Origin of the sequence: Pseudofrankia sp. EUN1h, from assembly GCF_001854645.1 — a bacterium.
Taxonomy (GTDB): domain Bacteria; phylum Actinomycetota; class Actinomycetes; order Frankiales; family Frankiaceae; genus Pseudofrankia; species Pseudofrankia saprophytica.
The window spans coordinates 115,343-157,844 of record NZ_MBLN01000001.1; the positions used below are offsets into that span (position 1 = coordinate 115,343).

At 71.9% G+C, this 42,502-nt stretch carries 31 protein-coding genes; 22 read left to right on the top strand and 9 right to left on the bottom strand.

Annotated features, from left to right (window positions below):
• Window positions 1-48 precede the first annotated feature (48 nt).
• Together BCD49_RS00430 and BCD49_RS00435 are read right to left on the bottom strand one after the other, a co-directional pair.
• On the bottom strand, window positions 49-669 hold the full coding sequence (locus BCD49_RS00430; protein ID WP_007508705.1) for a GNAT family N-acetyltransferase: 621 nt from the start codon (window positions 667-669) through the stop codon (window positions 49-51).
• A gap of 168 nt (window positions 670-837) precedes the next feature.
• Window positions 838-1,689, bottom strand: coding sequence for a class I SAM-dependent methyltransferase (locus BCD49_RS00435; RefSeq protein WP_071040976.1), 852 nt, complete (start codon window positions 1,687-1,689; stop codon window positions 838-840).
• Between the two features lie 237 nt (window positions 1,690-1,926).
• Here BCD49_RS00435 and BCD49_RS00440 point away from each other — a divergent pair, with 237 nt between their 5' ends.
• Window positions 1,927-2,712 (top strand): winged helix-turn-helix transcriptional regulator, encoded by a 786-nt coding sequence (locus tag BCD49_RS00440; protein WP_007508707.1) that lies wholly within the window; start codon window positions 1,927-1,929, stop codon window positions 2,710-2,712.
• A gap of 507 nt (window positions 2,713-3,219) precedes the next feature.
• The gene (locus BCD49_RS00445; protein WP_007508711.1) at window positions 3,220-4,338 is read left to right on the top strand and encodes an SRPBCC family protein; all 1,119 of its coding nucleotides are present in this window, start codon (window positions 3,220-3,222) and stop codon (window positions 4,336-4,338) included.
• Between the two features lie 114 nt (window positions 4,339-4,452).
• Here the strand turns inward: BCD49_RS00445 and BCD49_RS00450 are convergent, their stop codons facing one another.
• Window positions 4,453-5,019, bottom strand: a complete 567-nt coding sequence (locus BCD49_RS00450) for a VOC family protein (RefSeq protein WP_007508713.1) — start codon at window positions 5,017-5,019, stop codon at window positions 4,453-4,455.
• A gap of 75 nt (window positions 5,020-5,094) precedes the next feature.
• Here BCD49_RS00450 and BCD49_RS44645 point away from each other — a divergent pair, with 75 nt between their 5' ends.
• From BCD49_RS44645 to BCD49_RS00500, 10 genes are all read left to right on the top strand, one after another.
• On the top strand, window positions 5,095-6,249 hold the full coding sequence (locus tag BCD49_RS44645) for a helix-turn-helix domain-containing protein (protein WP_007508714.1): 1,155 nt from the start codon (window positions 5,095-5,097) through the stop codon (window positions 6,247-6,249).
• 310 nt (window positions 6,250-6,559) lie between these two features.
• Window positions 6,560-8,065, top strand: a complete 1,506-nt coding sequence (locus tag BCD49_RS00460) for a ferredoxin reductase family protein (protein WP_007508716.1) — start codon at window positions 6,560-6,562, stop codon at window positions 8,063-8,065.
• Between the two features lie 99 nt (window positions 8,066-8,164).
• Window positions 8,165-8,803, top strand: a complete 639-nt coding sequence (locus BCD49_RS00465) for an FMN-binding protein (RefSeq protein WP_007508718.1) — start codon at window positions 8,165-8,167, stop codon at window positions 8,801-8,803.
• Window positions 8,803-9,753: an FAD:protein FMN transferase gene (locus tag BCD49_RS00470; protein WP_071040977.1), complete on the top strand. Its 951-nt coding sequence runs from the start codon at window positions 8,803-8,805 to the stop codon at window positions 9,751-9,753. Before BCD49_RS00465 ends, BCD49_RS00470 begins: the two co-directional genes overlap by 1 nt.
• Window positions 9,753-10,508, top strand: coding sequence for a response regulator transcription factor (locus tag BCD49_RS00475; protein WP_083401161.1), 756 nt, complete (start codon window positions 9,753-9,755; stop codon window positions 10,506-10,508). The genes BCD49_RS00470 and BCD49_RS00475 overlap by 1 nt, the downstream gene beginning before the upstream one ends.
• Before the next feature lie 17 nt (window positions 10,509-10,525).
• Complete coding sequence (locus BCD49_RS00480) at window positions 10,526-12,160, top strand: sensor histidine kinase (protein ID WP_071040979.1); 1,635 nt, start codon at window positions 10,526-10,528, stop codon at window positions 12,158-12,160.
• A 260-nt stretch (window positions 12,161-12,420) separates the two neighbouring features.
• Window positions 12,421-14,475, top strand: a complete 2,055-nt coding sequence (locus BCD49_RS00485) for a ferredoxin reductase family protein (RefSeq protein ID WP_007508725.1) — start codon at window positions 12,421-12,423, stop codon at window positions 14,473-14,475.
• A 1-nt stretch (window position 14,476) separates the two neighbouring features.
• On the top strand, window positions 14,477-15,064 hold the full coding sequence (locus BCD49_RS00490; RefSeq protein ID WP_071040980.1) for an FMN-binding protein: 588 nt from the start codon (window positions 14,477-14,479) through the stop codon (window positions 15,062-15,064).
• A gap of 2 nt (window positions 15,065-15,066) precedes the next feature.
• Entirely contained in the window at window positions 15,067-15,867 is an 801-nt protein-coding gene (locus BCD49_RS00495) for an FAD:protein FMN transferase (protein ID WP_007508728.1), read from the top strand.
• Window positions 15,868-16,026: 159 nt separating this feature from the next.
• Window positions 16,027-18,390 carry a HelD family protein gene (locus BCD49_RS00500; RefSeq protein WP_007508731.1) on the top strand — a complete coding sequence of 788 codons (2,364 nt, stop codon included), beginning with the start codon at window positions 16,027-16,029 and terminating at the stop codon, window positions 18,388-18,390.
• Between the two features lie 33 nt (window positions 18,391-18,423).
• Here BCD49_RS00500 and BCD49_RS44650 read toward each other — a convergent pair whose 3' ends face one another.
• Window positions 18,424-19,110: a hypothetical protein gene (locus BCD49_RS44650; RefSeq protein ID WP_232793905.1), complete on the bottom strand. Its 687-nt coding sequence runs from the start codon at window positions 19,108-19,110 to the stop codon at window positions 18,424-18,426.
• 649 nt (window positions 19,111-19,759) lie between these two features.
• Here BCD49_RS44650 and sigK point away from each other — a divergent pair.
• The 6 genes from sigK (at window position 19,760) to BCD49_RS00535 (ending at window position 28,404) form a co-directional block, all read left to right on the top strand.
• Entirely contained in the window at window positions 19,760-20,401 is a 642-nt protein-coding gene (sigK, locus tag BCD49_RS00510; RefSeq protein WP_071040982.1) for an ECF RNA polymerase sigma factor SigK, read from the top strand.
• Window positions 20,398-21,144 carry an anti-sigma factor gene (locus BCD49_RS00515; RefSeq protein ID WP_071040983.1) on the top strand — a complete coding sequence of 249 codons (747 nt, stop codon included), beginning with the start codon at window positions 20,398-20,400 and terminating at the stop codon, window positions 21,142-21,144. The genes sigK and BCD49_RS00515 overlap by 4 nt, the downstream gene beginning before the upstream one ends.
• A 257-nt stretch (window positions 21,145-21,401) precedes the next feature.
• On the top strand, window positions 21,402-22,217 hold the full coding sequence (locus tag BCD49_RS00520; RefSeq protein WP_425343332.1) for a response regulator transcription factor: 816 nt from the start codon (window positions 21,402-21,404) through the stop codon (window positions 22,215-22,217).
• 125 nt (window positions 22,218-22,342) lie between these two features.
• On the top strand, window positions 22,343-24,259 hold the full coding sequence (locus BCD49_RS45750; protein WP_274535035.1) for a sensor histidine kinase: 1,917 nt from the start codon (window positions 22,343-22,345) through the stop codon (window positions 24,257-24,259).
• Window positions 24,260-24,562: 303 nt separating this feature from the next.
• Window positions 24,563-25,945, top strand: a complete 1,383-nt coding sequence (locus BCD49_RS00530) for a bifunctional glycosyltransferase family 2/GtrA family protein (protein WP_035924289.1) — start codon at window positions 24,563-24,565, stop codon at window positions 25,943-25,945.
• Complete coding sequence (locus BCD49_RS00535) at window positions 25,942-28,404, top strand: glycosyltransferase family 39 protein (protein ID WP_007508744.1); 2,463 nt, start codon at window positions 25,942-25,944, stop codon at window positions 28,402-28,404. The genes BCD49_RS00530 and BCD49_RS00535 overlap by 4 nt, the downstream gene beginning before the upstream one ends.
• 118 nt (window positions 28,405-28,522) lie before the next feature.
• Here the strand turns inward: BCD49_RS00535 and BCD49_RS00540 are convergent, their stop codons facing one another.
• The gene (locus BCD49_RS00540) at window positions 28,523-29,608 is read right to left on the bottom strand and encodes a LysR family transcriptional regulator (RefSeq protein ID WP_241832220.1); all 1,086 of its coding nucleotides are present in this window, start codon (window positions 29,606-29,608) and stop codon (window positions 28,523-28,525) included.
• Window positions 29,609-29,691: 83 nt separating this feature from the next.
• On the opposite strand from BCD49_RS00540, the gene BCD49_RS00545 reads away from it, so the two are divergent.
• From BCD49_RS00545 to BCD49_RS00555, 3 genes are all read left to right on the top strand, one after another.
• Window positions 29,692-30,726, top strand: coding sequence for a threonine ammonia-lyase (locus BCD49_RS00545; protein WP_007508748.1), 1,035 nt, complete (start codon window positions 29,692-29,694; stop codon window positions 30,724-30,726).
• A gap of 246 nt (window positions 30,727-30,972) precedes the next feature.
• Complete coding sequence (locus BCD49_RS00550) at window positions 30,973-31,434, top strand: MaoC family dehydratase (RefSeq protein WP_007508749.1); 462 nt, start codon at window positions 30,973-30,975, stop codon at window positions 31,432-31,434.
• A gap of 10 nt (window positions 31,435-31,444) precedes the next feature.
• On the top strand, window positions 31,445-32,611 hold the full coding sequence (locus tag BCD49_RS00555; protein WP_071040984.1) for an acyl-CoA dehydrogenase family protein: 1,167 nt from the start codon (window positions 31,445-31,447) through the stop codon (window positions 32,609-32,611).
• A gap of 54 nt (window positions 32,612-32,665) precedes the next feature.
• Here BCD49_RS00555 and BCD49_RS00560 read toward each other — a convergent pair whose 3' ends face one another.
• The 3 genes from BCD49_RS00560 to BCD49_RS00570 form a co-directional block, all read right to left on the bottom strand.
• Window positions 32,666-33,574: an HpcH/HpaI aldolase/citrate lyase family protein gene (locus BCD49_RS00560; RefSeq protein ID WP_051466120.1), complete on the bottom strand. Its 909-nt coding sequence runs from the start codon at window positions 33,572-33,574 to the stop codon at window positions 32,666-32,668.
• A 132-nt stretch (window positions 33,575-33,706) separates the two neighbouring features.
• Entirely contained in the window at window positions 33,707-34,855 is a 1,149-nt protein-coding gene (locus BCD49_RS00565) for an alkaline phosphatase family protein (protein ID WP_007508754.1), read from the bottom strand.
• Window positions 34,856-34,998: 143 nt separating this feature from the next.
• On the bottom strand, window positions 34,999-38,547 hold the full coding sequence (locus BCD49_RS00570; protein WP_007508755.1) for a BTAD domain-containing putative transcriptional regulator: 3,549 nt from the start codon (window positions 38,545-38,547) through the stop codon (window positions 34,999-35,001).
• Between the two features lie 132 nt (window positions 38,548-38,679).
• Here BCD49_RS00570 and BCD49_RS40080 point away from each other — a divergent pair, with 132 nt between their 5' ends.
• Window positions 38,680-40,542, top strand: a complete 1,863-nt coding sequence (locus tag BCD49_RS40080; protein WP_083401169.1) for a hemerythrin domain-containing protein — start codon at window positions 38,680-38,682, stop codon at window positions 40,540-40,542.
• Between the two features lie 224 nt (window positions 40,543-40,766).
• Here BCD49_RS40080 and BCD49_RS00580 read toward each other — a convergent pair whose 3' ends face one another.
• A complete protein-coding gene (locus BCD49_RS00580) occupies window positions 40,767-41,981 on the bottom strand; it encodes an amidohydrolase family protein (protein ID WP_071040985.1) in 1,215 nt (404 codons plus the stop codon).
• Window positions 41,982-42,502 lie beyond the last annotated feature (521 nt).

Sequence of the window (42,502 nt, forward strand, 5' to 3'; positions counted from 1 at the left end):
CGAGCCCCGTTGATCTTCCGATTCGCTGGCGCTTCCCGGGCTTCCGGCTCAGCCCGTCGCGGCCTCGGACGACGCCGCGACGGGGTCGGACGGGTCCCACTCGAGCGGCTCCGCCGGGGTGGCGGGCGGGCCACCGTCGGGGGTGAGGACGTACCAGCCGACGTCGTGCCAACGGTCGAACTTGTAGCCGGTGTTCGGGTGAACACCGGCTAGTTGGAAGCCGACCGCGGTGTGCAGGCCGACGCTGGCCGGGTTGGGATGGGTGACCCCGGCGAACAACGTCACGTAGCCGAGCGCGCGCACCTCGGGGATGAGGTGGTCGTACAGCCGGCGGCCCAGCCCGCGGCCCCGCTGCCCCTTCGTCAGGTAGACGGAGACGTCGGCCGACCAGCGGTAGGCCGCGCGGGCCGCGTGCCGGCTGGCGTAGGCGTACCCGGCGGGCTCGCCGTCGACCTCGGCGATCAGCCATGGCATCCGCGGCCGCGCGTTCATCCGCTCCAGCATCTCGTCCACGCTGGGAACGGCTTCCTCGAACGAGATCGCCGTCTCCAGAATCCAGGGCGCGTAGATCTCCCGAATGATGGCGGCGTCGCCCCGACCCGCCGCCGGCCTGATCACGATCTGGGATTCCGCGGTCGGTGGCGCGTCGGCCCGCTGTGCGAGTTCCATGCCACCATTTTCTCGATGGCCAACCGTGTCGGGAGCCCATGGGGGGYAACGTCATGTTGACGTAACGTGGCCAAGGTCTGACGCCAAGCGTCGGGCGCCAAGTGGCTGGCGCCTGACGTCGGGCGCCTGACGTCAGGCGTCGAGCGCCGGGCGGCTAGCGGCTGGCGGCTAGCGCAAGGAGATGATCGTCTCGAGGTAGGTGGACGGGAGCGCGACGCTGCCGCCGTCCTGGTGGCGGTCCCAGCGGCGCGCCAGGTCGGCCAGGTCGGCGGCGAGGTCGTCGCGGCCGTCCTCGTCCAGCGCCTCGAAGGCCTTGAACGTCGGCCCGTACCAGCGTCGGAAGAAGCCGACGAACTCCTCCGGCGAGGCGAACCGGAACACGCAGGTCTGCTGCGTCGACCGGATCTCGACCGCCGCGCCGCCGAACAGCTCGGCCAGGTGGTCCTCGGTCCCCCACAGCATCGGTGACTGGACGCCCTTCGGCCCGGGGACGTGCTTCGTGATCGTCCGGAACATCTCGCCGATGAACCCGGACGGCGTCCAGGACACCAGGCCGATCACGCCGCCGGGCCGGGTCGCGCGGATCAGCTCGGCGGCGGCCCGGTGGTGGTCGGGCGCGAACATCGAGCCGAAGACCGACAGCACCGCGTCGAACGAGCCGTCGGGGACGGGCAGGTCCTCGGCGTCGCCGACGCGGAACTCGACGTCGAGTCCTTCGGCCGCGGCGCGCTTACGGGCGGTGTCCAGCAGGCTGGGAACGTAGTCGACGCCGACGGYCGAAGTGCCCGACCGGGCGGCGGCGAGCGCCGCGTTCCCGGACCCGCAGGCCACGTCCAGCACCCGCCAGCCGGCGCGTAGATCGGCCGCCTCCGCCAGCAGCTCGCTCTGCAGCACGATGCGCGCGCCCACGACGGCGAAGTCGCCGCTGGACCACGTCTTCTGCTGCTTCGCCTTGACCGCGGCCAGGTCCGGCCCGGTCGCCGTCGCGGTGGGGGTAGGGGTCGTGGGGGTGAGCGTCATTGCTCTTCTCCTTCGAGGTTGCCCGGGTCGGTCGTGCCCAGGGCGGGGACGTCGCGGGCGCCGCCGCGACCCTCGGTGGGCCGGTCGCCGCCTGCTCGTTGTGCCTGGAAGAAGGTTCGGTCGGGGGCCGGGCCGGGGACCAGTCGCGTTCCTGTACTGGCGGGTGTCCGCTGGTTGTCAGCTTCGGTACAGGATCTGGACTACCCAGTGGGCGGGTGGCCATGTTCTCATGATCGAATGGCAATCCATTCGGACTACTGTCCGATCTCGCTGTGTGTCGAGGTCCTCGGCGACCGCTGGACGCCGCTGATCATCCGCGAGCTCATGATCGGAGCGAGCGGCTTCAACGAGATTCACCGTGGTGTACCCAAGATGAGCCGGACGTTGCTCGCGCAACGGCTCCGGCAGCTGGAGCGCCAGGGCCTCGTCGTCCGGGAGTCGGCTGAGCGGGGACGCCCCGGCCGCTACGACCTGACGGCGGCGGGTTGGTCGATCACGCCCATCATCTGGGCGATGGGTCAGTGGGCTGCCGAATGGATCTTCAATGACCCGGATGACGACGACTGTGACGGCCTGTCGCTGATCTGGCGGATGCACCAGCACGCGGTCATCGACCGGCTGCCTCGACGACGGACGTTCGCGCACGTCATCCTCACCGGCCCTGGTGCCGCCGAGGGCTGGCTGGAGATGGAGCGTCCCGTGATCACCGTCTGCAGGGACGACCCGGGACAGGACGCCGAGCTCTCGATCAGCGCCAGCACCCGTGAGATGCACCGATGGCTTCTCGGCAGGGTCTCGTTCCGTTCGCTGCTGGACGCCGGCCACGTCGAGGTGCGCGGTCCGGCGGCGCTGGCCCGGGACTTCCCGACCTGGTTCGACAACGGGTTCTTCGCCGCGGGCCTGCGGCGCGCGGAACTGCGCGGCGCCGGTATGCCCGTCCCGACCTACACCGACGTCTTCGCGGCCCACGCCGCGGCCCTCGCCGCCATCCCGGGCGCCCGCGACGAGGCGATGGCCGGGTAGCTCGCTTCCGGTGGATCTTCGTTGCCCGGTCGTCAACGCCCAATCGCATACTCAGCTGGTGATCTTCGGCCTGTCTGGGGGGCGGATCACATCTTGATCGCAGACCGGGTATGGATAAATCGGGCAAAAAAGGGTGTGGAGTGCCGCCTCCCATACCCATTCGGCGATCATGTGTCGAGCCTCGCCCGTCGAGGAGGGGTGATCGCTCACTGCGTATCGGAACAGGCGTCCGGCGGATCGGCGGGAGCCGTTCCCGACAAGATCTACGGGAAGGCCCCCAGCCCGGCCGTGGATGGATGCGTCGACAGGATCACCACTGAGGAGCGAGACCTCCTCGACTAGGCCATTCCCACTGCATCGTCCCCTTCTCGKATGCCCCGTTCCCGGCCAACGAAGCGCTTACGAGCCGCTACCTGGGAGCGTCGCGTCCGGGGCCCTCCGCCCGTCTTCGACGTCGTCTGATAAACGATGTCTGGGGCGGATGGGGATGATCTGGATGGGAGACGAGTGGCGCAGCAGTGGCTGTCTCTGGTCGCGATCGTGGCCTCCGTGCCCGTGGTGGTGCTGGTCAGCAATGTGATCCACGAGCTTGGGCACGCCCTGGCGGCGCTCTCCGTCGGTTACCGGGTCCGCGGCTTCGTCGTCGGCGGGACCAGCGCCGACTTCACCAGGTCCGGCAGGTTCCTGCAGTTCGGCCGCAAGTTCGGCAAGGCCGCGGCGCTCATTTCTCCCCGGCACGGCTGGATATCGGGGTGGCGCGGGGTCGTCGCCTACAGCGGCGGCATCGCGATGAACTTCGTGGCCCTCGCGCTGGCGCTGCCCGACGGGCTGGGATTCGCCCGCTGCGGTCTCTCCTCGCAGTCGTGCGCGGCCGAGATCGGGAACGGGCCGCTGCCGGCGACCGGAGTCTTCGCCGAGCAGGATCTGGTCGCCTACGTCGGCGCCATCCTCGTCCTGTTCTGCGGCGTCAACATCTTCCAGGCGGCGGCGAACCTGTGGCCGCGGGTGCTCGCCTCGGGTGCGGTCACCGACGGGAAACACGTGCTGAGCCTGGTCCAGGCGCGGCACCTGGTGGAATGGATCCAGGTCGCTGAGTCGACCGTCATCGTCGAGCGGCCGCGGGCGTACGTGTGGGAGTTCCTCGACAACCCCGAGAACCTGCCCCGCTATGACCCCGCCGTCGCGCGGGCCTACCGGAAGCCGGGCACACCGGCCGGCGTCGGGCGGATCACCGTCACCGAGCGCCACCCGACTGTTCCCGGCACCGAGGGTCTCGCCCAGGAGACGGAGATCATCGCGTTCGAGCCGCCGCGCCGGACGATCGTGCGCAGCGCCGGCAACCACTCCCTGCGGGCCGAGACGCTGCTGCGGGCCTTCGGCCCCGGCGCCACCCGGCTCACCCGCACCGTCTGGCTCGGCGCCAAGCCGACGCTCATGCCGGAGCAGCGCCGGCGCATGCTGGACGCGCTCAGCGGAACCGGCGACGAGCTGAACCGGGAGAACGAGGCGATCAGAAGTGTGCTCGAACCCGAGCGCCGTGACGACCGCCTGGGTGAGCAGACGCGAATGACGCAGATGATCCGTGTCAGGCGTAACACGCGCGCCCTCGCCCGCAGACAACGCTGAGGCGCCGGCTCCGAGACGTCGGCCCGGAAACGCGGGTCGCGTTTCCGGGCCAGACGGCTTCTTCTCGGTTTCTTCAGGGCCCAAGCTCTTGGCGGCCCCGGTTTCTTCGTGGTCTCAGTTCTCCGGGCCGGTCTCGTCCGCGTCGGCGGATTCGGCGAGCCAGGCGTCGACGCGGCGCTGAGCCTCCGCGGGGTCGACGTCCTCGACCCGGGTCATGACGGCCCAGCGGTGGCCCCACGGGTCCAGGAACGCGGCGAAGCGGTCGCCGGTGACGAAGGTCGACGGCTCGCCGTACCCCTTCGCGCCGAGCTGAACGGCCCGGGCATAGGCGGCGTCGACGTCCGGCAGGTAGGCGACGGTGGAACGGCTCACGTCGTCGCCGCCAGACGCCGCGACCAGGTTGTGGTCGGGGGCCGGGTCGGACAGCTGCATCCGGCCGTTGGCGACCTGGAGCTCGCAGTGGGCGACCCTGCCGTCGGGGGTGTCATTGCGGCCGACGACCCGGGCGCCGAGCACCGCCTCATAGAACGCGATCGCCTGCTCGGCACCGTCGACGACGAAGAACGGCGTCAGGGTGCTGTATCCGGCGGGTACCGGGCTCACGGCCGGCGCCGGTCCGGTGGCGGTCGGGGCAGTGGTAGTGGCAGTGGTGTCGCCGAGCTGGCTGGTGTCTGTGGTCATGTCAGTGATCGTGCCTACGCTGGCGGGGTGCGGCCTTGGACGAACGCGACACCACCAGTGGCCTCGGAACCACCAGTGGCCTCGGAAGAACCGGGAGCGCCCCCACCCGGGGTGCCGTCGTCACGGCCGGGCGCCGCCGCGCCGCCCCGGTCACTGCCACCCGAGCTGCCGCGGCCGGCGACGGCGTCGCTCGCCGGCGTGCTGCGTCCCGACGAGGGGCTGCGGCACTTCACCCTGGGCCGTCCGGCGGCGCATCCGGATCTCGGGCTCTGGATCGAGCGGTACTGGACGATCCGCTGGGACCTGCCGCCCGGCACGTCGTATCTCTCATCGGTGCTGAGTCATCCGGCGGTGCACCTGTCGGTGGAGTCCGGCGCCGGCCCGCGGCACGGGTACGCGATGCCGGGGACCCTCGTGCACGGCGTGGTGACCAGGCGCTTCGACATTCTTCTCCACGGCGAGGGCCGGGTCTTTGGGGTGAAGTTCCGCCCGGGCGGCTTCGCCGCGTTCACGGGTGCCGACGTCGCCGCCTACACCGACCGCGCCGTCCCGCTCGCGGACGCCCTCACCGGCTGGATCGGAGCCGACGGCGGCCAGGCCTCCGACGATGCCGACATCGACGATGCCGACGGCGCTGACCGCGGCGACGCCGACGGCGCCGACGGCGGCGGGGTCGACAGGCGCGGGGTCGACGGCGGCGAGGCCGGCGGCGGGCCCGGGCCTCTGGGTGGGAATGCCAGCGATGTCGCCCGGCGGCCCGCGTCGCTGGCGAAGGACGCCCATGACCTGCAGGCTGCGATCCTCGCGGTGGCGCAGGACGAGGAACGAGTCGCCCTGATGGACGAGTTCCTCCTGGCCAGGCGGCCCGCCCCCGACCCGCGATACGAGCAGGTGCTCGCGATCGTCGCCGACATGCTGGCCGACCGCGCGCTCACAGCCGTCCAGGCCGTCGCCGAGCGGCACGACATCGAGCCCCGCACGCTGCAGCGTCTCTTTCGCCGCTATGTTGGCGTCGGCCCGAAGTGGGTGCTGCGCCGCTTCCGCCTGCACGACGCCCAGGCCGCGCTCGACGCCGCGGCGGCGGCCGGAGACCCGGCCGGGATCAACCTCGCGGAGCTGGCCGCCAGCCTCGGCTGGTTCGACCAGGCCCACTTCAACCGCGACTTCCGAGAGATCGTCGGTGTCCCACCCGGCGCCTACGCCGCGTCCGCCGTCACCACGGGCCGCTGAACCGCCCTGATGCATTCGATCGCAGCACGGCAGAGTTACGGTCGCGACGTTCCATGGCTCGTGCCCGGACCGGGAGACCTGCGGCCAACCGTCCACTCGGGACCTGTACGGCTGACAGGAACTTAATAGCTGAAGATTGCCTGAAAGGCCTCGGCGCCGGCTCTGGTTCCCGGGGCGCTCCCAGGAATCTCCCAGGGAATTCCCAGGTTGGGTGGACACGCTTGGCGCCATGAACTCCACGCGGGCCCCAGACGACGGGACTACGGCGACCGAATTGGGTCCCCCTGACTCGACCGGCGCGAGGCCGACGATGTCCGGTCAGCGGCCCGAGTCCGTGCTGACGCTGGAGACATCGCCCGGCCGGGAGTACCGGTTCGGCACCGGCGGCACCGGCGGCGCCGCGGGCCGTCACCGGACGGCGGCCGAGGCCGTAGGCCAGGGTCGTGACCGGGCAGTCGTCCGGTCGTCGCGCCGGGGTACGCGGTGGTCGGCGGGGTGGCGGGGGCGGCTCGCGGTGCGGGCTGGGTTGGTGGCCTGGGGCGTCCTGGTCGTGGCGCTGTGGTGGTTGGACACCTCGGGGAGCAGTGTGCACGGGGGCGCGGCCGTGATGACGGCGTTCGGCCGGGTCTGTGGGCTGCTCGCGGCCTACCTGATGTTGGTCGAGCTGCTGTTGATGGCGCGGGTTCCGGCATTGGAACGGGCTGTCGGCCTGGACCGGCTGGCGGCCTGGCATCGAGGGCTCGGTACCAACGTCGTGTTGCTGATGGTTCTGCATGTCCTGCTGACCGTCTGGGGCTACGCGCTTGCTGACCATAACCAGCCGGTGTCCGAGCTGTTCACGGTGATCACGACGTATCCAGAGATGTGGAAGGCGACGATCGGTGTATTGCTGTTCGTCGCGGTCGGGATGGCCAGCGCCCGTGCGCTGCGCCCGCGGATCTCCTACGAGGCCTGGTACCTCCTGCACCTGACGAGCTACGCAGCCGTACTTCTGGTCTTCGGGCACCAGACGGCGACCGGTGCCGAGTTCGTTGGCCATCCGGTCAACCAGCGCATCTGGCAGGCGATGTACGTGGCCGTTGCCGCCTGCCTCGTCCTATGGCGGCTGGTCCTGCCGCTCGCCGCGATTGTCCGGCATCGGCTGCGGGTGGAGCACGTCGTCGAAGAAGCACCCGGGGTCGTGTCGGTGTGGCTCCGCGGCCGGCAGTTGGATCGGCTCGGTGCGCGATCCGGGCAGTTTTTGCTGTGGCGGTTCCTCGCGCCTGGGCACTGGATCAGCGCTCATCCCTACTCGCTATCCGCCCCGCCCCAATCGAACCGGCTACGTATCACGATCAAGGCAGCCGGCGACCACTCGAGCACGATCGCCCGCCTCCGACCCGGCACGTTCGTCGTCGCCGAGGGCCCGTTCGGGCGGTTCACCGCTCAGCAGGCCACCCGCGGCAAGTCGTTGCTCGTCGCGGGCGGCAGTGGGATCGGGCCGATCCGGGCGCTCGCGGAGGATCTCGCCAGCCGCGGCGACGACGTCATCGTCGTCCATCGGGTGCGCAGAACGCAGGATCTCGCGCTGGGGCGGGAGCTGCGGCGTATCTCGAGCAACCGGCGGCTGCTGGTGCACGGCGTCGTCGGGTCGCGGCGTGAGCTTGGGTATGACCCGATGTCGGCTGACCTGCTTGCCGAGTCGGTGCCGGACGTGATCGAGCGCGACGTCTTCATCTGCGGGCCCGCCGGGCTTACCCACGGGCTCGTCCGATCCCTGCGCGCCCTCGGCCTCGGCGACGACCAGATCCACACCGAGGACTTCTCGCTGCGTTGACCGCTCCGCTGACGCGCGGGACGGAGACCGAAGACCGAAGAATGGAGGTGGCGGTGCCCTCACCGGCCCCTGGGCCGGAAGCAGGCGCCGCGACATGAGATGAACCTCAACGCCGGGAAGGCCTATCGGGCGCGGCTTGGCTTTGCGGGGTTGCTGGGAACCGTCGTTCTCGTCGTCGGCGGCAAGGCCATGGCCACCCAGGGAGACCAACCCGCCGCGCTTGCCCTGCCGAGCACGTCCGAGACCGGCCAGCCCTCCACCGGGTCCGCGAGCAGCGGCGAAGACGAGACGTCGTCCGGCGACGAGGCCTCAGGGAACGACGACGGCGCGGTGACCGCCGCCCCGACCCCATCCGCCGCCACCGGCTCGACCGGTACCAGCGGCGCTGGATCCACCGGTGGTTCCGGCTCGACCGCCTCGGGCGCGTCAGGCTCGGCCGCCTCCAGCGGTACCTCGGGCACGAGGACCGTCACTGGCGACGCGGTGGACACGAGGTATGGGGCAGTACAAGTACAACTCGTCATCAGCGGTAACAAGATCACCGATGTCGTCACTCTCCAGGTGCCGGACCGGGAGCGACGTGATATCGAGATCAACAGTCAGGCCGTGCCGATCCTGCGGCAGGAGGTCCTCACGGTTCAGAGCGCCAAGATCGATGCCGTTTCCGGCGCCTCATACACCAGTAGTGGGTATGCATGGTCCGTGCAGTCCGCGATCGACAAGGCAGGGCTGGGGTGATGGCGGACGAACAGCCGGCCCATGTGCATGTGGAGCCGGTGATGGGGACGGTCGTGAGCATCACCGTCCGGCCGCCGTCGCGAACGGCCGGTCTGAACGCCCCACCAGTGGACGGGGCAGGTCCCGCGGCGCTGGGTTCGGACGCGGCGCTGGGTCTGGACGCGGCGATCGGGGTGGCGGTGGCGGCGCTGCGGCAGACGGATGAGGATTTCAGCACCTTCAAGGCGGGGTCGTGGGTCTCCCTACTGCGGCGCGGCGAGATCGGTCTGGAGGACTGCCCTGGGCATGTTCGGGAGGTCTACCGGCTTGYCGAGGCCTGCCGGGACCGCAGCGGTGGCTGGTTCGATCCAGCGTGGCGTGGCGATGGCACCTTGGATCCGACTGGTCTGGTGAAGGGCTGGGCGGCGGACGTCGCTTCGGCGGCGCTGTCTCTGGCTGGAGTTGCCGATCATTGTGTGAACGCGGCCGGGGATCTGCGGCTGCGCGGTGCGCCGGCGCCGGGGCGGTCGTGGCGGGTGGGGATCTCGGACCCGTTTCACCGGGATCGGGTCGTCGCCGTCGTCGAGGGCACGGATCTGGCTGTGGCCACGTCTGGCATCGCCGAACAGGGTGGCCATGTCGTCGATCCGTGGACGAGAGCGCCCGCGTCGGGTCTTGCCTCCGTCACGGTTGTTGGGCCGGATCTGGCGTTGGCCGATGCCTACGCGACCGCAGGTCTTGCCGCAGGCCGGAACGCGCCGGAACTTTTGAACGACCTCGCCCGGGACGGCTGGGAGTGGCTCACGGTCGACTCGACCGGTGGGGTGGCCTACTCGGCTGGTTTCCGCGGCCAGGCTGGCCGGCCCGGCCAACCGGTCGTGGCGTGCTTCGGCTACGTGGGGCAGGTCGCCGCCGCCACACTTCCATCGGTCCTCGGGCCGGACCTGCCAAGGGTGAGACTGAGTTCGTGATGGCACAGGTAAGTCCATCGGCGGGCGACTCGGCCCGTGCCTCGACAGGTGGCGCGGGCGGCCCGCGGGTCAGGGTCCTCGTCGTCGACGACGAGGAGGCGATCACCGATCTTGTCGCCATGGCGTTGCGGTACGAGGGCTTCGAGATAGCCGCCGTGCACTCGGGCCAGGCCGCGCTGACCCGGGTCGCGCTGGACCCGCCGGATCTGCTCGTGCTCGACGTCATGCTGCCGGACATCGACGGCTTCGCCGTCTGTGAGCGGTTGCGCCACGCCGGGCATGGCATTCCCACGCTGTTCCTCACCGCCCGCGACACCACCGAGGACAAGGTGCACGGGCTGACCCTCGGCGGCGATGACTACGTCACCAAGYCGTTCGCGGTCTCCGAACTGGTGGCCCGGGTCCGCGCGGTCCTGCGGCGCGCCGGTACCGCCGCGCCCGGCGATGACGGGCCCGCGCCGCTGCGCTTCGCCGACCTGGAACTCGACCCACGGACCAGGGAGGTCCGCCGCGCCGGGCGTCTCGTCGAGCTGACCGCCACGGAGTACCGCCTTTTGCACTACCTGCTCACCAATGCCCGCGCCGTCCTGACCCGGGCCCAGATCCTCGACCACGTCTGGGGCCACGACTTCAGTGGGGAAGCCAGCATCCTGGAGACCTACATCAGCTACCTGCGGCGAAAGATCGACGATGTTCAGCCGCCGCTGATTCACACGGTGCGCGGGGTCGGCTACGTGCTGCGCCTACCACGCTGATCCAGGCGGGAGCTGGTATGTCGTTGCGCGCCAGGTTGTTGCTCGCCTTGGTGGGACTGCTCGCGGTCGGCCTGACGCTCGGCGCGGTCGGAACCCACGTCGCCCTGCAGTCCTACCTGATGAGGCGCCTGGACCAGCAGGTGCGTGACGCCCACCCGGTGATGGAGCAGACACTGCTGCGCGCCACTGGCCACGGCGACAACGACGGCGATAACAGCGGTCAAGGTGGCTGGGGTAGCGCCGACGGTGACGATCGGGACCCGCGATTTGGCAGCGCGTTCCTGGTCGGAACCTACGGAGCGCTGTACGACAGCGGCGGCCATCGGCTGCTGGAGTCCAGCCCCGGCCCGAGCGGCGACCGGACGCCGACGGAGCGACCGGTCATCGAGGGCTGGCTGCTCGCCGCCGCCGAGGTTCGCCCAAACCTGGYGACCGCCCCGCTGTGGACCGTGCCGGCCGAGGGACACGACGACCGGTTCCGGATGCTCGCGGAGCGTTTCGACAACGGGGACGTGCTCGTCGTTGCCGTCCCCTACGCGGAGATGGACGCGACCCTCGAGCGCGTGGCCAAGATCGAGATTGTCGCGAGTTCGGTGGTGATGGCCGCGCTGGTAACGCTGGCCTACCTCCTCATCCGGATCGGGCTGCGCCCGCTTACCCGGATCGAGCAGACGGCCGACGAGATCGCCGGGGGTGACCTGGCGAAGCGGGTCGGGGACACAAGTCGGCGTACGGAGGTCGGACGGCTTGGTCTGGCGTTCAACGCCATGCTCACCCAGATAGAGGCGGCCTTCCGCGCCCGAGAGGCCTCCGAACAGCGGTTGCGTCGCTTCGTCGCGGACGCCAGCCACGAACTGCGAACCCCGCTCACCTCGATTCGCGGCTACGCCGAGATGTTCCACCGGGGCGCCGCCGAACGGCCCGAGGACCTGACCATGGTCATGCGCCGTATCGAAGAGGAGTCGACCAGGATGGCCGGCCTGGTGGATGATCTGTTGCTGCTTGCCCGGCTGGACCAGGGGCCGGCGACCGAGCACGAGCCGGTCGATGTCGCTGCCATGGTCCGCGACATCGTGACCGATGCCCGCGTCGTCGCCCCGAACAGGATCATCGAGACTGAGACCCCGCCGTTCCTGGAGATCACCGGCGATGAGAGCCGGCTACGGCAGGCGATCGGGAATCTCGTCCGCAATGCGCTTGTCCATACCCCGCCGGACACTCCGATCGCCGTGACCGTCACCAGCGCCGCGCCGACCGCCGTCACCGCCGCCGCTACGAACCTGCCCAAAGCCGTCAAAGCGGCCGAGATCGGCCCGGACCTGAAGCCAGAGCTGATTGCCAGGCCTGGCCCCTCGATGAGCGCGAATTCTTCGGGCAAGCGAGCCGCGGGGCCAGGGACGTATCTGGCTTCGGACGCGGCCGACGTAGTGATTTCGGTTATCGATCATGGTGCGGGCGTCCCCGAAGACAGCGTCGCCCACATCTTCGAACGCTTCTACCGCGCCGACCCGGGCCGCTCCCGCGACGTCGGCGGCACCGGGCTGGGCCTGTCCATCGTCGCGGCCGTCGCCGCCGCCCATGGTGGTCAGGTCGACTACCAGCCCACCCTCGGTGGCGGTGCGACCTTCCGTCTCACCCTGCCCTGCCGCTGACCTCGGTCATCGGCCGATGGCCCGACGACGGTTACCGCAGGTAGCCATCGTCACCACGAACGCATTGCCTCTCCACCCGTTCGGGTACTCCGCACCGTGACCTGGTGGCTGCGTCCAGTCTCCGCTCGGTGGCGCATGGTGCCGACCGAAGGCCGATCTGCCGGAACGGGGCGTGTGTCCAGGCATCGGTTCCAGAATCACGAGTCATTCGCAGGACTTTCCTAGGGAATTCTCCCGCCGACCAGGCACGCTCTACCCTTATGGACTCCACTCGGGTCCCGGAAGACGGGACCTCGGCGACCGAGCCCGGTCCCGTCGACGAGGGCGGGGTACCGGCGACCATGCCCGGTTACCGCCTCGACCTCGCGTCGGCGGGGGACGGGATGCCGGCGGCCGGGCCCGGGTCTCTCGGCTCGATCGAGGTGCCGGCGACCATGCCCGGCTACCGCCTCGACCTCGCGCCAGTCGAAGACGGGACTCCGGTGACCGAGCCAGGTCCCGTCGGCGGGACCGAGATGCCGGTGACCATGCCCGGCTACCGCCTTGAGCCCGCCGCGGCCGTAGCCGCCGCGGAGCCCGTGGCGGCTACGGCTACGGCTACAGCTATGGCCGCGCCAGCGGCGGCCACGGCGCCCGCCCGTCCGACCACCGGGCAGGCGGTCGGCCGGGCAAGCGGCCGGCCGTCGGGTTCGACGAATTCGACCAGTTCGACGGCATCGCGGTCCGCGCAGCGGCGGGGGCAGCTCGCGGTGCGGGCGGGGCTGGTGGCCTGGGGCGTTCTGGTCGTGGGGCTCTGGTGGTTCGCCACCCCGGGGTCCAGCCTTCACGGCGGCGCGGCGGTGATGACCGCGTTCGGCCGGGTCAGCGGGCTGCTCGCGGCCTACCTGATGCTGGTCGAACTGCTGCTCATGGCCCGGATTCCGGTGCTCGAGCGGGCCGTCGGGCTGGAACGGCTGGCGGCCTGGCACCGGGGGCTGGGCACCAACATCGTGCTGCTGATGGTCTCGCACGTGCTGCTGACGGTCTGGGGCTACGGCCTCGCCGATCATCGACAGCCGGTGTCCGAGCTGTTCACCGTGATCACGACCTATCCGGAGATGTGGAAGGCGACGATCGGCGTCCTGCTGTTCGTCACCGTCGGGGTGACCAGCGCCCGTACGCTGCGCCCGCGGATCTCCTATGAGGTCTGGTACTTCCTGCACCTGGCCGCCTACGCGGCCGTGCTTCTGGTTTATGGGCACCAGGTGTCCACCGGTGCCGAGTTCGTCGGCCATCCGGTCAACCAGCGGCTCTGGCGGGCGATGTACGTGACGGTGTTCGCCTGCCTGGTCATCGGCCGGCTGGTCCTGCCGCTTGTCGCGAATGTCCGGCATCGACTGCGCGTGGAGCGGGTGGTCGAGGAGGCGCCGGGGATCGTCTCCGTGTGGATTCGCGGCCGGAACGTGGACCGGCTCGGGGCGCGGTCCGGCCAGTTCCTGCGGTGGCGGTTCCTCGCCCCGGGGCACTGGCTCAGCGCGCACCCCTACTCGTTGTCCGCGCCGCCTCGGCCGGACCGGCTGCGCATCACCGTCAAGGCCGCGGGCGACCAGTCCAGGGCGATGGCCAGCCTCCGTCCTGGCACGGTCGTCGTCGTYGATGGCCCGTTCGGGCTGTTCACCGCCGAGCGAGCGACCCGCGGCAAGTCGCTGCTCGTCGCCGGCGGCGGCGGGATCGGGCCGATCCGGGCGCTCGCGGAGGAGCTCGCCAACCGCGGCAAGGACGTCGTCGTCATCCACCGGGTGCGCAAGGCAGACGATCTCGCGTTGTGGAGCGAGCTGCGGCGCATCGCGAGCAGACATCGGATGAGGGTCCAGGGCATCGTCGGGTCGCGGCGTGAGCTTGGCCATGACCCGTTGGCGGCCGACGCGCTCGCCGCGGCGGTGCCGGACCTGATCGAGCGCGACGTCTTCATCTGCGGACCCACCGGCATGATCCATACGCTTGTCCGCTCGCTGCAGACTCTCGGCCTCGCCGCCGATCAGATCCACACCGAGGTCTTCTCGCTGCGCGACGCCTACGTCGGCGCGCCGCGGGACGCCGACCGCCCCGACGGCGCCGATGACGCTGGTAGTGCCGATGGCGCCGACAGTGCCAAGAGCGTCGACAGCGCCGACGGACGGCCGGATCCTTCGGATCCTGACAACTCAACCGGTTTCCCCCGCCGCACGCGGCGCGCCGCCCCCGACGAGCGGGACCGGGACGAAGACGTGACCCGAAGGGAGGTGGCGGTGCCGTCGGCCGGCCTCCAGCAGCCGGAAGCGGGCGCCGCGACCTGACATGAACCTCAACGCCGGGAAGGCATATCGGGCCCGGCTGGGCTTCGCCGGACTACTGGGAACCGTCGTCCTCGTCGTGGGCGGCAAGGCCCTGGCCACCCAGGGCGACCAGCCCGCCGCGCTCGTCACGCCGTCCGGCATGCCCGGGGTGGCCGAGACCGGCCGCCCCGCCACCGGACCCGCCACCGGCGGCGCGGACGGGTCGCCGTCCGGCGACGACGAGGGTTCCAGCGCCGGTGACGCCACGGCCTCCGCGAGCCCGACCCCATCGCCCGGCCCCACCGCCAGCTTGGGCCCATCGGTCGCGCCCACCCCGCGGACCGTCGTCGGCGACGCGATCGACACGAAGTACGGACCGGTGCAGGTCCAGATCGTGGTCACCGGCAACAAGATCACGGACGTGGTCGYCCTGGTGCTCCCGAACCGGTTGTGGCGCGACATCCAGATCAACAACGAGGCCGTGCCGATCCTGCGGCAGCGGGTCCTCGACATCCAGAGCGCCAAGATCGACCAGATCTCCGGCGCGTCCTACACCAGCAGCGGGTATGCGTGGTCCGTCCAGTCGGCGATCGACAGGGCGGGCCTCTGACGATGACGGACGGGCGGCCGCTGCGCGTGCACGCGGAGCCGGTGATGGGGACGGTGGTCAGCATTGCCGTCCGGCCGCCGTCGACCGAGGTCACCGTCGAGGTCACGGCCGCGATCGAGGCCGCGGTCGCTGCGCTGCACCGGGCGGACGAGGACTTCAGCACCTTCAAGGCGCAGTCCTGGGTGTCCCGGCTGCGACGCGGCGAGATCGGCCTGGAGGACTGCCCTGCGCACGTTCAGGAGGTCTACCGACTGGCCGAGTCCTGCCGGGACCGCAGCGGCGGCTGGTTCGACCCGGCCTGGCGTGGTGACGGCACGGTCGACCCGACCGGCCTGGTCAAGGGCTGGGCGGCCGACGTCGCCTCCGCGGCGCTGACCGCCGCCGGCCTCGTCGATCACTGCGTGAACGCGGCCGGCGACATGCGCCTGCGCGGCGCGCCGGCCGAGGGGCGGTCCTGGCGGGTCGGGATCGCGGACCCATTCCACCGGGACCGGGTGGTCGCCGTCGTCGAGGGCACGGACCTGGCCGTCGCCACCTCCGGCACCGCCGAGCAGGGCGACCATGTCCGCGACCCGCGGACCGGGACGCCCGCGACCGGTCTCGCCTCCGTGACCGTCGTCGGGCCAGACCTGGCCTTGGCCGACGCCTTCGCCACCGCGGGCCTTGCCGCGGGCGCATGTGCGCCGGACCTCCTGAAGGACCTCGCCAGCGACGGCTGGGAGTGGCTCACCGTGGACTCCGCCGGCCGGCTGGACAGTTCGACCGGGTTTTACGGCGGCCGGTTCGCGTCTTCCGAGGGCTAGAATTCGAGGGCTAGAATTCGAAAGTCGTCCGTCGTCATCGGGATGCCCATCAAGATACGAGGCCCATCAAGATACGAGCAATGTCGCGGGGCGCATTTTACTGGCCGGGGAGTTGAATTGTCAAACGAAGAAGTAGGGCGTGAGCAGGAGTATGTCTCCATGCTCTACGGGCGTCTTGACAACTTCCGGGAACAGGCGTCCGCCCAGCTCGCCGAGGCCCTGCGGGAGCGGCCGGGTGGCAGGCCGCAGGCCCACACCGAACGTCAGGCCACGGCGGCGATGCACACCCGCCAGCTCGCCCGGTTCGACGCCGCCGAGGACGGACTCTGCTTCGGCCGGCTCGACTTCCACGACGGTGAGACCCGCTATGTCGGTCGTCTGGGTATTTTCGACGAGTCCGACGACTACACCCCACTGCTGATCGACTGGCGGGCCCCCGCAGCCCGTCCCTTCTATCTCGCCACCGCCGCCTCTCCGGAAGGGGTCCGTCGGCGCCGGCATATCCGCACGTCGCGCCGCCGGGTGTTCCAGATCGACGACGAGGTGCTCGATCTCGACGCGGCCGCCCCCGACGGCCAGTCCGGGCACGAGACGCTCACCGGCGAGGCGCGGCTGCTCGCCGCGCTGACCGCCGGTCGCACGGGCCGGATGGGCGACATCGTCGAGACGATCCAGGCCGAGCAGGACCGGATCATCCGGGCCGGGCATTCGGGGGTGCTCGTCGTGCAGGGCGGCCCCGGCACGGGCAAGACGGCCGTCGCGCTGCACCGCGCCGCGTACCTGCTCTACACCTACCGTGAGCAGCTGTCGAAGCGTGGCGTACTGGTCATCGGCCCGAACCCGACCTTCCTGCGTTACATATCGCACGTCCTGCCCGCGCTCGGTGAGACCAGCGTGGTGCTGTCCACCGTCGGTGACCTGTTCCCGGGCGTCCGCGCCGGGCGGAGCGAGCCGCGCGCGGTCGCTCAGCTCAAGGGCGACGCCCGGATGGCCGCGCTGATCGAAGCCGCGGTGCGCGACCGGCAGAGCGTGCCCGACGAGGCGCTGGAGATCCCGTTCGAGGACGAGGTCCTGCTGCTCGACCCGGCCACCTGTGAGGCGGCCCGCGACCGGGCTCGGGCCACCCGGCGTCCGCACAACCAGGCCCGCCCGGTGTTCGTCCGCGCTGTCATCGACGCGCTCGCCCAGCAGTACGCCGACCGGCTCGGCGCCGACCCCTACGCCGAGGACCCGCTCGGCGAGGACGACGCGCCGGGCCCCGACACCAACCTGCTCGGTGACGAGATCCTGGACGACATCCGCCGGGAGCTGGGCCAGGACGGCGGGGCGCTCACCGCGCTCGACGACCTGTGGCCGGTCCTCACTCCCCAGTGGCTGCTGACCGACCTGTTCGCCGACGAGGACCTGCTGGCCTCGGCCGGCGAGGAGGCCGGTCTCGCCGACGACGAGCGGCTGCTGCTCTACCGCGCCGATCCGCACGGTGGCCGCGCGGCCGACGGGGTGTGGACCGCGGCGGACGCGCCGTTGCTCGACGAGGCCGCCGAACTGCTGGGCGAGGACGAGACCGAGGCGCTGGTCGCCGCGGAACGCCGCCGCCGCGAGCGGATCGCCTACGCGCAGGGCGTCGTGGACATCCTCACCCGGGACCTGGACGACGACCCGGACGTCCTCATGGTCTCCGACCTGCTGGACGCCGAGCGGCTCGCGGAGCGGCACGAGGACGACGACGACCGTTCGACGGCCGAGCGCGCAGCCGCCGACCGGACCTGGGCCTACGGGCACGTGATCGTGGACGAGGCCCAGGAGCTCTCCCACATGGCCTGGCGCATGGTCATGCGCCGCTGCCCGAGCCGTTCCATGACGCTGGTCGGCGACGTCGCCCAGACCGGCGACCTCGCCGGTGCCTCGTCGTGGCGTCCCGTCCTCGGGCCGCATCTGGGCGACCGCTGGCGGCTGGAACGGCTGACGGTCAACTACCGCACCCCGGCCGAGATCATGTCGGTCGCCGCCAGCGTGCTCGCCTCGATCGACCCGGAGCTGGAACCGCCACGCTCCGTCCGGGAGACCGGCACCTCGCCATGGAGCCTCGCCGTCGAGCCGGACATGCTCGCCGGTGAGCTGGCCGCGGTCACCGCCCGCGAGGCCGCCGACCTGCGCGCGTCCCTTGGCGATGGTCCTGACGGTGGCCGCCTGGCGGTCCTCGTCCCGGCGGATCTGCTCGACGACCTGAGCCGCGAACTCGCGGCGGTCCTTCCCGTCACCACCACCGTCGGCGAGGATCCCGACCTGGCCTCCCCGGTCGCGGTCCTCACCGTCCGCCAGTCCAAGGGCCTCGAGTTCGACACGGTCCTGGTCGTGGACCCGGATCGGATCATCACAGAGTCCCCCCGCGGACTGAACGACCTCTACGTCGCGCTGACCCGAGCGACCCGCTCCCTCGGCGTCCTCCATTCCAACCGGCTTCCAGAGATCCTCAACCACCTGAAGCCCCAGGAAACCGTCCCGGAGCCGGTCACCTATTAGGTACCTCTCGGCGGGGTCAGTCGGGTTGGCTGGCTATTCCGCGAGATCGACGGAGCCGCAGCCGGGCTTGCCGGTGACGCGGTCGCGCTCGACCGGGAGAGTGCCGAGGGCGGCGGGTCCCGCGGACATGGTTCGCAACTGGACGAGACGGTCGCCATCGAACCGGTAATACGCGATGTGCAGGGTGTAGACGTTTGGCTCGCTGCTGGCGCCGGACGCCGTGGCCAACGCGGCCTCGGTCGCGCCCGTGGGCCGGCAGCTCCAGGACGCAACGAACCCGGTCGAACCGCCGGCTGGGAGCGAGGCCTGCGCGCCGTCCAGCGTCATCAGGCGAAGGTGGCCGTCGGTGTACCGGAACACCGTCGTGGCACTGTGGGCGGCACCCTGGTCGGTCCTGACGAACACCTCGCCATGGCCGTCACCATCGGCGTCGACGACACCCAGAACGCGGACGTCGACAAAAGCGGGATCGGCGGAGTCGAAGGGGACGGTGTCGCCGCCTCCGCCCGAATACCGGGCAGAAAGGGTACCTGCCTTGGGGATCGTCAGTTCGTCGGCCTTGCCATCCCCGTCCACGTCGCCGTCATCGGCACCGCGCGACCCGGCCGGCGTGCTCCGAGGCGCCGGGGCGGGACTGTCGGTCGAAGCCGTGGCGGTGGATTCCGAAGCGGTGGATTCCGGGGCGAGCGATGTCGGAGACGAGGATTCCGCGGCGTTCACCGCTGGTGCCGCCGAGCCGGCGGCGCAGGCGACCGTGAGTGTGAGCGTTCCCGCCAGCCCGGCCACGGCGGCCAGCACACGCGCGCGACGAACAGGCACGGCGTTCTCCTCAAAAGTGTTAAAAGAGTGGGTTTTTCGTTGTGGTGGAAACCGTCACAGGGTTGTTGTGCGGGCCGTGCATCGTGGCTGTGAAAGAACGGAATTCCATTCCTCTGGACGCCTGAAAGCACCCGGATCGTCGGGGTGGCCGCGAGCAGGCCTCGGCGGTTTCACCTTCTCGGTATCTCGATTCTGCCACCGCCTCCCGGAGGAGAGGTGGTACGTTTTCACTACTCCGGGTGTCAGGTCTCCGACCCGTCGCCTTACCGTCGAAGGTGTCTGCGATTAGGCCCRCTCGGCCATGGGCTGAGCCGCGCCGGCCAGGCGCTGATGATCATTGCCTGGCTCCGTCGGGGGACCTCTGGTCGCCCAGCCAGGCGCCGGGCCGGACCGGGCGGTCCGTCTGTGATCTTTCGTCCAGGTAAACAGTTGAAGACGATCTCAGGGTTGGGCAATCCGGCGGGGCCGCAGCGTCGAACTACCAGTGACCGCGCCACGAGAGGGCGCGGCCGGCGATGACGCCCCACTCATGACCCGGAGGTTCCGGCCCATGCCCCAACGCGCGGATGACGACGACGGCAGAGCGCTCTATGCCGTCGCGGCGGCGGACTACGGCGCCACCACCACTAGCGGCGGGGCAGCCCCGGAGCAGTTGCTTCAACGCGCAGGCCGGGGCGACAGCGACGCCTTCGCCGCCTTCTACGACCAGCTGTCCCCCCAGGTCTTCGGCCTGGTCAAGCGGGTCGTGYGCGATCCGGCCCAGGCGGAGGAGGTGACCCAGGAGGTCTTCGTCGAGATCTGGCGGCTCGCGAGCCGTTTCGACCCGGCCAAGGGGAGCGCCGCCGGTTGGACCTGCGCGCTCGCGCACCGGCGGGCCGTCGACCGGGTGCGTTCGGCCCAGGCGGCGACCGACCGGGAACGGCGGGTCGGCGCGGTGTGGGCGCCGCGGGACGGTGACGTCGGCTACGACGACGTCACCGAGCAGGTCGAGCTGCGGCTCGAGTACGAGCGGCTTCGCCGCTGTCTGGGCGGTCTCACCGACCTCCAACGTGAATCGATCATGTTGGCCTACTACAACGGCCACACCTACCGGGAAGTCGCGCACCTGCTCTCGACCCCGGTCCCGACCGTGAAGACCCGTATGCGCGACGGCCTGATCCGGCTGCGCGACTGCCTGGGGGTGGGCGCATGACCTCGACGTCGCCGGAGGCACATCTCCTGACCGGCGCCTACGTGCTGGATGCGCTGGACGGCCACGACCGCGCCGACGTCGAGACGCATCTCGACGACTGCCCGACCTGCGCCCGGGAGGTCGTCGAGCTGCGCACCGTCGCGACCATGCTCGGGGAGGCGGTGCCGGAGACGCCGCCGCTGTCCCTGCGGGCGTCGCTGCTCAGCGAGATCAACCAGACCCGCCAGCTGCCGCCMATCGTGCCCGGAGTGCCCGGCGACGACCTGCGCCAGCGGCGCGAGCGCCGCCAGCTGAAGGCGGTYGCGATCGCGGCCGCCGCCGCGGCGGTCGTGGCGCTGGTGGGGCTCGGCGTCGTCGGCGCGGTATCCGTCGACCAGCGCAACCAGCTCGCCGCGGAGCGGTCGCGGGTAGCGGACCTCGACGCGGTCGTGGCCGCCGCCGCGGCCAGCTCGGCGCAGCCGATGACCGGCGGCGGGAGTATCGCGGTGATCCCGTTCGGTGACAAGGCGTACGTCGACGTCCGCGACCTGCCGCCGCTTCCCAACAACCGGGTGTACCAGCTGTGGATGTCGACGCCCGAGGGAGTCAAGTCCGCCGCCATCGTCGAGGGCAACTCCGTCAAGGCAACCCGCCTCCTGCAGCTTGAGAGCAACGTGAAGGCGGTGAAGGTGACCGTCGAACCGAAGGGCGGCTCCAAGCAGCCCACCACCCMCGTCATCGGCACCGCCACCGTTCGCAACTAGCCCGTACTCGCCGATGGCTCCCTCGGGGGGAGCCGTCGGCGGGTTCGTCACCTGTGTTCCGATCGGCGCGTTGGCCCGTCCACAGGTGTTTCACAGGGACGACTCAGGAAGTCCACAGCCGGCGCGTCCACTCTCTGGGTATGGCATGGCGCGAATCGGTTCCGACCACCGTCCTGGGCGCTGGTAGTGGCGCCGCCTCCGAGGCGGAGCCGGGCGTGCCACCCGCCGCGGCGACGGCTCCGTATGCCTCGGCCGCGGTGATGTCGATGGAGTCCGCCGGGCCGCGCGGGGCGCGCGGGCCGGCGTTCGAGCCACGGGCGGCCGACGGCCGGTCGCTGCGGGTGCTGGTCGTCGACGACGAGACCGTGCTGGCCGAGCTGCTGACGATGGCGCTGCGCTACGAGGGCTGGGACGTCGCCGCCGCCGGCACGGGGAAGGCCGCGCTGCGGATGGTCGACGAGTTCCAGCCGGACGCGGTGGTGCTCGACATCATGCTGCCCGACATGGACGGGCTCGCGGTGCTGCGCTCGATGCGGACCGTCCGCCCGGACATCCCGGTGCTGTTCCTGACCGCCAAGGACGCGGTCGAGGACCGGGTCCTCGGGCTTACCGCCGGCGGCGACGACTACGTGACCAAGCCCTTCAGCATCGAGGAGCTCGCCGCCCGGCTGCGCGGGCTGATGCGCCGGGTGCACGGCAAGGTCGCGGCCCGCCGGAACGTCCTCGTCGTCGGCGACCTCAGCCTTGACGAGGACAGCCGAGAGGTCTATCGGGACGGTATGGAGATCCACCTCACCGCGACCGAGTTCGAGCTGCTCCGGTACTTCATGCGCAACCCGCGCCGCGTGCTGAGCAAGGCCCAGATCCTCGACCGGGTGTGGAACTACGACTTCGGCGGCCAGGCGAACGTCGTCGAGCTCTACGTCTCCTACCTGCGCAAGAAGATCGACGTCGGCCGCCAGCCGATGATCCACACGATGCGTGGCGCGGGCTACGTGCTCCGCTCCGCCTTGCCGGCCGTGCAGGCGACGCCGGCCGCGGCGGGCCCGGCGGCCGCGGCGTCGCCGGAGTGAACGTCGCCGGAATGGACGCCGCCGGAATGGACGCCGCCGGAGTGGACGCCGCCGTGGCCCAGCGGCGGTCGTCCCGCCCTCGGCGGTCGTCCCGCTCCGCACGTCCGTCGCGCGCGCCGCGACGGATGTTCGCGYCCTGGCGGTGGTCGCTGCGGGCAAGGCTGCTCGCGCTGCTGGTCCTGCTGCTGACGGCCGTCTCCGCGACGATCGTTGGAGTGACCGCCCTCGAACTGYGCTCCTACCTCGTCAAGCAGGTCGACGGCCGTCTCACCGCGGTGGACGACCGGTGGCGCAAGCCTCCGCCGGACTCCCAGCGGCTGATTTCCGGCACGGTGCCGGGGTCCGCGAGCGAGACGCCGACGGAGGGCGGGACGCCTGGCGCCGGCGATGCCGCCTCAGGCGATGGGCTCATCTCCGGCGGTGACGGCGCGCTGTTCGGGCCACGGGCGGGGACGGGCGTACCACCCTGGCAGGGCACGCCGGCGGCCTTCGTCGGCCTGCTCGGCCAGACGCCGGGCACCATCGCCGCGCGCATCGTCAACGGCAAGGTCGAGACCGCTGTCGTTCTCGGAAAAGACAACGTCATCACGAAACTCGCCACCGACGTCACGGACAAGCTCGCCGCCGTGCCCGCGAACAGGACCGTCCAGACGATCACGCTTGGTGACCTCGGCTCCTACCGAGTGATGGCCGGACCGGTCCCCGACGGCAGCCTCGTGGTCGTGAGCGGACTGTCGCTCGCCGAGGTCGACGCCACCGTGAACCAGCTGCTCATCATCGCCGGCGGCGTCGCCGGCGGCGGGGTGCTGCTCCTCGGGGTGATCGGTGCGGTGACGGTCCGGCGCACGCTGCGGCCGCTGCGCCGGGTCGCCGCGACCGCCGCCCAGGTCGCGGAGCTTCCGCTGGACCGTGGCGAGGTCACGTTGCGTGTCCGGGTTCCGGACGTCCATACCGATCCATGGACCGAGGTCGGCCAGGTCGGCGCGGCGCTGAACAACCTGCTGGGCCACGTCGGCGCGGCGCTGGCCGCCCGGCATGCCAGCGAGACGCGGGTCCGCCAGTTCGTCGCCGACGCGAGCCACGAGCTGCGCACCCCGCTTGCCGCGATCAGCGGCTACGCGGAGCTCACCCGGCGGATCAGCGATCGAAACCCGGGCTCGGCCGATCCGGCGGGAGCCTCGGTGCCTCCGGAGATCGCGTACGCGATGAGCCGGGTGGAGTCCGAGACGAAACGGATGACCACCCTGGTGGAGGACCTGCTCCTGCTTGCCCGGCTGGACTCGGGGCGCCCGCTGGAGCACGGCTGCGTCGACCTGTCGCTGCTGGTCGTCGACGTGGTCAGCGATGCGCACATCGCCGCGCCCGGGCATCGCTTCCGCCTGGACCTCCCGCCCGAGCCGGTGACGGTTCGCGGCGACCAGGCCCGCCTGCACCAGGTGCTCGCGAACCTGCTGGCCAATGCCCGTACCCACACCCCGCCGGGCACATCCGTCACCATCGCCCTCGACGTGGTCCCTGCGGACTCCGCGGCGGGGACAGCCGCGGCGGGAAAGGCTGGGGCGGGGAAGGTCGCGGCGGGGAACGTCGCGGCCGGCCTGGAGCACGGCGAGATCCGGCTCTCGGTGACCGACGACGGACCCGGCATTCCGGCGGAACTGCTGCCCAACGTCTTCGAACGGTTCGCGCGGGGCGACTCGTCACGGTCACGCAACGCCGGCAGTACTGGTCTGGGACTGGCGATCGTCGCCGCGGTTGTCGAGGCCCATGGTGGACGCATCACGGTCACCAGCGTCCCCGGCCGCACGGTCTTCACCGTCATCCTTCCAACGATCCAGGCGCCACCGCCGGTGCCGCCGGCGGTGGCGGGCGTAGCCGGCGCGCTGTGTACGGCGGTCGACGCCGCCGCCGCCGTGGCCGATCCCGCCGCCGTGGCCGATCCCGCTGACGCGGCCGATCCCGTCGCCGTCACGGGGGCGATGGCCGCCGTCGCCAGCTCCGCGAGCGCCGGGTGGGGCCAGCGGCCGATCTCCACGCGCGGCTGACGACACCGGCGGCTGTGAGCCTCGCTCGGGCCATAGGCCCACGGCGGTGCCATCAGCCCTCGGACCACCGGTCACGCGTGGCTCGCTCTGTGTGCGGACCGGTGGTTCCTGTCGTATTTCCGTCATCGCCGCGCATGCGTCGGGGACCTGCCGCGGCGGCCTCCTTGCCGCGTTGTTTCGTCACGTTTTCCACTCGTCTTCCGGAGGTTCAGGAAAAGGAGAACGTCCGTGCGGTGGAGCATTCACAGCCGGCCCACAGGTTTCCGCAATGGAGAACACAGGACCGGCATCGAACCTGGTGCCATGGCCACGACAGTGCATCCGCAAGGCGGCGCCACCGCGATGGTCGAGCACATTCTGGCTCGGCCTCCTCATCCGGGGGCGCGTCCCCTGCTCGACGTGGTAATCCCGGTGTACAACGAGGAGTCCGATCTGGAGCCGTGTGTCACCCGGCTGCGCCGTCACCTCGTCGAAACATTTCCCTACCCTTTTCGGATCACGATCGCCGACAACGCCAGCACCGACCGCACGCTGGCCGTGGCGAACGAGCTAGAGGCAAGGATTCCCGAGGTCGCGGTCCTCCATCTCGACGCGAAGGGCCGCGGCCGGGCGTTGCGCGCGGCCTGGGGGGTGTCCCAGGCGCCGGTGCTCGCCTACATGGACGTCGACCTGTCGACGGACCTGGGCGCGCTGCTGCCGCTGGTCGCGCCGCTGATCTCCGGACATTCGGACCTGGCGATCGGGACGCGGCTCGCACCGGGTGCTCGCGTGGTGCGTGGCCCGAAGCGCGAGGTGATCTCCCGCTGCTACAACCTGCTGCTGCGGCGAGCGCTGTCGGCCCGGTTCTCCGACGCGCAGTGCGGCTTCAAGGCGATCCGCGGCGATGTCGCCCACGCGCTGCTGCCCCTTGTGCAGGACACGGGCTGGTTCTTCGACACCGAGCTGCTCGTCCTGGCGGAGCGGTCCGGGCTGCGGATCCACGAGGTGCCGGTGGACTGGGTCGACGACCCGGACAGCCGCGTCGACATCGTCGCCACCGCGCTCGCCGACCTGCGCGGAATCGCGCGCCTGGGCCGGGCACTGGCGAGCGGGCAGCTGCCCGTCCGGGAGCTGCGCGCCCAGCTCGGCCGCGCGCCGTTGACGACGCAGGAGCCGCTCATCCCGTCCGAGGTGTCCGACGCGTCGGGCCAGCGGCAGCTGATCCAGCAGCTCGCGCGGTTCGGGACCATCGGGGTCGCGAGCACCGCCGCCTACCTGGCGCTGTTCGTCCTGCTGCGCGGCCCGCTCGGCGCGCAGGGGGCGAACCTCGTCTCGTTGCTGCTCACCGCGGTCGCCAACACGGCCGCCAACCGCCGGCTGACCTTCGGCATCCGCGGGGTCGGCGCCCGCAGCCAGGTCGAGGGACTGGTCGTCTTCGGCCTCGGCCTGGCGCTGACCAGCGGCGCCCTCGGCGGTCTGAAGGCATTCGCTCCCGACGCGGGGCGGGTGCTCGAGCTCGCCGTGCTGATCGGCGCCAACCTCACGGCCACGCTGCTGCGCTTCGTCGCCTTCCGCGCCTGGGTGTTCCACCCGCGCCGTGGCGGCCATTCCGACGTGCCTCGCCCCCAAGCGGAGCGGCCGAGCGAGTCGGTTCCCGGCAGCCTCTTCCAGCCCGTCCGTCCCCGCGAGCCAGAGCAGGAATCATGACCTCCGACCAGGGCGCCTGGGGCGCTCCCCGCTACTCGGCCGGCCAGAACCCGGTGGCCGACCATCCGTACCCCGTGGAACCGAGCCAGGTCGCCGTCGTGGACACCTGGCCGGGAGAGCACAGGCTCGCCGACGCACCCGTCGCCGACCTGCCCACCGCGGACTCACCCGTCGTCGAGCCACCCGTCGCCGAGCCACACCCTGGCGGGAGGCGTCGCGCTCACTCCGGTGGAGCCGCGGGGCGCTCGGGCCGGCTCACTCGGCTCGTGCGCGGCCGGCCCGAGGACCCGCGCTGGGCGCGTCCCGCGCTGCTCGTCCTGCTCGCCTTGACGGCGGTGCTCTACCTCTGGGACCTGGGCGCGTCCGGCTACGGAAACAGCTTCTACGCGGCCGCCGTGCAGGCCGGCACGTTGAGCTGGAAGGCACTGTTCTTCGGCTCGATCGACTCGTCGAACTACATCACCGTCGACAAGCCGCCCGCCTCGCTGTGGATGATGGCGCTTTCCGGCCGGGTGTTCGGGTTCTCGAGCTGGAGCATGCTCGTGCCGAACGCGCTGTGCGGCGTCGCGAGCGTCGGCCTGCTCTACTCCGCCGTGCGGCGGGTCGCCGGCCCGGCCGTCGGGCTCGCCGCCGGGGCGCTGCTCGCGCTCACGCCGGTGGCGGTGCTGATGTTCCGGTTCAACAATCCGGACGCGCTTCTCGTCCTGCTGCTCGTCATCGGCGCCTACTGCGTGACGCGGGCGTTGGAGGCGGCCTCGTGGCGGTGGTTGGCGCTGGCGGGCCTGGCGATCGGGTTCGGCTTCCTGACCAAGATGCTCCAGGCGTTCGTGGTGCTGCCGGTGTTCGCGCTGGTCTATCTGATCGCCGCGCCGACCCGGCTGCGTGCCCGGATCGGCCACGTACTCGCGGGCACCGTCGGTGTGATCGTCGGTGCCGGCTGGTGGGTGCTCGCGACCGTGCTGTGGCCGGCGAGCTCTCGGCCGTTCATCGGCGGCTCCGGGAACAACAGCGTGCTCGGCCTCGCGTTCGGCTACAACGGGCTGGGCCGGATCTTCGGTGGGGACGGCAACGGCGGCGGTGGTGGGAGCGGCGGTGGTCCGGGCGCCGTGGCGTCGGAGGCGCTGTCCGCGCTCGGATCGACCGGTCAGCAGTACGCGGGTGGCCTCGGCGCCGCGGGCGGAGCGACCGGGGCGGGCGGGACGGTGCCTGGCCTGAACGGCGCGGCCGGCTATGGTTCGGCCGCGTCCGACGCGATGGGTGGTGCGTTCGGCGGGGCGCCCGGTGCCGGCGGGCCTGGCGGTGGCGGTGGCGGTTTTGGTGGGACGGCCGGCCTTGGCCGCATGTTCAACGAGAACTTCGGCGCCCAGATCTCCTGGCTCATTCCCGCCGCGCTGATCCTGCTGGTCGGCGGCCTGTGGGCGACCCGGCGAGCCGCCCGCACCGACCGGGCGCGCGCCGCGCTGCTCCTCTGGGGTGGCTGGCTGGTCGTGACCGGCGTCGTCTTCAGCTACATGGAAGGCACCATCCACGAGTACTACACGGTGGCGCTCGCCCCCGGGCTCGCCGGAACGATCGCCCTGGGCGCACGGGAGCTGTGGCGCACCAGGGATGAGATCGTCAGCCGCCTGCTGCTGGCGCTGAGCGTCGGCGTGACCTCGGTCTGGAGCTACGTCCTGCTGGGCCGCACCGACTGGCAGAGCTGGTTGCGGGTTCCTGTCCTCGTCGTCGGCCTGGTCGGTGCCGCCGCGCTGCTGCTCTGGCCGGTCCTGCGGCGCTCGCCCGTTCGCCGGTCGGCCGCGGTGCTGGCCCTGGCCGCTGTGATCTTCGGAACGCTGGCCGCACCGACCGCCTACGCCCTCGAAACGGCCTCGGTGCCGCACACGGGCTCGATTCCGCTGGCCGGGCCCGCCTCGGCCGGTGGTGCCGGTGGCTTCCGGACGATGGGCGGCGGCGCGCCGGGGCAAGGCGCCGCGAACGGTCAGGAGGGCGCGCCCAATGGCCAGGAGGGTGCCCCGAGTGAGCAGGGGAGTGCCACGAGCGGTCAGGACGGCGACCTGACCGGTCAGGACCGCGGCCTCGGCGGTGGCGGTGGCGGCATGGAGGGGCAGGCCGACAGCGCTGTCACCCAGCTCCTCACCAGCGGATCCGACGGGTATCGCTGGGTCGCCGCCGTGAGCTCGGCGCAGAGCGCCGCGTCGCTGGAGCTCGCCACCGGCGGCCTTCCGGTGATGGCGATCGGTGGTTTCACGGGAAGCGACGAGGTCCTCACCCTGGACCAGTTCAAGCAGTACGTCGCCGACGGCAAGATCCACTACTACCTCGGTGGAGGCGGCGGCGGTGGCGGCTTCGGCGGCGGTGGCGGTGCCAACTCCCAGATCGCCAGTTGGGTCCAGGCGACGTTCACTTCCGTCACCGTCGGGAGTCAGACCGTCTACGACCTGACGAAGCCGGCGAGCTAGCGGCTCGTCGAGCCCGGCGCACGCAGCCCGGCGCTGGTACCGGCCCCACGGCCGGTACCAGCGCCGGGCTGTCGGCTCGGGAGCGGGTGGGTAGGCCGCGTGGATGTTCGCGGCGGTGCTAGTCCTTGGTCACGTTGAAGGACGCCCAGGCGGTGGTGGCGGCCCTGAGATGAGCGAGGAGCGCGGCGGTGACCGGCGGGTCGGGCGRCTCGCCGTGGACGGCGGCGCTGACCGTGCGGGTCTGGCCGGGCAGCCGGCTCGCCCGGACGCCGGGATGGCGATGCGCCTGGAGGGCCAGGCCGGGCAGGGTGGTCACGCCGAGGCCGGCGGCGACGAGCGCCTGGACGGCCAGGTAGTCGTCGGTCGTGAAGGCGATGTCGGGGCTGAATCCCGCGGTGGCGCAGGAGCGCAGCAGCGCGGTACGGCACCGTTCGCAGCCCGCGATCCAGCGCCGGTGGCGATGGTCGGCCAACCGGTCTCCCGCTAGGCCCGCCGGAGTCACCAGATAGATCGACTCGGTGAGCAGCGTCATCCGGCGTAGACCGTCGTCCTCCGGTTCGATCCACGTCGGGTCAGGCGACAGCCGTTCGTTCGGCGTCGGCCGCGTTGGTCGCGGAACCATCGCCGGTGCCGGTGCCGGTGCCGGTGCCGGTGCCGGTGCGGGTGCCGGTGCGGGCGTCGGTGCCTGCGTGACCGGGGTCCGCCCGCCGCCGGGCGGCGAGGCTTCCGGGTGTTCATCCCGCGCCAGGTCCCGGTAGGCGAAGAGCAGGGCGACGTCCGCCTCGCCGGCCCGCAACAGGCGGATGGCGTCCGGCGGCTCGGCCTCGGTGAGGCGCAGCTCGACGCCGGGATGGTCGGCGGCGAACGCTGCCGCGGCCGCGGGTACGAACGTGCCGAGCGCCGACGGGAACGCGACCAGACGGACCCGGCCGGCCCGCAGACCGGTGTAGGCGGCGAGCTCCGCTTCGGCCGCGTCCAGCCGGCCGAGGATCTCCTCCGCCCGTTCTGCCAGCACCCGGCCCGCTTCGGTGAGTCGAATCCCGCGGCCGACGCGCTGGACGAGCTGGCTGCCGGTTTCCGCCTCCAACCGGGCCAGGTGGTGGCTGACCGACGGCTGCGCGTACTGGAGGGCGCGAGCCGCGGCGGTGACCGAGCCGTGCCGGGCGACCGCGACCAGCACCCGCAGCCTGGTCATGTCCAGCATCCGGTCAACATATCAACGTCGTTGATAGTTCTAGCCGAAATCTGGCATTGGACCAATGGGAGACCGCGGCTGACCATGGTGACATGGATGACCGTCCTGCCGCCCGTGCCCTCCCGACATTCGACGACATCGCCGCCGCCCGGGACCTGCTGGCCGGCCATCTGCCCGCCACGCCGATGTGGACCTACCCGGCGCTCAACGCCGCCGTCGGGGTGACGATCTACGTCAAGCACGAGAACGTCCAGCCAACCGGCGCGTTCAAGGTGCGCGGGGGGCTGACGCTGCTTGCCGGCATGTCGTCCGAGCGGCGTGCTCGCGGCACCATCACCTACTCGACCGGCAACCACGCCCAGTCGATGGCCTATGCCAGCGCCGCCTTCGACGCCCCGTGCACGGTCGTCATGCCGACGACCGCCGCCGCCTCGAAGGTCCGGGCCTTGGGCGCCCTCGGCGCGACCGTCGAGCTGCACGGCCCGGACATGGCCGCGGCCCAGACCCGCGCCGAGGAGATCGCCGCCGAGAGCGGCCAACTGCTCGTCAGTCCCGGTGACACTCCCGAACTCATCGCCGGCGTGGGCACGGCGTATCTCGAGGTCGTCGAGGCGTGGCCCGACCTCGACGCGGTGATCGTCCCGATCGGTAGCGGGACCGGCGCTGCCGGCGCCAGCCTGGTCACCGCTCGGCTCGCGCCCCGATGTCGGGTGATCGGCGTCCAGTCATCGTCGGCGCCGGCCGCGCACGACTCGTGGCGGTCCGGAGAGTGCGTGCGCCGCCCGATCCGGACCAACGCCTGCGGCCTCGCCACCGGCCGTGGCTACGAGCTGCCGCAACGGGTCCTGCGCACCGGCCTCGCCGACTTCCACCTGGTCGACGACGACCAGATCGCCGACGCCCAGCGCCTGCTCGCCAGCGACGCGCACACACTGGCCGAAGGCGCCGGAGCCGCGGCCCTCGCCGCGATCCTCGCTCGTCCGGATGACTTCGCCGGCCAGCGCGTCGCGGTGGTTGTCACGGGCGGCAACGCCTCGGCCGCCGAGATCGCGGCCCTTTCGGTCGCCGCGACCGACCTCGCCGCGACCGACCTCGCCGCCACCGATCTCGCGGCCGCCGCCGCGTAGCCGAGCCGCGGGCGGGGCCCACCTGCATCGTGAGACTGGACCTACCGGGCTGCGAGATGGTACTTACCGGTTCGCGAGATGGTAATTATCGGATCGGGAGAGCGGGACCAGCCGGACGAGCGGCGGCACGCGCCACTTCTCGGGGCGCGACGGTCGCTCGGCGTGCTGTAGTGAGCCCGTGTGTGGTCTCAGGTGCCGGAACGGCCCGGCACCGAACCTGAGGAGGCGAGTGCGCTGAGCCGGAGAATGGGTTCCTGGTTCGAGGAGCTCCCGGTCGGGACGGTCGTCCACCACGCGATCACCCGGACGCTCACCGAGACCGACAACGTGCTGTTCACCACGCTGTCGATGAACCCCCAGCCGCTGCACCTCGACCACGAGTTCGCGTCCAAGACCGAGTTCGGGCGGCCGCTGCTGAACTCGATGATGACGGTCGCGACGGTCGTCGGGCTCGCCGTGCCGGAGCTGACGCTTGGGACCACGGTCGCGAACCTGGGTTTCGGCTCGATCGAGTTCCCCAAGCCGATGTTCGCGGGCGACACCCTGCACGTCATCACCGAGGTGACCAAGGCGCGGTTGTCGAGCTCGCGCCCCGGCGTCGGGATCGTGGAGTTCCGCCACGACGGCTACAACCAGTACGACGAGCTGGTCTGCCGCGCGTTCCGATCCGCGCTGATGCACTGCCGGCCCGCGGACGAGACGGACTGAGGGAGCMTCCATGGAGTTCGAGGAACCGCCCGAGCACACCGCCATCCGCGAGGCCGTGCGGGACATCTGCAAGGGGTTCGACGCCGAGTACTGGCGCCAGCACGAGAAGAACCACGAGTTCCCGTGGAAGTTCTACAACGAGATGGCCGCGGCCGGCTGGATCGGCACTGCCATCCCCGAGGAGTTCGGCGGCGGCGGTGGCGGCATCACCGAGGCCTCCATCGTGATGGAGGAGGTCGCGGCCTCCGGCGGCGCGATGAACGCCGCCAGCGCGCTGCACATCTCCGTCTTCGGCATGAACCCGGTCGTCAAGTTCGGCTCCCAGGCGCAGAAGGAGAAGTACCTGCCGCGGGTCGCCACCGGCGAGCTGCAGGTCGCCTTCGGCGTCACCGAGCCGGACGCGGGCACCGACACGACGTCGATCACCACCCGCGCCGTCCGCGACGGTGACGACTACATCGTGCACGGCCAGAAGGTGTGGACGACGAAGGGCCACGTCGCCGAGAAGGTGCTGCTGCTGGTCCGGACCACGCCGCTGGAGGAKGTCAGGAAGCGCACGGACGGCATGACGCTGCTGCTCGCCGACCTGCGCCGGCCCGAGGTCGACATCCACCAGATCGACAAGATCGCCCGCAACGCCGTCGGGTCCTGCGAGGTGCGCTACGACGGCCTGCGGGTCGACGGGTCCGACCTGGTCGGCGAGGAGGGCAGGGGCTTCAAATACCTGCTCGACGGCCTGAACCCGGAGCGCATTCTCATCGCCGCCGAGGCGCTCGGCATCGGCAAGGCCGCGCTGCGCGTCGCCACCCAGTACGCCAACGAGCGGGTCGTCTTCGGCCGCCCGATCGGCAAGAACCAGGGGATCGCCTTCCCGCTGGCCGAGGCACACATGCGCCTCGCCGCCGCCGAGCTCGTCATCCGGCAGGCCTCCTGGCGCTACGACCAGGGCCTTCCGTGCGGGGAGCACGCGAACACCGCGAAGTTCCTGGCGTCCGACGCGGCCTTCTTCGCCGCGGACCGGGCGATGCAGACCCACGGCGGTTTCTCCTTCGCCACGGAGTACCCGGTGGGCCGTTTCTGGGCCGAGTCGCGGCTGATGAAGATCGCTCCGGTCTCCCAGGAGATGGTCATGAACTACATCTCCGAGCACGTCCTCGGCCTGCCCCGCTCCTACTGACCGATCGGGCGGTGTCCCGGTGGCGGACGCTCCGCGCCCGCCACCGGGACCGCCTCAGCCACCGATGGCGAGGATGCGCCGGGCCTGCAGGACGAGCGGGGTGTCGACCATGCCGCCCTCGAAGTTGATCGTTCCGCGCCCTTCGCGCTGCGCCTCGTCGTACGCGTCGAGCAGCCGGCGTGCCCGGTCGTACTCCTCGGGCGACGGTGTGAACGCCTCGTGCGCCATCGCGACCTGGCCCGGGTGGATGCACAGCTTTCCGCCGTAGCCGAGGTCCCGGGCGAACGAGGCCTCCTCCAGGAACCGCTCCCGGTCGTTGATCGTGGTGGTTACCTGGTCGAGCGCCACGACCCCGGCGAGCCGGCAGGCGATCGCCACCTGCGAGCGGGCGTACAGCACCTCGGCGTTCGACCGGGTGCGCCGCCCGCCGAGATCGGCGATGAAGTCCTCGGCACCGAAGTACGCCGCGTCGACGCGGGCGTTCCTGGCTGCGTGGGCGAGCACCTCGGCCGCCCGGTGCACGCCCGCGACCGACTCCAGCCCGTACATCACCGACCGGTCGGTCACGCCGCGGGTGCGCAGCGCCTCGTCGAGCCGGTCGACGTCCTCCACCGTCTCGATCTTCGGCGCGACGATGCCGTCGACGTCGAGCGCCGCGTAGCAGTCCAGGTCGGCGTCGAAGTTCTCCGCGTCGGTGACGCCGTTCACCCGCAGCATGATCGCGCCGCCGAACTCGGCCCGCAGCTTCGGCACCGCGGTGACCGCGCCTTCGCGGCCCTCGGGCTTGGCGCCCAGCGGCGTCCCGTCCTCGAGGTCGACGATCACGATGTCGGCGCCGAAGCGGGCCTGCTTGGCGATCAGGTCCGGCCGGTTCGCCGGGGTGAACAGCGGCGACCGCCACCGCGCGACGCGACCGTCCGTCGACCCGTCGCCCGTCGACCCGCGCTCTCCCAAGGTCGTCATGGCGAGAACGCTAGCGGTCTTGGCCCGCGCGTTCACCTTGGATGTGACGCACTCCGGCGTCCCGCCGACCTGACCCGGCGTCTGCCTGCCCGCGGGAGGAGAGGCACGGGAGGAGAGGCGTGAGAGGAGGAGTCAGGCGCGGATACGGATCAGGGGGATGAGCTGTTCGGCTGGCGTGAGGGAGCCGTGGTGGCCRCGCATGGTGGTCAGTCGGGGTTCGACGTCGGGGCGGACGAGCACGCTGGTGCCGCGTGCCGCCGCGATGACGTCGCCGAGGCGGGGGATGGCCCGTTCGGTGACTTTCGGACCGAACCAGCCGTCCGCGACCGCCTGCTCGGCCGATACCACCCACGCGTGCTCGCCGAGCCCCTCGCGCCACGCGGCGAGGACGTCGCCGGCGGCGCCGGGCTGGGCGTAGACGTAGCGGGCTCGCGGCTCGCCGCCGATCGCGCGCACCCCGGCCAGCAGCGACGGCCGCCCGTCCAGGCTCACGTGGTCGTCCTCGGTGACGGTGACCATTCCGTGATCGCCCGTGACGACGAGCATCGAGTCGGCGGGAAGCTGCTCGGTGAGCGTCGCGACCAGCCTGTCGACCAGCGCCAGCTGTGCGCGCCAGCCGGCGGACGCCGGACCCAGCGTGTGCCCGGTGGTGTCCAGGTCGCTGACGTAGGCATAGACGAATCCCGGCGCGCGTAGCGCCTCGATGACGCGTTCGACCAGGGTGCCCCAGGTCGACGCGCCGGAGAAGCGGCTGCCGCGCAGCGCCATCCGGCTCAGCCCCGAATCGCGGTAGAGCGGCTGGGAGACGACGGTCACGGAGATCCCGGCCGCGGTGGCCTGCTCGAAAGCGGTCAGCTCGGGCTGCGCCTGCTCGGGCACGATGATGTCCAAGGCCGTGCTGTCCCGGCCCTGGAACTGCCAGCGCAGCGCGTTCAACAGCCCCTCGGCCCCCGGATAGGGCTCCCAGAGATAGCCGACCACCCCGTGCTCGCCCGGTGAGAGGCCGGTGCCGATCGAGGTGATGCTGGTCGCGGTCGTCGACGGATAGCAGGTCGTCAGGGCCGCGGAGCGGTGAGCGGCCAGGGTGGGAGCGACGTCGGCGTTCGCGGCCACCAGCTCGTCCCCAAGCCCGTCGACCAGCAGCAGGCAGACCGATCGTGCCTCGCCCAGCCCAAGCCGGGGAGCCTCGGTGAAACCCGGGGCTCCGACCGTGCCGAGCAATGCCGGCACCAGCTCGGCCAAGGAACCCTCGCCGTACCGGGGAAGCGCGGGAGACTGCACGCTCCGAGTCTCCCGCGCTTCCCGCCCGCGGTCGAACCGGTTGGACCATCCGTGCCCGTTCACCGCGCCACGCCCGTCCGTCCCGGCGCGGGGCCGCGGCGCTCGGGGAACCGATCCGGACCGCGTCAGCCACCGCTTCCGCGTCAGCCGACCGCTTCCGCGCGTTCGCGAGCGCGGGCCGCGAACCGGGGCATGTCGAGGCGTTCGTGGACGGCGATCGCGGCGCCGAGCTCGCGCCGCGCGCGCTCACGGTCGCCGAGGATGGCGGCGAGCGTGCCGACGTAGAGATGACCGGAGCCCATGCAGACGCCGCCGGGCGCGAACACGATGACAGCGTCGGCCCACGCCTCCACCCGGTCGAGCAATGGCCGGGCCCACTCACGGGCGCGGGCGCTGGACCGGGCGTGCCAGCACCACTCCGTCAACAGGATCAGCGAGCTCGTGGCCACCGGGCCGGAACCGAGCGCGGGAAGGCCCGGCCGCAGGACGGACGCGAGGGCGGCGAGCGAGTCGCCGATGTGGCCGGCCTGTGCCAGCCCCAGGCCACGGACGATCAGCCAGCCGGCATGGTCCGTGGGCGGCGCTTCCTCGGGCCCGGGCAGTATGTCGGCCAGCGCGCCGCCCTCCCAGGCCACCATCCCGCCGATCGCCTCGACCGAGGTGCGGGCCACCACCGCCGCCTCCGGGGAGGCCACGAGCAACGGCGAGAACACCGACTCCGCGGCCTCGATCGCCTCGTCGAGCCGGCCGGACATCAGGTCACGCATCGCCCGCCACCAGGCGGCGACCAACGTGAAGTCGTCGTAGCGCAGACGGCTCGCCGTGGCGGCGAGCAGCCGCGCCTGTCCGTCCGCCCTTTCCAGCTCGCCGAGCTCCAGGAGGGTCAGCGCCCGCAGGTGGGTGACTGTGAGCCGGGCGCCGACGTCGTCACCGGCGAGCTCGCCGAGCCGGTCGAGCACGGCCAGCCGCCGGACCGCCAGGTCTGGCAGCCACCAGGTCAGGAACTGCGCGAGCAGCACCATCTGCTCCAGGCCATGGACCTCCGCGAGGTCGGCGCTGGCCCACGCGGTGGCCCCCGGGCCGACCTCCACCGCCGGGCTGGACGGGGACGGTCCATTGCCCGCCGCGGGTCGAGGCCGTTCGGTGGTCGCGTCGAAGGCCGCCTGGGCCGCGGCCAGATGGCGTCGCGCGCGCTCCACATCGCCCGCCAGCGCGAACCGCGCGGCGCACGCGGCGTCCAGCGCGCCGGCGACCGCCGTCCCGAGCCCCGGCAGTTCGCGCGCGACGGTGAGCAGCGCGCGCAGGTCGGGGGATGTCTCGCCGGCCATCGACCAGTAGCCGGTGACCGGCCCACCCGATCGTTCCAACGCGGCCAGGGCGGCGAGATCCACCTCGCCGGCGAGCAGCGCGTCGTCCTGGGTGCCGGCGAGCAGGGCGTCGGCCTCGGCGAGCCGGCCGGCACGGCGCAGCGCCCTGCCGGCCGCCAGACCGAGCCGAACGCGCAGCGGCGCGTCCGCGGCTGGGGCGCGTTCGAGCCCGCGGCGCGCCCAGCCGACGGCGCCGTCGAAGTCCGCGACGGCGAGCGCGGCCGAGGCGGCGGCGAGCGCGGCGGCGGCGGCGCGCGGATCATCGCCGCGCAGCAGATGGTCGGCCACCGCCTGCACGCCCGCGCCGCGGGACTGGAGGAGGTCGGCGCACCGCCGATGCCAGCTGGCCTGAACCCGCGGGGGCGTGCGCGCCGCCAGCCCCTCCCGCACCAGCGCGTGCGCGAAACGCACCACGCCGGGCTCGTCGACGACGAGCCCGGCGCGCGCGGCGACGTCGAGAGCCTCGTCCAGCCTGCCCGCGTCGGCGACCGCCGCGACCTGCCCGGCGACATCCGCAGGAACGTCCTCGCCGAGCACGGCCGCGACGCGCAGCAGCCCGCGTGCCGGTTCGCCCAGCTCGGCCACCCGCGAGCTGACGACGTCGACCACCCGTTCCGGGAGGTCGGCCGCGGGCCGGCCGGCGGCGACGAGCCGGGTGAGCTCGGTCATGAAGAAGGCGTTGCCGCCGCAGCGTTCGGCCACCAGCGCCGCGACCGCGCCCGGGTCGTCCCACGTCGCGCCGGGCACCACCGCGGCCACGTATTCGGCCACCGCCGCCGGGGCGAGCGGCCCGACGCGCAGGTGGTCGCCGGGAAGCCGCCCGAGCGCGCCGAGCGCGGCGACGACGGGATCGTCGTCGCTCCGGTCTCCGCCGGAGCGTTCCGCGCCGACAGGCTCCCCGGCGCCGCCCAAATAGTCGTCGCGCACCGTGGCGGCGAACAGCGCGGGCCGTCCCGCGAGCTCGCGGACCACGATGGCCAGCACCCGCAGCGAAGCGGCGTCGGCCCACTGCAGGTCGTCCACCACGATCACCGTCGCGCGGCCGCTGGGGGCATGGCTGGAGCGATCATCGGCGCTGACCGCCGCCGTGACCGCGAAGGCCCAGGACCGCGTGGAGGCGTCCGGCGGTGCCGCCAGCTCCGGGAACAGCCGCCGCCACAGATCGTAGGGCGGGGCGTCGTCACCCGGGTGACAGCGGACCCAGCGCGGCCGCGCGAGCCCCGGCGGCGCGGTGGTGCTGGGCGACGGCGCAAGCAGCTCCGCGAGCAGCCGGGTCTTGCCTGCGCCGGCAGGCCCGGACACGACCAGCGACCGGGCCCCGGCCTCGGCTCCGCCCCGACCCCCGCTCCCGCTCCCGCCCCCGGCATCGGCATCGGCATCGGCATCGGCTGGCAGCGTGGCGAGGACGGTGGACATCCGCTTCAGCTCGGCCGCCCGCCCGACGAACGGTGACACCGGCCGGGATGACGGCACCGTGATGACCGGCCCGCCGGTGGTGGCGGTCGGCCTGCCGGCGGCGTCGGCGACCGGCCGCCGGCCTGGCCACCAGCCCGGGGCCGCCGCCGCCGGATCCGCGCGTCGGACCGCGGTCTCGACGGCTCGCAGCGTCGCGCCGGGGTCGAGACCCAGTTCGTCACGTAGCAGGCCGCGCACGCGCGTGAGCGCGGCAAGCGCGTCCGCCTGCCGGTCCGCCCGGTAGAGCGCCAGCACCCGCATCGCCCACAGGCTCTCGCGCGTCGGCTCGGCGGACACCGCGGCCGCCAGCTCGCCGAGCAGCGAGACATGATCGCCGAGATCCAGCCGGGCGAGCGCCAACCGCTCCGTGACGAGGCGCCGCTCCTCCCGTAGCCGGCCCGGTTCCTCTGGCAGCGCCTCGTCCAGGAGGCCGCCATAGGGCTCGTCGCCGTGCCACCGGGCCAGCGCGGCCCGCCCGGCCGCGGCGGCGAGATCCGGGCGGCCGGCTCTCAGCTGTACGTCGAGCGTCGCCGCGTCCCGGTGGAACGCCGCGGCGTCGAGCTGACCCACCGGGTCGGTCAGCACCAGCTGGTAGCCGACGGATCTGGTGACCAGCAGCTGGGCTCGCGCCGCCGGAACACCGGGCTCCAGCCGGCGGCGCAGCCGGGAGATCCAGCCCTGCAGGGTCGTGGCCGCGGTCGCGGGCGGCCGCCCGGACCAGAGTTGGTCGGCCAGCCGGGCCGGCGACAGCGGAGCCTCCCGCTGCGCGACCAACAACGCCAGAAGGGTGGCCGCGCGGCCGGTGCCCAGGTCCAGCTCGCGATCCTGGTGGTCCCGCGCCGTGACGGCGCCCAGCACCTCGAATCGCATGGCGCCACGGTAGCGACGCGGCCCGCGGGCGTCTGGCCGGTCGGCATCAGCAGCGCGGTACCAGGGGACGTCACCAGGTCCGTACCAGGACGTCACCAGGTCCATACCAGGCACCGCGACGACGGTCGACCCATGACCCATACAGGAACGGACACCGCCTCCCAGCGCCCGAACCCGTCGCCCCGCGACCTCGGCGCCTCGTTCATCCATGACCCCGGCGTCCCGCCGGCCGCCGGCTCCGGCCCTGGCGTCGCGTCGGCCGCCGGCCGCGCCCAACAGGGCCAGGCAGCCACCGGCCGGCGTCCGCGCCGCGAGGTGGTCGTCTTCCTCGCCACCACCTTCGGGCTCACCGCCGCGAGCACGTGCGTGGCGGTGAACCAGTCCGTCGATGTCAGCCATCTCGGCGATGCCTCCGCGCTGGGGCAGGCGGCGATGTACGGCCAGGCGGCCTGGCCTCTGGTGGGCGCGGCGGTCGCGCGTCTGTCGGTCGCGGGTCTGCCGGTACGGCGTCCTTCGGCACAGCGTCCGTCGGTACGGCGCCGGCCGGATGGCCGCGGCTCCGCGGGCTGGGACTGGGGCTGGCGCCGCACCTCGGCGCGTGCCCTTGGCCTCGCCTGGGCGTACGGCGTCGCCTACCCGCTGCTGGCCGGGATCCTGTTGTGGCTCACCGGCCTCGGCGGCTTCGACGGCGCGAAGCTCGCCGGCGGCTTCAACCTCGACGGGCTGCCAACCGGGCCGGGGGCGGCGCTGGCCATCCTGCTCGGCGTGACCGTCGGGTGTCTTCCCTACCTCCTGCTCGCGGTCGGGGAGGAGGTCGGGTGGCGCGGGGTGCTGCTGCCACACCTGGCCACCAGCAACTCGCCTGCGCGGGTGGTGCTGCTCGGCGGCCTGATCTGGTCGGCCTTCCACCTTCCGATCATCATCGTGCTGGGCGGCACCCCGGATGGAGTGCCCACACCCATCGCGGCGGCGCTGTTCGCCGTGGCGCTTACCGCCCTGGGCTCGACGCTGGCCTGGCAGCGGCTGCGGTATGGGCTGTGGCCCGTCGTGGTCACGCACGCCGCGGTGAACGCGACCCTCTACCTGGTGGTGGCCCCGGCGACCGTGGACCGGTCCGCCACCGGCTGGTTCGGCACCGAGACGGGGCTGCTGCTCGCGGCGACCTCGGTGGCCGCCGCGGTGTGCTGGGCGCGCCGGGCGCCACTACGGCCCTCGGCCGCCGGGGTCGTCGTCGCGGCCACCCGCGGCACCGCGTCGAACGCCAGCACGCCGGCTCACTCGTCGGTCAGCCCCATACAGGTCAGCCCCATACCGGTCGGCTCCGCACCGGTCGGCTCCGCACCGACGGATGACGGGGTGATCGACACGTCGGACATGTTCGTCGTGCACGCGATGTTCCGGCACCAGCTCGGGCTGCTGCCCGACCTCGTCCGTGATGTCCAGCCCGGCGACAGCCGGCGGGCCGGCGCGGTCGCGGACCACCTGGAACTGCTCCTCACCCTGCTGCACGAGCACCACGCCGGCGAGGACCGGGTGCTGTGGCCCCGGCTCACGGAGCGGGAGCCGRCCGCGGCCACGATGGTCGTCGCGGCGCGGGACCAGCACGACGCGGTGGCCCGGCTCGCAGCGGAGGCCAGACGGACGGCCGCCGCCTGGCGGCCCGGCGCGGGCCTGGCGGCGCGCGACAAGCTGGCGGGTCTGCTGGAGGATCTGGACGTCACCGTGGAGGAGCATCTCGACGACGAGGAAGGYGAGGTCGTGCCGCTCGCCGCCCTGCTGCTCACGGCGAAGGAATGGTCCGAACTCGGCCAGGGCGGCTCGGTGAGACTCTCGCCCCGCCAGGTGCTGCTGTCGCTGGGCATGATCGAGCAGGCTGCCGGGCCGGACGGTCTTGCCCGGCTCACCGCGCAGATGCCGGCCATCGCCCGCCCGCTGGTCGTCAGGCTGGCCCGCCGGGCGGCTCGCCGAACCTTCCTGACCCTCGCTGCCCGCTGACCAGGACGCTTGTGCGCTCCGACCGGTGCCCGGCTTCGGAGACCGACGCGGAAGGCGGAAGGCGGCCGAGACGGTCGAGGTGGAACGCGGTTGAGGTGGAACGCGGCCGAGACCGAGCGCAGCTGGGGGCCGGGACGGCGACATGCCGTTGGCCCCACCGCCAAGTCCTGGGCGGTGGGGCCAACGGCCGTCGGCTAGTTGTTGCTGCTGGATGGCTCCGAGAACTAGGCCGCCACCAGCTGGGCCTGGGCGTCGCGGAGGGCCTTGTTCGCGTTCTCCGGGAGGGCGCCGAGGGGCGTGGCGACCTCCTCGACCGTCGGGCCGTGTTCGGCGGCCAGCGGGGCGAGGGCGTCGAGGTCGAAGTCGTAGAGCTTCGCCGCGTTGCCGGCCAGGATGTCGCGCACCTCGGCCTCGGGCAGGTGGTGCAGCACCTGACGGATGGCCTCCAGGGTGAACGGCGACGTGCCCTCGTCGTGCGGGTAGTCGCTGCCCCACATGAACCGGTCGTGCCCGATCACGTCGCGGGCGGCGATGTCGGCGGGACGGGGGAAGCTCGCCCCCGACCAGCAGCTCTGCTGCCAGTACTCCGTCGCCGAGCGCGGGATCGCGTCCTCCTTGCGGTATTTGAGCTCACCGATCGCGCCGCCGCGGATGCTCTCCAGCACGCCGTCGAGCTGCTTGAGCAGCGGYGGGATGGCGGCCGCGGACGACTCGGTGATGACGAACTTCAGCCGCGGGAACTTCTCGAACATGCCGGCGAGCAGCAGGTGGACGAACGGCCGCATGCCGTAGAAGCCCACCTCGCTGATCATGAGCGCGGGGKTGGCCGCGTAGCGGCCGTAGTTGGGCGACCCGGTGCCGCCGTGCAGGTTGAGCGGGATCTCCAGGTCCTGGATGGCCGCCCACAGCCGGTCATACTCCGGGTCGTAGAGCGGCTTCACCCACTTCACATCGGGCGCCACGTTCGGCAGCAGCACGCCGCCACGCAGGCCATGCTCCTTGATCCAGGTGATGTCCTCGATGGCGTCGTCGATGTCGTTCAGGAAGAACTGCCCGACGCCGGCGCGCTGTGCCGGCTTGCGGGCGCAGAAGTCCGCAAGCCACCGGTTGTGCGCGTGGATGCCGGCGCGGCGGTGGCGGTATTCCTCGGCCGTCGGCGGCCCGGCGAACAGCACGAAGCCCGGGTAGAACGGCGGCACCGTGTTCGGGAAGATGACCTCGCCGACGACGCCCTGGGAGAGCTGGTCGCGGTCGCGCCGGTCGTCATCCCAGTTGCGGACCCTCAGGTCGGTGTCACGCAGGTCCTTCCACGGGTTCTTGTACCTGCCGCGCCAGGCGTCGAAGTCCTCCTTGAACGACGGGTCGAGGTACTCGCGGTAGGTCTCATGGCTCGCACCCGCGTGGGTGTCAGCCGAGATGATCGTGTACCGAGCGGCCACGGGCACCTCCCTGGTCTGGTGAGCGGGACGTACTCATAATAGAATGTGGTTTCAGTCTGACGTGTCAAGGAGACCTCGTCCGGCGGGAACGCGACCTTGGTCTCCTTGGCTGGCGTTCCTGGCCGCCACCGGATGCCACGGCCCAGGTGGGACGCTGCCCTGCAACGAAGTTCTTCCCTCGAACGAAGTTCCCCTGGGGGCGCCGTCCACGCGGATGCCTTGGAGGCGAGCGCTGACACCGGCGAGGACGGGCGCACGCGGGCGCATGCGGGCGCGTGCGGGGGGCGCGGGGGCACGCGGGCGGGTCGGGCGTGGGCGTTGTGGTGCCGTGGCGGCAGGAACCGCTCGGTCCGCGACCATGATCGCCGCGGATGTGTCGCCACAGTCGCGATCTGGTCGGATCCGCAACCGCGGCAACACGAAGGTAGTGATCTACCGGCTGCGTGCTGCCAGTGAACGTTGGCGGAGGCGGCAGCGACGGCAGTAGACCTGGCCGTCAGCCGTCAGCCGTCAGCCGTCAG

Bases quoted from the DNA above. Each gene is read 5' to 3' on its own strand.
- BCD49_RS00530 (WP_035924289.1), top strand. From the start codon at position 24,563: ATGGCCACGACAGTGCATCCGCAAGGCGGCGCCACCGCGATGGTCGAG.
- BCD49_RS00465 (WP_007508718.1), top strand. From the start codon at position 8,165: ATGAACCTCAACGCCGGGAAGGCCTATCGGGCGCGGCTTGGCTTTGCG.
- BCD49_RS00430 (WP_007508705.1), bottom strand. From the start codon at position 669: ATGGAACTCGCACAGCGGGCCGACGCGCCACCGACCGCGGAATCCCAG.
- BCD49_RS00535 (WP_007508744.1), top strand. From the start codon at position 25,942: ATGACCTCCGACCAGGGCGCCTGGGGCGCTCCCCGCTACTCGGCCGGC.
- BCD49_RS00450 (WP_007508713.1), bottom strand. From the start codon at position 5,019: ATGACCACAGACACCAGCCAGCTCGGCGACACCACTGCCACTACCACT.
- BCD49_RS00560 (WP_051466120.1), bottom strand. From the start codon at position 33,574: ATGACGACCTTGGGAGAGCGCGGGTCGACGGGCGACGGGTCGACGGAC.
- BCD49_RS00550 (WP_007508749.1), top strand. From the start codon at position 30,973: ATGGGTTCCTGGTTCGAGGAGCTCCCGGTCGGGACGGTCGTCCACCAC.
- BCD49_RS00570 (WP_007508755.1), bottom strand. From the start codon at position 38,547: ATGCGATTCGAGGTGCTGGGCGCCGTCACGGCGCGGGACCACCAGGAT.
- BCD49_RS00500 (WP_007508731.1), top strand. From the start codon at position 16,027: ATGCTCTACGGGCGTCTTGACAACTTCCGGGAACAGGCGTCCGCCCAG.
- BCD49_RS00495 (WP_007508728.1), top strand. From the start codon at position 15,067: ATGACGGACGGGCGGCCGCTGCGCGTGCACGCGGAGCCGGTGATGGGG.
- BCD49_RS00440 (WP_007508707.1), top strand. From the start codon at position 1,927: ATGGCAATCCATTCGGACTACTGTCCGATCTCGCTGTGTGTCGAGGTC.
- BCD49_RS00460 (WP_007508716.1), top strand. From the start codon at position 6,560: ATGTCCGGTCAGCGGCCCGAGTCCGTGCTGACGCTGGAGACATCGCCC.
- BCD49_RS00545 (WP_007508748.1), top strand. From the start codon at position 29,692: ATGGATGACCGTCCTGCCGCCCGTGCCCTCCCGACATTCGACGACATC.